Genomic DNA, 51,973 nt, shown 5'->3' on the forward strand with positions numbered 1-51,973 from the left:
GGTCTCGACGGCGGGCGCCYCCGCCTCCGCGGCCCGCTCCGCCAGCAGCTCCACCGCGTCCGCCTCGCCCAGCGGCGCCAGCGGGAACACCGTCTCGCCCGGCACCCGCAGGGGCCGCCGGCCCGCGGCGAGGACGGTCAGGCCGGGCGCCCGCTCCAGGAGTTCCCGTACGAGCGGCGCGCAGTCCTCCACCAGGTGCTCGAAGCCGTCCAGGACCAGCAGGGTCCGGCGCTCAGCGAGGTGCTCCACCAGGACCTCGCGCGGCTGCCGGGGGGTGTGGTCGGTCAGGTCGAACGCCTCGACCAGGGCGTACGCGATCAGGCCGGGGTCGCGCAGCGGTGCGAGACCGGCGAGCCGGACCCCGTCGCCGTAGCGTTTCTGCACCTCCGTGGCGGTCCGCAGCGCGAGCCTGGTCTTGCCGACCCCGCCCACGCCCACGACCGTGACCAGGCGGGACGTCCCGAGGAGCGCCGTCAGTGCGGCCTGCTCGGTGGTCCGTCCGACGAACCGGTTGAGCTCCGCCGGGAGATTGCTCCGTCGCATGGGACACGGAGCGTACTCACCCCTGCGCGCTCCGTACAATCGGTTCCCGCAACTCCCGTTCCCGCGGAGGTAATGCGGTTCGGGGCCGCAGCCCGGGCGCGATAGGGTCGGAGGACGACTTCCAGGCCCAACGACAGCAGAGAGCGGTGCAGCGTGACCGGTGGTGAGGTTGCCGGGATCCTGGTGGCCGTCTTCTGGGCGATCCTGGTCTCCTTCCTCGCCGTGGTTCTGGTGAGGCTGGCGCAGACGCTCAGGGCGACGACCAGGATGGTGGCGGACGTGACGGAGCAGGCCGTTCCCCTGCTGGCCGACGCCTCGGCGACCGTCCGCTCGGCCCAGACCCAGCTCGACCGGGTCGACGCCATCGCCTCGGACGTCCAGGAGGTCACCTCCAACGCCTCCGCGCTCTCCTCCACCGTCGCGTCCACCTTCGGTGGTCCGCTCGTCAAGATCGCCGCCTTCGGCTACGGGGTGCGCAGGGCGCTCGGCCGGGGCGGGGACGGCGCGGACGCGCCGAGGGCCTCCTCGCGCCGCACTGTGGTCGTGGGCCGTACCGTGCCGTCCTCGCGACGCCGGAAGCAGAAGGGCTAGCCGCGATGTTCCGCCGCACGTTCTGGTTCACGGCCGGCGCAGCCGCCGGCGTGTGGGCCACCGCCAAGGTCAACCGGAAGCTGAAGCAGCTGACCCCCGAGAGCCTCGCGGCCCAGGCCGCGAACAAGGCTGTCGAGACCGGCCACCGCCTCAAGGACTTCGCCCTCGACGTGAGGGCGGGCATGGTCCAGCGGGAGGCCGAACTGGAGGAGGCGCTCGGCCTCGACGCCCCCGTCGAGCCGCACCCGGCCCAGGCCAGGGAGCTTCCGGAGCCGCGCCGCCGGGGTGTGCTCGGCGCCGCCCCGCACCCCACCACGCATGCAATTCCCCCGATCTCGTACAACCGGAATGAGGACCACTGATGGAGTCGGCTGAAATCCGCCGCCGCTGGCTGAGCTTCTTCGAGGAGCGCGGGCACACCGTCGTCCCTTCGGCGTCGCTCATCGCGGACGACCCGACTCTGCTGCTCGTCCCGGCCGGCATGGTGCCCTTCAAGCCCTACTTCCTGGGTGAGGTCAAGCCGCCCTACACGCGCGCGTCCAGCGTGCAGAAGTGCGTGCGCACCCCGGACATCGAAGAGGTCGGCAAGACCACCCGTCACGGCACGTTCTTCCAGATGTGCGGCAACTTCTCCTTCGGCGACTACTTCAAGGAAGGCGCCATCAAGCTCGCCTGGGAGCTGCTGACCTCCTCGGTCGAGCACGGCGGCTACGGGCTCGAGCCGGAGAAGCTCTGGATCACCGTCTACCAGGAGGACGACGAGGCCGAGCAGATCTGGCGTGACGTCGTCGGCGTCCCCGCCGAGCGCATCCAGCGCCTCGGCAAGAAGGACAACTACTGGTCGATGGGGGTCCCCGGACCCTGCGGCCCCTGCTCCGAGATCAACTACGACCGCGGCCCCGAGTTCGGCGTCGAGGGCGGCCCGGCCGTCAACGACGAGCGGTACGTGGAGATCTGGAACCTGGTCTTCATGCAGTACGAGCGCGGCGAGGGCTCCGACAAGGAGAACTTCCCGATCCTCGGCGAGCTGCCGTCGAAGAACATCGACACGGGTCTCGGCCTGGAGCGCCTGGCGATGATCCTCCAGGGCGTCCAGAACATGTACGAGACGGACACCCTCCAGGTCGTCATCGACAAGGCCACCGCGCTCACCGGCGTCGCCTACGGCAAGGCCAAGGACAGCGACGTCTCGCTCCGCGTGGTCGCCGACCACATGCGCACCTCGGTCATGCTCATCGGCGACGGCGTCACCCCCGGCAACGAGGGCCGCGGCTACGTGCTGCGCCGCATCATGCGCCGCGCCGTCCGCAACATGCGTCTGCTCGGCGCCACCGGTCCGGTCGTCCAGGAGCTCGTCGACACCGTGATCGACACGATGGGCGAGCAGTACCCGGAGCTGGTCACCGACCGCAAGCGCATCGAGACCGTCGCCCTCGCCGAAGAGGCCGCCTTCCTGAAGGCCCTCAAGGGCGGCACCAACATCCTCGACACCGCCGTGACCGAGACCAAGGCCGCCGGCGGCACGATCCTCTCCGGTGACAAGGCGTTCCTGCTCCACGACACCTGGGGCTTCCCGATCGACCTCACCCTGGAGATGGCCTCCGAGCAGGGCCTCTCCGTGGACGAGGACGGCTTCCGCCGTCTGATGAAGGAGCAGCGGGACCGCGCCAAGGCCGACGCCAAGGCCAAGAAGACCGGCCACGCCGACATGACCGCGTACCGGGAGATCGCCGACACCAGCGGCGCCACCGAGTTCACGGGCTACACCAACCTGGAGGGCGAGACCACGGTCGTCGGCCTCCTCGTCAACGGCGTCCCCTCGCCGGCCGCCACCGAGGGCGACGACGTCGAGGTCGTCCTGGACCGCACCCCCTTCTACGCCGAGGGCGGCGGCCAGATCGCCGACCAGGGCCGGATCAGGCTGCACAGCGGCGCGGTCATCGAGGTCCGCGACGTCCAGCAGCCGGTCCCCGGTGTCTCCGTGCACAAGGGCTCCGTGCAGGTCGGCGAGGTCACCGTGGGCGCCAGCGCCTACGCCAGCATCGACGTGCGCCGCCGCCGGGCCATCGCCCGCGCCCACTCGGCCACCCACCTGACCCACCAGGCGCTGCGCGACGCGCTCGGCCCGACGGCCGCCCAGGCCGGTTCGGAGAACCAGCCGGGCCGCTTCCGCTTCGACTTCGGCTCGCCGAACGCCGTCCCCGGCACGGTCCTCACCGACGTCGAGCAGAAGATCAACGAGGTCCTCGCGCGCGAGCTGGAGGTCCACGCCGAGGTCATGCCGATCAACGAGGCCAAGCGCCAGGGCGCCATCGCCGAGTTCGGCGAGAAGTACGGCGAGCACGTCCGCGTCGTCACCATCGGCGACTTCTCCAAGGAGCTGTGCGGCGGCACGCACGTCGGCAACACCGCCCAGCTGGGCCTGGTGAAGCTGCTCGGCGAGTCCTCCATCGGCTCCGGTGTGCGCCGTATCGAGGCCCTCGTCGGCGTCGACGCGTACAACTTCCTCGCCCGCGAGCACACGGTCGTCGCCCAGCTGCAGGAGCTGGTCAAGGGACGTCCGGAGGAGCTTCCCGAGAAGATCTCCGCCATGCTCGGCAAGCTCAAGGACGCCGAGAAGGAGATCGAGAAGTTCCGCGCGGAGAAGGTCCTCCAGGCCGCCGCCGGTCTCGTCGACTCCGCCCGGGACATCCGCGGCCTCGCCCTCGTCACCGGCACGGTGCAGGACGGCACCGGCGCCGACGACCTGCGCAGGCTGGTCCTGGACGTCCGCGGCCGCATCCCGTCGGACCGCCCGGCCGTCGTCGCCCTGTTCACCACGGTCAACGGCAAGCCGCTCACGGTCATCGCCACCAACGAGGCCGCCCGCGAGCGCGGCCTCAAGGCCGGCGAGCTGGTCCGCACGGCGGCCAAGACCCTCGGTGGCGGTGGCGGCGGCAAGCCGGACGTCGCCCAGGGCGGCGGCCAGAACCCGGAGGCCGTCGGCGAGGCCATCGCCGCCGTCGAGCGCCTCGTGGTGGAGACGGCGTGACGATGCGTCGAGGCCGCCGTCTCGCGGTCGACGTCGGGGACGCCCGGATCGGGGTCGCCTCGTGCGACCCCGACGGGGTCCTCGCCACGCCGGTGGAGACCGTGCCGGGACGTGACGTCCCGGCCGCCCACCGGCGGCTCCGCCAGATCGTCGCGGAGTACGAGCCGATCGAGGTCGTCGTGGGACTGCCCCGCTCGCTCAGCGGGCGGGAGGGTCCGGCCGCCACCAAGGTCCGTGCCTTCGCGGGGGAGATGGCCAGGGGCATCGCGCCGGTACCGGTCCGGCTGGTCGACGAGCGGATGACCACGGTCACCGCGACCCAGGGCCTGCGGGCCTCCGGGGTGAAGGCCAGGAAGGGGCGGTCCGTCATCGACCAGGCCGCCGCTGTGATCATCCTTCAGAACGCTCTTGAGTCCGAACGGGTATCAGGTAATCCGCCCGGTGAGGGCGTCGAAGTGGTCATCTGATCGCGATACGGTAACGTTCCGCGCGATGCGGCGGTGTTCGAACAGCTGCCGCACTACGTAGAGGCGGATCGTCCGGAAGCCTCGCGGCTGTTTTGGGGATCGATGACTGAGTATGGCCGGAGCCCCGGCTCCGAACCGTGGCACCCCGGGGACCCGTTGTACGGGGACCAGGGGTGGGAGGGCCAGCAGCAGCACTACCCGCACCCGCAGCAGGCAAACCAGTACGGCCAGGGCTACCAGGACCCGTACGGGCAGGGCGGTCAGACCGGCCAGGTTCCCCAGGGGTACGAGGCCGACCCCTACCAGCAGCAGCATGCCCAGCAGTACCAGCAACAGCCGCAGGGGTACGTCGATCCGCAGGCGCAGTACCAGCAGCAGGCGCAGCACCACGCGCCGCAGCAGTACCAGCAGTCCTACGAGCAGCAGCAACAGCAGCAGCCCCAGGATCACCAGCAACAGCAACAGCAGCAGTACGGGACGGGGTACCAGGGCGGCTACGACACGCCCGGGCACCTCGGACAGCAGTACGACGGCAACTGGGAGACGGGCCAGGCGGCGATGCCGTACGGCGGGACCCCGGCCGATCCGTACGGCGGCCAGAACCCCGACCTCTACGGCACGCCCGAGGCGTACCCCCCGCCCCAGCCTCCCGGCCGCCGCCAGAACCCGCCGGAGCCCGTCGTCGACTGGGCCCCGGAGGAGGAGGCGCGCCCCGAGCCGGAGGAGGAGAAGCACCCCTTCTTCACCGGCGAGGAGGACCCGGACGACGACGCGTACGAGGAGGATTCCGGCCGCGGCCGGGGCTCCCGCGGCGGCGACCGCGACCGCGAGCGCCGGAGCAAGGACAACAAGCGCAAGGGCAAGAACGGCGTGGCCTGCCTCGTCGTCGCGCTGGTGCTGGCCGGCGGCGTCGGCGGCGTCGGCTACTTCGGCTATCAGTTCTGGCAGGGCAAGTTCGGGGCGGCGGAGGACTACGCGGGCAGCGGCAGCGGGGACGTGCAGGTCGAGATCCCCAAGGGCGCGTTCGGCAACGAGATCGGCAACATCCTGAAGAAGGCGGGCGTCGTCAAGAGCGTCGACGCCTTCGTCTCCGCGCAGCTGCGGAACCCCAAGGGCACCTCGATCCAGGCGGGCGTCTACACGCTCAAGAAGGAGATGTCGGCGGAGAGCGCCGTCACGATGATGCTCGACCCGGCGAGCCAGAGTAATTTCGTCATTCCCGAAGGCCGGCGGAACGTCTGGGTCTACGAGCAGATCGACAAGAAGCTCGGTCTCGAACCCGGGACGACGAAGGACATCGCGAAGACCAAGGCCGACACCCTCGGCCTCCCGGACTGGGCGAAGAACCACCAGAACGTCAAGGACCCGCTGGAAGGATTCCTCTTCCCCGCCAGCTACCCCGTGGCGAAGGGCAGCAAGCCCGAGGACGCGCTGCGCAAGATGGTGAGCCGCGCGAGCCAGGAGTACGACAAGCTCGAACTCGACGCCAAGGCGAAGCAGCTCGGCGTCGACAGCCCCTGGCAGCTCGTCACGATCGCCAGCCTCGTCCAGGCGGAGGGCACCTCGCACGACGACTTCCGCAAGATGGGAGAGGTCGTCTACAACCGGCTCAAGCCCTCGAACCCGCAGACCTACGGCGGTCTCGAGTTCGACTCGACGTACAACTACATCAAGAACCAGAGCAAGCTGGACCTCTCGCTGGCGGAGGTCCGGAAGTACAACAGCCCGTACAACACGTACTTCGTCAAGGGCCTGCCGCCCGGTCCGATCGGCAACCCCGGTCTGGAGGCCCTGCAGGGCACGCTCAACCCGACGCACGACGGCTGGTACTACTTCATCTCGCTCGACGGCAAGAGCTCCAAGTTCACGCGGACGAACGCCGAGCACCAGAAACTCGTCGACGAGTTCAACGAGTCGAGGAAGAACTGATGGCGGCAGCACGGCGCGCGGCGGTCCTGGGATCGCCGATCGCGCACTCGCTCTCCCCGGTGCTGCACCGGGCCGCGTACGCCGCGCTCGGGCTCGACGACTGGTCGTACGACCGCTTCGAGATCGACGAGGCGGGGCTGCCCGGATTCGTCGGCGAGCTCGACGGCAGCTGGGCCGGACTGTCGCTGACCATGCCGCTCAAGCGGGCGGTCATCCCGCTGCTCGACGGGATCACCGACACGGCCGCGTCGGTCGAGGCCGTCAACACGGTCGTCCTCCACGGGGACGGGCGACGGACCGGCGACAACACCGACATCCCCGGCATGCTCGCCGCCCTGCGGGAGCGGGGCGTCGAGAAAGTGGAGTCGGCGGCGGTCCTCGGCGCGGGCGCCACCGCCTCCTCCGCGCTCGCCGCGCTCGCCCGGATCTGCGACGGACCGGTCACCGCGTACGTACGCAGCGAGGCGCGGGCCGAGGAGATGCGCGGCTGGGGCGAGCGGCTCGGCGTGGAGGTCCGCACGGCCGCCTGGGACGACGCGGCGGAGGCCTTCGCGTCCCCGCTGGTCGTCGCGACCACCCCGGCCGGCACGACGAACGCCCTGGCGAGCGCCGTCCCCGACGCCGTCGGGACCCTCTTCGACGTCCTGTACGACCCCTGGCCGACGGCGCTCGCCGCGGCCTGGTCCGACCGCGGCGGCAAGGTCGTCGGGGGACTCGACCTCCTGGTCCACCAGGCCGTCCTCCAGGTCGAACAGATGACCGGCGTCCCCCGGGCGCCGCTGGCCGCGATGCGCGCGGCGGGCGAGCGGGCGCTGGCCGCCCGCTAGGGGGCGCCCTGTCCGATCGGGCCGCGGATCGGGCCGCGGATCGGGCCGTGTCCGGTCTCCGCGGTGTCCGGGAACGGCGGGTCCCGCGTCCGACAGCTGGACCGGAGGACGGGTTCGTCCACCGGACGTGGGAGGATCAGTGGTGGCGGGCCAGGGCCGCGCACCCGGTCGCGCCGTCGCAGTACCCAGGCGCGAGCATGAGGAGCATCGTTGAGCAGGTTGCGTTGGCTGACCGCTGGGGAATCCCACGGACCCGCGCTGGTCGCGACACTGGAGGGCCTCCCCGCCGGTGTCCCGGTCACCACTGAGCTGGTGGCCGACCACCTCGCGCGGCGACGCCTCGGCTATGGGCGCGGCGCCCGGATGAAGTTCGAGCAGGACGAGATCACCTTCCTCGGCGGAGTCCGGCACGGACTCTCCCTGGGTTCCCCGATCGCCGTCATGGTCGGCAACACCGAGTGGCCCAAGTGGGAGAAGGTCATGGCGGCCGACCCCGTCGACCCCTCCGAACTCAAGGAGACGGGCCGCAACGCCCCCCTGACCCGGCCGCGTCCCGGTCACGCCGACCTCGCCGGCATGCAGAAGTACGGCTTCGACGAGGCCCGGCCGATCCTGGAGCGCGCCAGCGCCCGCGAGACCGCCGCCCGCGTCGCCCTCGGCGCGATCGCCCGCTCCTTCATCAAGGAGACCGCGGGCATCGAGATCGTCTCGCACGTCGTCGAGCTGGCCGCGGCCAAGGCGCCGTACGGCGTCTACCCGACCCCCGCCGACGTCGAGAAGCTCGACGCCGACCCGGTCCGCTGCCTCGACGCCGACGCGTCGAAGGCGATGGTCGCCGAGATCGACCAGGCCCACAAGGACGGCGACACCCTCGGCGGCGTCGTCGAGGTGCTGGCGTACGGCGTGCCCGTCGGCCTCGGCTCCCACGTCCACTGGGACCGCCGTCTCGACGCGCGGCTCGCCTCCGCCCTCATGGGCATCCAGGCCATCAAGGGCGTCGAGGTCGGCGACGGCTTCGAGCTGGCCCGCGTGCCCGGCTCCCAGGCCCACGACGAGATCGTGAAGACCGACGAGGGCATTCGGCGCACCTCCGGCCGCTCCGGCGGCACCGAGGGCGGCCTGACCACCGGCGAGCTGCTGCGCGTCCGTGCCGCGATGAAGCCCATCGCGACCGTGCCCCGCGCCCTCGCCACCGTCGACGTCGCCACCGGCGAGGCCACCCAGGCCCACCACCAGCGCTCCGACGTCTGCGCGGTCCCCGCGGCCGGCATCGTCGCCGAGGCCATGGTCGCGCTCGTGCTCGCCGACGCCGTCGTCGAGAAGTTCGGCGGCGACAGCGTCCCCGAGACCCGCCGCAACGTCCGGTCGTACCTCGACAACCTGCGCATCCGGTGACCGGCGGTCCCCTGGTCGTCCTCGTCGGGCCCATGGGGTCCGGCAAGTCCACGGTGGGCGCGCTCCTGGCCGAGAAGCTGGGCGCGCCCTACCGGGACACCGACGCCGACATCGTCGCCGCCGAGGGCCGTGAGATCTCCGACATCTTCGTCGAGGACGGGGAGGAGCACTTCCGCGCCCTGGAGCGGGACGCGGTCGCCGCGGCCCTCGCCGGGCACGATGGCGTCCTCTCCCTCGGCGGCGGCGCGATCCTCGACGCCGGGACCCGCGCCCTGCTCGCGGGGCTGCCCGTCGCGTACCTCTCGATGGACGTCGAGGAGGCGGTCCGTCGCGTCGGCCTCAACACCGCGCGCCCGCTGCTGGCCGTCAACCCGCGCCGGCAGTGGCGCGAGCTGATGGACGCCCGGCGCCACCTTTACACCGAAGTCGCCCGGACCGTCGTCACCACCGACGACCGCACCCCCGACGAGGTCGCGGACGCGGTCCTCGCGGCACTGGATCTGAAGAAGGACGCATGACGACGGACCAGGAAGTCACCCGTATCCACGTCGGGGGCAGCGCCGGCACGGATCCGTACGAGGTGCTGGTCGGCCGGCAGCTGCTCGGCGAGCTCCCGGCCCTCATCGGCACCCGGGCCAAGCGGGTCGCGGTGATCCACCCGGAGGCGCTCGCCGACACCGGCGAGGCGCTGCGCGCGGACCTCGCCGAGCAGGGCTACGAGGCGGTCGCCATCCAGGTGCCGAACGCCGAGGAGGCGAAGACCGTCGAGGTCGCCGCCTACTGCTGGAAGGCGCTCGGCCAGACCGGCTTCACCCGCAGCGACGTCATCGTCGGCGTCGGTGGCGGCGCCACCACGGACCTCGCGGGCTTCGTCGCCGCGAGCTGGCTCCGGGGCGTCCGCTGGATCGCCGTACCGACCACCGTCCTCGCGATGGTCGACGCGGCCGTCGGCGGCAAGACCGGCATCAACACGGCCGAGGGCAAGAACCTCGTCGGCGCCTTCCACCCGCCCGCCGGGGTCCTCTGCGACCTGGCCGCGCTCGACTCGCTGCCGGTGAACGACTACGTCAGCGGCCTCGCGGAGATCATCAAGGCCGGCTTCATCGTCGACCCCGTCATCCTCGACCTCATCGAGGAGGACCCGCAGGCCGCCCGCACCCCGGCCGGCCCGCACACCGCCGAGCTGCTCGTCCGGTCGATCCGGGTCAAGGCCGAGGTCGTCTCCGGCGACCTCAAGGAGTCCGGCCGCCGGGAGATCCTCAACTACGGGCACACCCTCGCGCACGCCATCGAGAAGAACGAGCGGTACAAGTGGCGCCACGGCGCCGCCGTCTCCGTCGGCATGGTCTTCGCCGCCGAGCTGGGCCGCCTCGCCGGCCGCCTCGACGACGCCACCGCCGACCGGCACCGCGCGATCCTGGAGTCCGTCGGCCTGCCGCTCACCTACCGCGGCGACCAGTGGCCCAAGCTCCTGGAGACCATGCGGGTCGACAAGAAGTCCCGCGGCGACCTGCTCCGCTTCATCGTCCTGGACGGCATCGGCAAGCCGACCGTCCTGGAGGGCCCCGACCCGGCGGTGCTGATCGCGGCCTACGGCGAGGTGTCCGCGTGAGCGGCCTCCGCCCGGTCCTGGTGCTCAACGGCCCCAACCTGGGGCGGCTCGGCTCCCGCGAGCCCGACATCTACGGCGCCACCAGCTACAAGGGGCTCGTCGAGTCCTGCACGACCCTCGGCGCGGAGCTCGGCTTCGACGTCGAGGTGCGGGAGACGAACGACGAGGGCGAGATGATCCGCTGGCTGCACGAGGCGGCGGACGGCTCGGTCCCGGTCGTGATCAACCCCGGTGCGTTCACGCACTACTCGTACGGGATGCGCGACGCGGCCGCCCAGCGGACCGCGCCGCTGATCGAGGTCCACATCTCGAACCCGTACGCCCGGGAGGAGTTCCGGCACACCTCGGTCGTCGCGGCCGTGGCCACCGGGACGGTCGCCGGGTTCGGCATCGGCTCCTACCGGCTGGCCCTGCGGGCGCTCGCCGAGGAACTGACGGGCTGACAGGGCACGAGGAAGAGGCCCCGGCCGTTCCCCTGGCGGGGGCCGGGGGCGGTAACGTTCCGGCGCACCGGATACACCGGCTACAACAGGCGTACGAGACGGAGTGGGACCGGATGCAGCACGCAGTGGGGGGTCCGCTGCCACCGCCGGAGCGACCGGGCCGGGCAACCGGCCCCGGCACCGGCCCGGGGGGCGTCCCCGGAGCCGCCTCCCTGCCCGGGGGCGTCCCCGGGACGGTGACCGGACCTGGGGTCGGCACCGGGATGGCTCCCGGCCCGGGAGGCGTCCCCGGAGCCGCCGGTACGGGGACAGGACCGGGCCTCGAAGCCGGGACGGGGCCCTCGTCCGCCGTGCCCGGCGGCGGGCCGGTCGCCGGTGTGCCCGGCGGGCTGCCGCCGATACCACCGCCTCCGCCCGGCGCCCCGTACCAGGGGCCGCCGACCGGATCCCGGCTCGGCGTGCACCCGGCCGTCCGGGCCGGCACGCCCGGGCCCCCGAACTCCGCGCCCCCCGCCGGTCCCGGAACCTGGGGCGGCTCCGGAGCGGTGCCGCCTTCCGGCGGCCCCCACCACCCGGGCGGACCGCAGCGCCCCGGCGGGCCGTCCCCGCGCGCCGACCTCACCGGCCAGGTGCCGCTGCCGCCCGTGACCGCGCCGCTCGCGCCCGCCGTGGAGCACGGCGGCGGGACCGGCGCCGCGACCCTCGCCGTGCTGCTCATCGGCCCCGCCGGGGCCGGCAAGACCACCGTCGCCCGGCACTGGGCGCAGCGCCGCCGGGTGCCCACCGCGCACATCAGCCTCGATGACGTCCGCGAGTGGGTCTGCTCCGGCTTCGCCGACCCGCAGTCCGGCTGGAACGAGCACTCCGAGGCGCAGTACCGGCTCGCCCGCCGCACCTGCGGCTTCGCCGCGCGCAACTTCCTCGCCAACGGCATCTCCTGCATCGTCGACGACGCCGTCTTCCCCGACCGGCCCGTCGTCGGCCTCGGCGGCTGGAAGCGCCACGTCGGCCCCGGCCTGCTGCCCGTGGTGCTGCTGCCCGGCCTGGAGGTCGTCCTGGAGCGCAACGCCGAGCGCAGCGGCAACCGCCGCCTCTCGGACGAGGAGGTCGCCGCCATCCACGGGCGGATGGCCGGCTGGTACGGCTCCGGACTGCCGATCATCGACAACTCCACGTACGACGTCGAGACCACCGCCCGGGTGCTCGACGACGTCCTGGCCCGCGCGATCGCCAGCCCGCCCACCTGGTGAGCCGCCCCGGGCCCGGGGGAGCGGACAGCCCCCGCCGTGCGGCGGGGTCCCGCCCGGTCGGCCGTCCTGAACAGGCCGCCGCGGCGCCCTGCTCGTAGGCTCGGAGCATGTCAGAGGTGTATGCGGACCGCCGTGTACGGCTGCGCGACCGGTGCGCGGCCGCGGGCAGCCCGGCGGCCCTGGTCTCCCGCCCCGCCAACGTCCGCTATCTCGCGGGCGGCTCGCCCGCGGGCGCCGTCCTCCTCGTCGGGCCCGAGCCAGAGGCGGACGTCCTGCTCTGCCCGGTCGCCCCGACCGGCGAACCGGCCGACGGACGGCTCGACGAACTCCTGCGCAGGCAGGTGCTCTCCGCGGGCGGCGGGGATCCGGCCGTCGCCGCGGTCGACCTCGCCCGCCGGGCGGGCGCCGACGCGCTGGCGGTCGAGGAGCACGACCTGACCGTGGCCCGGCACCGGGCCATGGGCGCCGCCGTGCCCGGACTGCGGCTGGCCGACCTGGCCTGCGCCGTGGAGCAGCTGAGGATCGTCAAGGACGAGGACGAGATCGCCTGCCTCCGGATCGCCGCGGAGATCGCCGACCAGGCCCTCGGCGAGCTCCTGGAGTCGATCCTGGTGGGCCGGACCGAGCGGCACCTCGCCCTGGAGCTGGAGCGGCGGCTCGTCGACCACGGCGCCGACGGGGCGGCCTTCCCGACCTCGGTCGCGACCGGCCCGCACTCCGGCCGCCGCGGGCACCGGCCCACCGACCGCCGGGTCGAGGAGGGCGATTTCCTCTCGGTCTGCCTCGGCGCCGACTACCGCGGCTACCGGTGCGAGATCGGCCGCACCTTCGTCATCGGCACGACGCCGGCCGACTGGCAGATCGAGCTGTACGAGCTCGTCTTCGCCGCTCAGCGGGCCGGCCGGGAGTCCCTGACACCGGGCGCCGAGTACCGGGACGTGGACCGGGCCGCCCGCCAGATCCTGCACGCGGCGGGGCACGGAGAGGCCGCCGTACCCCTCACCGGGCACGGGGTGGGGCTCGAAATCGACGAGGACCCGCAGCTCTCACCCTCGGCCATGGGTAAACTGGACGCTTGTGTGCCGGTCACCGTCGAACCGGGGGTTCACCTCCCGGGACGGGGCGGGGTCCGGATCGATGACACGCTCGTCGTGCGCCAGGAGGCGGACGGCGGACCCGAGCTACTCACCATCACGACCAAGGAGCTGCTCGCGCTGTAGGGCGCGGACGTCTCCCTGGTCCCACGTCAGTCCAGGAGATTCCGCAACCGTGGCTTCCACGAACGACCTCAAGAACGGCATGGTGCTCAAGCTCGACGGGGGCCAGCTCTGGTCCGTCGTCGAGTTCCAGCACGTCAAGCCCGGCAAGGGCCCGGCCTTCGTGCGCACCAAGCTCAAGAACGTGCTGTCCGGCAAGGTCGTCGACAAGACCTTCAACGCCGGCGTGAAGGTCGAGACGGCCACCATCGACCGCCGCGACATGCAGTTCTCCTACATGGACGGCGACTACTTCGTCTTCATGGACGAGCAGACCTACGACCAGCTGATGGTCGACCGCAAGTCCGTCGGCGACGCCGCCAACTTCCTCATCGAGGGCTTCACCGCCTCGGTCGCGCAGCACGAGGGCGAGGTGCTCTACGTCGAGCTCCCGGCCGCCGTCGAGCTGACGATCAAGCACACCGACCCCGGTGTCCAGGGCGACCGCTCCACCGGCGGCACCAAGCCCGCCACGTTGGAGACCGGCCACGAGATCCAGGTCCCGCTCTTCATCACCACCGGTGAGAAGATCAAGGTCGACACCCGCACCAGCGACTACCTCGGCCGGGTGAACAAGTAGCGTGGCCGCTCGGAGCAACGCCCGCAAGCGCGCCTTCCAGATCCTCTTCGAGGCGGACCAGCGCGGCGCCACCGTCACGGAGGTGCTCGCGGACCAGGTCCGGCACGCGCGGTCGGACGACCGCCAGCCGCCGGTGAACGACTTCACCATGCAGCTGGTCGAGGGGTACGCGTCCCACGTGGCGCGTATCGACGAGCTCATCGCGACCTACGCGGTGGACTGGGACCTCGACCGGATGCCCGTCGCCGACCGGAACATCGTGCGCCTCGGGGCGTACGAGCTGATCTGGGAGGACGGCACGCCGGACGCGGTCGCGATCGACGAGGCGGTGCAGCTCGCCAAGGAGTTCTCCACGGACGAGTCCCCGACCTTCGTCAACGGCCTGCTGGCGCGCTTCAAGGACCTGAAGCCGCGCCTGCGCCGGGACGCGGACGTCTGAGTCCGGAGACGTCACCAGCAGCTGATGGGGCCCGCAGCACCCGTGCTGCGGGCCCCATCGGCGTCCCCGAGGGCCGACGTCTCCGTGAGCGAGGGCGACGGCCGTCGTCCCCGCACACGCGACGGGCCCGTGAACGTCGGATGACGTTCACGGGCCCGGCGGTACGTTTCTGCTGGCTCCCCCGAAGGGGTCAGTTCTCCTCGTGGGCGACCGCGCGGCGCGCGTCCGCGTCCAGGACGCCCCAGCTGATGAGCTGCTCGGTGAGGACCGAGGGGGACTGGTCGTAGATCACGGCCAGGGTGCGCAGGTCGTCCTGACGGATCGACAGCACCTTGCCGTTGTAGTCGCCGCGCTGCGACTGGATCGTCGCCGCGTACCGCTGGAGCGGGCCCGCCTTCTCCTGGGGGACGTGCGCCAGGCGCTCCAGGTCCAGGACGAGCTTCGGCGGCGGCTCGGCCGCGCCGCCGGGCGTCGTGCCCGGCAGGAGCTCCTGGACCGGCACACCGTAGAAGTCGGCCAGCTCGGCAAGACGCTGCACGGTCACCGCGCGGTCCCCGCGCTCGTACGAACCGACCACGACGGCCTTCCAGCGGCCCTGGGACTTCTCCTCCACCCCGTGGAGCGAGAGACCCTGCTGGGTGCGGATGGCACGGAGTTTGGCCCCGAGCTGCTTTGCGTATTCGCTGGACATAACGCTCCCGGACGCTGTGACGACATGCGGCTGCGCCGCGCGGCTGGTAACTCACTGTGAGGTTACGCAGCGTTACTCTTTCCCGTCAAGCCGAAAGGTCCGTACCGCCCCCTCCCGAGGGACGGCGTCCGTGGCGGGGGTGACGGCGCGGGCAGGGGCGCCCGTGAAGCCTCCGCGCGCCCCTGGTATCGTGGTCGACGCACATCCGACGTCCTTTAAGAACCGTCCCGTGAGGCGGAGAAGGAGGTCCGTTTCTTCATGGACACTCAGCAGAAGTACGGCGACGACGCGCGGCCCGTTCTCGAGGCCCCGGACATCGCGCGGGTCCTGACCCGCATCGCACACGAGATCGTCGAGCGCGCCAAGGGCGCCGACGACGTGGTTCTCCTCGGCATCCCGACCCGCGGTGTCTACCTCGCCCGCCGGCTCGCCGAGAAGCTCGAATCGATCACCGGCACGAAGACCCCGGTCGGCTCCCTGGACATCACCATGTACCGGGACGACCTGCGGCTGAAGCCGGCCCGCGCCCTCGGCCGCACCGAGATCCCCGGTGACGGCATCGACGGCCGCCTGGTCGTCCTCGTCGACGACGTGCTCTTCTCCGGCCGCACCATCCGCGCCGCCCTCGACGCCCTCGGCGACATCGGCCGCCCCCGCGCGGTCCAGCTCGCCGTCCTCGTCGACCGCGGCCACCGCGAGCTTCCGATCCGCGCCGACTACGTCGGCAAGAACCTCCCCACGTCGTTGCGGGAGACGGTCAAGGTCCAGCTCGCCGAAGAGGACGGTCGCGACACCGTCCTGCTCGGCGCCCGGCCCACCGCCTAGCCGGACCGGCTTTCCCCCCGCGGGGCCGGGGCACCCCCCTGCGCCCCCGCATGCCCTCACACCTCCCCACCACGGAGAGACTCACCGATGATGCGCCACCTCATCTCGGCCGCCGACCTCACCCGCGACGACGCCGTCCTGATCCTCGACACCGCCGAGGAGATGGCCCGGGTGGCCGACCGGCCCATCCGGAAGCTGCCGACCCTGCGCGGCCGGACCGTCTGCAACCTGTTCTTCGAGGACTCCACCCGGACCCGGATCTCCTTCGAGGCCGCCGAGAAGCGCCTCTCCGCCGACGTCATCAACTTCGCGGCCAAGGGCTCCAGCGTCTCCAAGGGCGAGTCCCTCAAGGACACCGCGCAGACCCTGGAGGCCATGGGCGTCGACGCCGTCGTCATCCGCCACGGCGCCTCCGGAGCCCCGTACCGCCTCGCCACCTCCGGCTGGATCGACGCCCCCGTCATCAACGCCGGCGACGGCACCCACCAGCACCCCACCCAGGCCCTCCTGGACGCCTTCACCATGCGCCGCCGCCTCGTCGGCCGCGACGCCGGACTCGGCCAGGACCTCGCGGGCAAGCGGATCACGCTCGTCGGCGACGTCCTGCACAGCCGGGTCGCCCGCTCCAACGTCGACCTGCTGCACATGACGATGGCGTGCTCCGGCATCTTCGCCATCCGCTCGCCGTCGAGCCCGTACCGGCGGGAGTACTCGCGCTCGGTGGGGAAGAAAGCGGCGTTCATCCGCTCCCGCTGCACGCGCAGCATCATGACGGCGTCGGACTTCGGCAGCACGCGGTCGAGGTCGTACGAGACCTCGCAGGGCCAGGTCTCGACGCCGTCATGATGCTGCGCGTGCAGCGGGAGCGGATGAACGCCGCTTTCTTCCCCACCGAGCGCGAGTACTCCCGCCGGTACGGGCTCGACGGCGAGCGGATGGCGAAGATGCCGGAGCACGCCATCGTCATGCACCCCGGCCCCATGGTCCGCGGCATGGAGATCACCGCCGAGGTCGCCGACTCCGACCGCTGCACGGTCGTCGAGCAGGTCGCCAACGGCGTCTCCGTCCGGATGGCCGTCCTCTACCTGCTGCTCGGCGGCAACGACTCCGACTCCGCCGCCCCCTCCCCCAGCACCCCCCGCACCGAGGAGAGCAAGTAACCATGAGCAAGATCCTGATCCGTGGTGCGAAGGTGCTCGGCGGCGAGGTGCGGGACGTCCTCATCGACGGCGAGACCGTCTCCGAGGTCGGCACCGGCCTCTCCGCCGAGGGCGCCACCGTCATCGAGGCCGAGGGCCAGATCCTCCTGCCGGGCCTCGTCGACCTCCACACCCACCTGCGCGAGCCCGGCCGCGAGGACTCCGAGACCGTCCTCACCGGCACCCGCGCCGCCGCCTCCGGCGGCTTCACCGCCGTCTTCGCCATGGCCAACACCCACCCGGTCGCCGACACCGCCGGCGTCGTCGAGCAGGTCTACCGGCTCGGCAAGGAGTCCGGCTACTGCGACGTGCAGCCCATCGGCGCCGTCACCGTCGGCCTGGAGGGGAAGAAGCTCGCCGAGCTGGGCGCCATGCACGACTCCGCCGCCGGCGTCACCGTCTTCTCCGACGACGGCAAGTGCGTCGACGACGCGGTGATCATGCGCCGCGCCCTGGAGTACGTGAAGGCCTTCGACGGCGTCGTCGCCCAGCACGCCCAGGAGCCCCGCCTCACCGAGGGCGCCCAGATGAACGAGGGCATCGTCTCGGCCGAGCTCGGTCTCGGCGGCTGGCCCGCCGTCGCCGAGGAGTCGATCATCGCCCGCGACGTCCTCCTCGCCGAGCACGTCGGCTCCCGCGTCCACATCTGCCACCTCTCCACCGCCGGCTCCGTCGAGATCGTCCGCTGGGCCAAGTCCCGCGGCATCGACGTCACCGCCGAGGTCACCCCGCACCACCTCCTCCTCACCGACGAGATGGCCCGGAGCTACAACCCGGTCTACAAGGTCAACCCGCCGCTGCGCACCGAGAAGGACGTCCTCGCGCTCCGCGAGGCGCTGGCCGACGGCACGATCGACATCGTCGCCACCGACCACGCCCCGCACCCCCACGAGGACAAGGACTGCGAGTGGGCCGCGGCCGCCATGGGCATGGTCGGCCTGGAGACCGCGCTCTCCGTCGTCCAGCAGACGATGGTCGAGACCGGCCTCCTCGACTGGGCCGGCGTCGCCGACCGGATGTCCTTCGCCCCCGCCCGCATCGGACGGGCCACGGGCCACGGACGACCCGTCTCGGCTGGTGAGCCCGCGAACCTGACGCTGCTCGATCCGGCTTACCGTGGTGTCGTGGACCCCGCGGACTTCGCCTCCCGCAGCCGCAACACCCCGTACGAGGGCCGCGAGCTGCCGGGACGCGTCACCCACACCTTCCTGCGGGGCCGGGCAACGGTCGTGGACGGGAAGCTGGCGTGACACCACTCATCGCAATCGCCGCAGAGGCTGCCGAGCAGAAGTCGGCGGAGGTGACCGACTGGGCCGGACGGCTCGGCTGGGTCGCCGGACTGCTCCTCTTCATCGCCTTCGTGTACTGGCTCATGCGCCAGGGCTGGAAGTGGCGCGGGAGCCTCCAGTCGGACCTTCCCGAGCTCCCCACCGTGCCCGAGACCCCGGGCGAGGCGAGACTGACCCTCAGCGGGCGCTACCACGGGTCCACCACCGCCGGGCAGTGGCTCGACCGGATCGTGGCCCACGGACTCGGCACCCGCAGCCGCGTCGAGCTCACCCTCACCGACGCCGGGATCGAGGTCGTACGCCCCGGGGCGAACGACTTCTTCATCCCGGCCGAGGCCCTCCGCGAGGCCCGCCTCGACAAGGGCATCGCCGGCAAGGTCCTCGCCGAGGGCGGCCTGCTGATCGTCACCTGGACGCACGGCGGCAAGCCGCTCGACTCCGGCTTCCGGTCCGACCGGGCGGCCGAGCACGCCGCCTGGGTCGAGGCCATCAACTCCATGACCACCACGACGGAAGGCATCGCACGATGACGACCTCCACCCGGGGAACCAGCAAGGTTCCCGCCGTACTCGTCCTGGAGGACGGCCGCATCTTCCGCGGCCGCGCCTACGGGGCCGTGGGGGAGACCTTCGGCGAGGCCGTGTTCTCCACCGGCATGACCGGCTACCAGGAGACCCTCACCGACCCGTCGTACCACCGCCAGGTCGTCGTCATGACCGCCCCGCACGTCGGCAACACCGGCGTCAACGACGAGGACCCCGAGTCCGCGCGGATCTGGGTCTCCGGCTACGTGGTCCGCGACCCCGCCCGCGTCTCCTCCAACTGGCGCGCCCAGCGCTCGCTGGACGAGGAGCTGGAGCACCAGGGCGTCGTCGGCATCTCCGGCATCGACACCCGCGCCCTCACCCGCCACCTGCGCGAGCGCGGCGCCATGCGCGTCGGCATCTTCTCCGGCGCGGCCTGGTCCGGCATCCGCGACGAGGCCCTCCTCGACAGGGTCAAGGCCCAGCCCCAGATGAAGGGCGCGAACCTCTCCGCCGAGGTCGCCACCACCGAGACGTACGTCGTCCCCGCGATCGGCACCAAGAGGTTCACCGTCGCCGCGATCGACCTCGGCATCAAGGGCATGACCCCGCACCGCATGGCCGAGCGCGGCATCGAGGTCCACGTGCTGCCCGCCACCGCGACCGTCGAGGACGTGTACGCGGTCGCCCCGGACGGCGTGTTCTTCTCCAACGGCCCGGGCGACCCGGCCACCGCCGACGGCCCCGTCGCCCTCATGCAGGCCGTCCTGGAGCGCAAGACCCCGCTCTTCGGCATCTGCTTCGGCAACCAGATCCTCGGCCGCGCGCTCGGCTTCGGCACCTACAAGCTGAAGTACGGCCACCGGGGCATCAACCAGCCGGTCCAGGACCGTACGACCGGCAAGGTCGAGATCACCGCGCACAACCACGGCTTCGCCGTCGACGCCCCCCTCGACCAGGTCTCCGAGACCCCCTACGGGCGTGCCGAGGTCTCGCACGTCTGCCTGAACGACAACGTCGTGGAGGGCCTTCAGCTGCTCGACCAGCCCGCCTTCTCCGTGCAGTACCACCCCGAGGCGGCCGCGGGCCCGCACGACGCCGCGTACCTCTTCGACCGTTTCACTTCTTTGATGGAGGCCGAGCGTGCCTAAGCGCACCGATATCCAGTCCGTCCTGGTCATCGGCTCCGGCCCGATCGTCATCGGCCAGGCCGCCGAGTTCGACTACTCCGGCACCCAGGCCTGCCGCATCCTCAAGGCCGAGGGCCTGCGGGTGATCCTGGTCAACTCCAACCCGGCCACGATCATGACCGACCCGGAGATCGCCGACGCCACCTACGTCGAGCCGATCACCCCCGAGTTCGTCGAGAAGATCATCGCCAAGGAGCGCCCCGACGCCCTCCTGCCCACCCTCGGCGGCCAGACCGCGCTCAACACCGCGATCTCCATGCACGAGCAGGGCGTCCTGGAGAAGTACGGCGTCGAGCTCATCGGCGCCAACGTCGAGGCCATCAACAAGGGCGAGGACCGCGACCTCTTCAAGGGCGTCGTCGAGGCCGTCAAGGCCAAGATCGGCTACGGCGAGTCGGCCCGCTCGGTCATCTGCCACTCGATGGACGACGTCATCAAGGGCGTCGACACCCTCGGCGGCTACCCCGTCGTCGTCCGCCCCTCCTTCACCATGGGCGGCGCCGGCTCCGGCTTCGCCCACGACGAGGACGAGCTGCGCCGCATCGCCGGTCAGGGCCTCACGCTCTCCCCGACCACCGAGGTGCTCCTGGAGGAGTCCATCCTCGGCTGGAAGGAGTACGAGCTGGAGCTGATGCGCGACAAGGCCGACAACGTCGTGGTCGTCTGCTCCATCGAGAACTTCGACCCGATGGGCGTCCACACCGGCGACTCGATCACCGTCGCCCCGGCGATGACCCTCACCGACCGCGAGTACCAGCGCCTCCGCGACATCGGCATCGCGATCATCCGCGAGGTCGGCGTCGACACCGGCGGCTGCAACATCCAGTTCGCGATCGACCCGGTCGACGGCCGGATCATCGTCATCGAGATGAACCCGCGCGTCTCCCGCTCCTCGGCCCTCGCCTCCAAGGCCACCGGCTTCCCGATCGCCAAGATCGCGGCCCGCCTCGCCGTCGGCTACACGCTGGACGAGATCCCGAACGACATCACGGAGCAGACCCCGGCGTCCTTCGAGCCCACGCTCGACTACGTCGTCGTCAAGGCCCCGCGGTTCGCCTTCGAGAAGTTCCCGCAGGCCGACTCCACCCTCACCACCACCATGAAGTCGGTGGGCGAGGCCATGGCCATCGGCCGCAACTTCACCGAAGCCCTCCAGAAGGCGCTGCGCTCCCTGGAGAAGAAGGGCTCGCAGTTCACCTTCGTCGGCGAGCCCGGCGACAAGGCCGAACTGCTCCGCGAGGCCGTCCGCCCCACCGACGGCCGCATCAACACCGTCATGCAGGCCATCCGCGCCGGCGCCACCCCCGAGGAGATCTTCGACGCCTCGAAGATCGACCCGTGGTTCGTCGACCAGCTCTTCCTGATCAAGGAGATCGCCGACGAGCTGGGCGCCGCCGAGAAGCTGGAGCCCGAGCTCCTCGCCGAGGCCAAGCGCCACGGCTTCTCGGACGCCCAGATCGCCGAGATCCGCGGCCTGCGCGAGGACGTCGTCCGCGAGGTCCGGCACGCCCTCGGCGTCCGCCCGGTCTACAAGACGGTCGACACCTGCGCCGCCGAGTTCGCCGCCAGGACGCCGTACTTCTACTCCTCCTACGACGAGGAGTCCGAGGTCGCGCCCCGCGAGAAGCCCGCGGTGATCATCCTCGGCTCCGGCCCGAACCGCATCGGCCAGGGCATCGAGTTCGACTACTCCTGCGTCCACGCCTCCTTCGCCCTGAGCGACGCGGGCTACGAGACCGTGATGGTCAACTGCAACCCGGAGACGGTCTCCACCGACTACGACACCTCCGACCGCCTGTACTTCGAGCCGCTGACGCTGGAAGACGTGCTGGAGATCGTCCACGCGGAGACCCTCGCCGGCCCCGTCGCCGGTGTCGTCGTCCAGCTCGGCGGCCAGACCCCGCTGGGCCTCTCGCAGGCGCTCAAGGACAACGGCGTGCCGGTCGTCGGCACCTCCCCGGAGGCCATCCACGCCGCCGAGGACCGCGGCGCCTTCGGCCAGGTCCTCGCCGAGGCCGGCCTCCCGGCCCCCAAGCACGGCACCGCGACCACCTTCGCCGGCGCCAAGGCCATCGCCGACGAGATCGGCTACCCCGTCCTCGTACGCCCCTCGTACGTGCTCGGCGGCCGCGGCATGGAGATCGTGTACGACGAGGCCCGCCTGGAGTCGTACATCGCCGAGTCCACCGAGATCAGCCCCACCCGGCCGGTCCTGGTCGACCGCTTCCTCGACGACGCCATCGAGATCGACGTCGACGCCCTCTACGACGGCCACGAGCTCTACCTCGGCGGCGTCATGGAGCACATCGAGGAAGCCGGCATCCACTCCGGCGACTCGGCCTGCGCCCTGCCCCCGATCACCCTCGGCGGCTTCGACATCAAGCGCCTGCGCGCCTCCACCGAGGCCATCGCCAAGGGCGTCGGCGTGCGCGGCCTGATCAACATCCAGTTCGCCATGGCCGGCGACATCCTCTACGTCCTGGAGGCCAACCCGCGCGCCTCCCGGACCGTCCCCTTCACCTCGAAGGCGACCGCCGTCCCGCTCGCGAAGGCCGCCGCCCGCATCTCGCTCGGCGCCACCATCGCCGACCTGCGCGCCGAGGGACTGCTGCCGAGGAACGGCGACGGCGGCACCCTGCCGCTCGACGCGCCGATCTCCGTCAAGGAGGCCGTGATGCCGTGGTCGCGCTTCCGCGACGTGCACGGCCGCGGCGTCGACACGGTCCTCGGCCCGGAGATGCGCTCCACCGGCGAGGTCATGGGCATCGACGCGGTCTTCGGCACCGCGTACGCCAAGTCGCAGGCCGGCGCCTACGGTCCGCTGCCCACCAAGGGCCGCGCGTTCATCTCGGTCGCCAACCGCGACAAGCGCTCGATGATCTTCCCGGCGCGCGAGCTGGTCGCCCACGGCTTCGAGCTGCTCGCCACCTCCGGCACCGCCGAGGTCCTCAAGCGCAACGGTCTCAACGCCACGGTCGTGCGCAAGCTGAGCGAGGGCGAGGGCCCGAACGGCGAGAAGACGATCGTCCAGCTCATCCACGACGGCCAGGTCGACCTGATCGTCAATACCCCGTACGGCACCGGCGGCCGCCTCGACGGCTACGAGATCCGTACGGCCGCGGTGGCCCGCAGCGTCCCGTGCCTCACCACGGTCCAGGCGCTCGCCGCCGCCGTCCAGGGCATCGACGCGCTCAACCGCGGCGACGTCGGCGTCCGCTCGCTCCAGGAGCACGCGGATCACCTGATCGCGGCACGCGACTAGCAGCCCGTCGGAAGAGGGGGACACCGGCAGGATCTGCGGTGTCCCCCTCGTCATGAGCAGACCCGGACCGGAGCACATGTACAAGTTCTTCTTCAACGTCGTCTTCACGCGCATGGACCCCGAGGAGGCCCACTACCTGGCCTTCCGCTGGATCCGGCTGGCCGCCCGCGTCCCGGTGCTGCGGACCTTCGCCGCCGCCGTCCTCGCGCCCCGGTACCAGGAGCTGCGCACCGAGGCCCTCGGCCTGCGGATGCACGGCCCCTTCGGGCTCGCCGCCGGCTTCGACAAGAACGCCGTCGCCATCGACGGCATGTCGATGCTCGGCTTCGACCACATCGAGATCGGCACGGTCACCGGCGAGGCCCAGCCCGGCAACCCCAAGAAGCGTCTCTTCCGGCTCGTGCCGGACCGCGCCCTGATCAACCGCATGGGCTTCAACAACGAGGGCTCCGCCGCCGTCGCCGCGCGCCTGGCCGCCCGCACGCCGGTCTTCCGCACCGTCGTCGGCGTCAACATCGGCAAGACCAAGGTCGTCCCCGAGGCCGAGGCCGCCGCCGACTACGTGAAGTCCACCGAGCGCCTCGCCGCCCACGCCGACTACCTCGTCGTGAACGTCTCCTCGCCGAACACCCCCGGACTGCGCAACCTCCAGGCCACCGAGTCCCTGCGCCCGCTGCTCACCGCCGTCCGCGAGGCCGCCGACCGCGCCGTCACCGGCCGCCGCGTCCCGCTCCTGGTGAAGATCGCGCCCGACCTGGCCGACGAGGACGTCGACGCGGTCGCCGACCTGGCCCTGGAGCTCGGCCTCGACGGCATCATCGCCACCAACACCACCATCGCCCGCGAGGGACTCGGACTGAGGTCCGACCCCGCGCTGGTCGCGGAGACCGGCGGGCTGTCCGGCGCGCCCGTCAAGGAGCGCTCCCTCGCCGTCCTGCGCCGCCTCCACGCGCGCGTGGGCGACCGCCTGGTCCTGGTCGGCGTCGGCGGCATCGAGAACGCCGAGGACGCCTGGCAGCGCATCCTGGCCGGTGCCACCCTGATCCAGGGCTACAGCGCCTTCGTCTACGAGGGCCCGTTCTACGCCCGCGCGATCCACAAGGGCCTGGCCGCGCGCCTCGCGGCCTCCCCGTACGCCACCCTCGCCGAAGCCGTCGGCGCAGCCAACCGAAAGGCCGCCCAGTGACTCTCTCCTTCGGCACCCGCCTGCGCTCCGCCATGGACGAGCGCGGCCCGCTCTGCGTCGGCATCGACCCGCACGCAGCCCTCCTCGACTCCTGGGGCCTGACCGACGACGTCGCCGGTCTGGAGCGGTTCACCTTCACGGTGGTCGAGGCGCTCGCGGACACCGTGGCCGTCTTCAAGCCGCAGTCCGCCTTCTTCGAGCGCTTCGGCTCGCGCGGTGTCGCCGTCCTGGAGCGCGCCGTCGCCGATCTGCGCGCGGCGGGCGGCCTGGTCGTCATGGACGCCAAGCGCGGCGACATCGGCTCGACCATGGCCGCGTACGCCGAGACGTACCTGCGCAAGGGCTCCCCGCTGTTCTCCGACGCGCTCACGGTCTCCCCGTACCTCGGCTACGGCTCCCTGAAGCCGGCCGTCGACCTGGCCCGCGAGTCCGGGGCCGGTCTCTTCGTGCTGGCCCTGACCTCCAACCCGGAGGGCGCGGAGGTCCAGCGGGCGGTGCGCACCGAGGACCCGGCCGGCCGGACGATCGCCGCGACCATGCTCGGCCACCTGGCCGCGGAGAACGCCGGCGAGACCCCGATGGGCTCCTTCGGCGCGGTCGTCGGCGCCACCCTCGGCGACCTGTCCTCGTTCGCGCTGGACATCAACGGCCCGCTGCTCGCCCCCGGCATCGGCGCCCAGGGCGCCACCCCGGCCGATCTCCCCGCCGTCTTCGGCGCGGCCGTCGGCAACGTCGTCCCGAACGTCAGCCGCGGGGTCCTGCGGCACGGTCCGGACGCGGCCGCCCTGCGGGACTCGGCGCACCGGTACGCGGACGAGATCCGCGCGGCCGTCGAGGGCTGACGGGCTCCGCGGTCTCTCCGCAGGTCGGAGCGGATCGGCCCGGATGTCGGCACTGTTCCGGCCCGGTGGGACGACCCGTCCCGCCGGGCCGTCGTGCTCCTTGACGAAAACTTGGCTCAAAACCGGGTCGTTATGCCGGATAAGTCCCGGTCGGTCGATGCTGACCAGGACTTTTCCTTCGTTCTCGCTGACTGGAGCGGCCTCGGCCGCTAGTCTCCGGGGCAGAGCAGGCGTTCAACGGCCACGCCGTTGGGCGTTGCTCCACTGGTGTGGGGCGCGAGGTTCCTCACCGGTCCGTATCCGACAGATCGACATCCGAGGTGACGTAGGCGTGGCTCTTCCGCCCCTTACCCCTGAACAGCGCGCAGCCGCGCTCGAAAAGGCCGCCGCGGCTCGCCGGGAGCGGGCCGAGGTCAAGAATCGACTCAAGCACTCCGGCGCCTCCCTCCACGAGGTCATCAAGACCGGCCAGGAGAACGACGTCATCGGCAAGATGAAGGTCTCCGCCCTTCTCGAGTCCCTGCCGGGCGTGGGCAAGGTCCGCGCCAAGCAGATCATGGAGCGCCTCGGCATCTCCGAGAGCCGCCGCGTGCGCGGTCTCGGTTCCAACCAGATCGCCTCCCTGGAGCGCGAGTTCGGCAGCACCGGCGCCTGATCCGGGTGCCGGTCCGGCTTCCGATCCGGGGCACGCGTCCCGGGCACCCCGGTGAAGCTGGAATAATCGCTGCATGGCAGCAGAGGTACGTCCGCGGCTGACCGTGCTCTCCGGCCCCTCCGGGGTCGGCAAGAGCACGGTCGTCGCTCATATGCGCAAGGTCCACCCCGAGGTCTGGCTCTCGGTGTCGGCGACGACACGGAAGCCCCGCCCCGGCGAGAAGCACGGCGTCCACTACTTCTTCGTGACGGACGACGAGTTCGACAAGCTGATCGCCAACGGTGAACTCCTCGAATGGGCCGAGTTCGCGGGCAACCGCTACGGCACCCCGCGGCGCGCGGTCCTCGACCGCCTCGACGCCGGGGAGCCGGTGCTCCTGGAGATCGACCTCCAGGGCGCCCGCCAGGTGAAGGACTCGATGTCCGAGTCCCAGCTGGTCTTCCTCGCCCCGCCGAGCTGGGAGGAACTGGTCCGCCGCCTCACCGGCCGCGGCACCGAGTCGCCCGAGGTCATCGAGCGCCGTCTCGCCGCCGCGAAGGTCGAGCTGGCCGCCGAGTCGGAGTTCGACACCACCCTCGTCAACACCTCCGTCGAGGACGTCGCGCGTGAGCTGCTAACGTTGATGCTGTTGACTTCTGGGGAATGATCCACTGTTTCCCCCGGACACCCACCGGTTGTCCGATCCTTTTTCCATCTTCGGAAGGTAGAGCGTGTCCTCTTCCATCACCGCGCCCGAGGGCATCATCAACCCCCCGATCGACGAGCTGCTCGAGGCCACGGACTCGAAGTACAGCCTCGTGATCTACGCGGCCAAGCGCGCGCGTCAGATCAACGCGTACTACTCCCAGCTCGGCGAGGGCCTGCTGGAGTACGTGGGTCCGCTGGTCGACACCCACGTCCACGAGAAGCCGCTCTCGATCGCCCTGCGCGAGATCAACGCGGGTCTGCTCACGTCCGAGGCCATCGAGGGCCCGGCCACCTGAGCACGGCACGTTCCTGCACCCCAGGCCCGGCGGAACATCCGCCGGGCCTGTGGTGTCTCATGGAGTCGTAGGCAACCGAGTGCGGGGAGTGGCAGTGGTGACCAAGCCGAAGGTCGTTCTGGGCGTCAGCGGCGGCATCGCCGCCTACAAGGCCTGTGAGCTGCTGCGGCGGCTCACCGAGTCGGGCCACGACGTCCGGGTCGTCCCCACCGACTCCGCCCTCCACTTCGTCGGCGCCGCCACCTGGTCCGCGCTCTCCGGCCACCCCGTCTCCACCGAGGTGTGGGACAGCGTCCACGAGGTGCCGCACGTCCGCATCGGCCAGGCCGCCGACCTCGTCGTGGTAGCCCCCGCCACCGCCGACATGCTCGCCAAGGCCGCCCACGGCCTCGCGGACGACCTGCTCACCAACACGCTGCTCACCGCGCGCTGTCCCGTCGTCTTCGCCCCCGCCATGCACACCGAGATGTGGGAGCACCCGGCCACCCAGGAGAACGTGGCGACGCTGCGGCGCCGCGGGGCCGTCGTCATCGAGCCCGCCGTCGGCCGCCTCACCGGCGTCGACACCGGCAAGGGCCGGCTGCCCGACCCGGCGGAGATCTTCGAGGTCTGCCGGCACGTCGTGAACCGGCACCGTCTCACCCCCGGCGGCGCCGCCCCCGACCTCGCCGGACGGCACGTCGTGGTCAGCGCCGGCGGCACCCGGGAGCCCCTCGACCCCGTCCGTTACCTGGGCAACCGCTCCTCGGGGAAGCAGGGGTACGCGCTCGCGCGGGCCGCCGCCGCCCGGGGGGCCCGGGTCACCCTCGTCGAGGCCAACACCGGCATCCCCGACCCGGCCGGCGTCGACGTCGTCCACGTCGGCACCGCCGTCCAGCTCCGCGAGGCCGTGCTCAAGGCCGTCGCCGACGCCGACGCCGTGGTCATGGCGGCCGCCGTCGCCGACTTCCGCCCGGCCGTCTACGCCATCGGGAAGATCAAGAAGAAGGACGACGGCGGGGCGCCCACCGTGGAACTCGTCCGCAACCCCGACATCCTCGCCGAGATCTCCGCCGACCGGGCCCTGCCCGGCCAGGTGGTCGTCGGCTTCGCCGCCGAGACCGACGACGTCCTCGCCCACGGCCGGGACAAGCTCCGCCGCAAGGGCTGCGACCTCCTCGTCGTCAACGAGGTGGGGGAGCGCAAGACCTTCGGCTCCGAGGAGAACGAGGCCGTGGTGCTCGCCGCCGACGGCGCCGAGACCCCCGTGCCGTACGGTCCGAAGGAGGCGCTCGCCGAGACCGTCTGGGACCTGGTCCTGCCCCGGCTGCGCCCCACGACCTGACGCATCTCACCCGGGCGGACCCCGAGCGGACCGTCGATCCAGCGCGATGCGTGTGACGTACGCCCCATCAGGGCGTTCGTCCGCCGGGAAGCGGCCGGATTCACCCGCTCAGGGCATTCGCCAGGCGAGACACCTGGTCCATCCCGCGACCACGACCGATAGACTGTCCGCGGAACGTCTTGGGGCGCAGCCCCCTGCCGGTCCGTCAACGAAGAGCCAGCAGCCGCTGCAACCCCAGGGAGCGTTGTGTCCCGTCGTCTGTTCACCTCGGAGTCCGTCACCGAGGGACACCCCGACAAGATCGCTGACCAGATCAGCGACACCATCCTCGACGCGCTGCTCCGGGAGGACCCCACCTCCCGCGTCGCCGTCGAGACCCTGATCACGACCGGCCTCGTGCACGTCGCCGGTGAGGTGACCACCAAGGCGTGGGCGGACATCCCCACCCTTGTACGGAACAAGATCCTCGAGATCGGCTACGACTCCTCGAAGAAGGGCTTCGACGGCGCCTCCTGCGGCGTGTCGGTGTCCATCGGATCTCAGTCCCCGGACATCGCCCAGGGTGTGGACACCGCGTACGAGCAGCGGGTCGAGGGCGACGAGGACGAGCTGGACAAGCAGGGCGCCGGCGACCAGGGCCTGATGTTCGGCTACGCCTCGGACGAGACCCCCGAGCTGATGCCGCTGCCGATCCACATCGCGCACCGGCTGTCCCGCCGCCTCACCGAGGTCCGCAAGAACGGGACCATCCCGTACCTGCGCCCCGACGGCAAGACCCAGGTCACCATCGAGTACGACGGCGACAAGGCCGTCCGCCTCGACACGGTCGTCGTCTCCTCGCAGCACGCCTCCGACATCGACCTGGAGTCGCTGCTCGCGCCCGACATCCGCGAGTTCGTCGTCGAGCACGTGCTCAAGCAGCTCGTCGAGGACGGCATCAAGCTCGACACCGACGGCTACCGCCTCCTGGTGAACCCGACCGGCCGCTTCGAGATCGGCGGCCCGATGGGCGACGCCGGCCTCACCGGTCGCAAGATCATCATCGACACCTACGGCGGCATGGCCCGTCACGGCGGCGGCGCCTTCTCGGGCAAGGACCCGTCCAAGGTCGACCGCTCGGCCGCCTACGCCATGCGCTGGGTCGCCAAGAACGTCGTCGCCGCCGGCCTCGCCGCGCGCTGCGAGGTCCAGGTCGCCTACGCGATCGGCAAGGCCGAGCCCGTGGGTCTCTTCGTCGAGACCTTCGGCACCAACACCGTCGACAACGAGAAGATCGAGAACGCCATCGGCGAGGTCTTCGACCTCCGCCCGGCCGCGATCATCCGCGACCTCGACCTGCTCCGCCCGATCTACTCCCAGACCGCCGCCTACGGCCACTTCGGCCGCGAGCTGCCGGACTTCACCTGGGAGCGCACGGACCGCGTGGACGCCCTGAAGCAGGCCGCCGGCCTGTAGGCACCCCTGGCACGTCGCCGAAGCCCGGTACCCCGCGGGGGCACCGGGCTTCGGCCTGCCCGGCTGTCGGTGGCGTCTGGTAGGTATGGGGCTGTGAGCAGCGAGAAAGAGAGTCCCGACGCGGCCCATGAGCCCGAGCAGCTCGCGCTCATCCGGGAGACCGTGCGGACGGCGAAGGTGCCGCGGGCCAAACCCCGGACCTGGCGCGGCGCCGCGCTGGCCAAGGAGCTGCCCGTCGCGCGGGTCGTGGTCAACAAGGGATCGCTCCACCTCGACCAGTTCTTCGACTACGCGGTCCCCGAGGAGCTGGACGAGGCGGCTCAGCCCGGGGTCCGGGTCCGGGTGCGCTTCGGCGCGGGGGCCCACCAGGTCAAGAACGGACGCCGGGAGGGCGGGCGGCTCATCGACGGCTTCCTCGTCGAGCGCCGGGCCACCTCCGACTACTCGGGCCCCCTGGCCGCGCTCGCCGACGTCGTCTCCCCCGAACCGGTCCTCGGACCGGAACAGCTCGGACTCGCCCGCGCCGTCGCCGACCGGTACGCCGGGAGCCTCGCCGACGTGCTCCAGCTGGCCGTGCCGCCGCGCAGCGCCCGCGCCGAGGGACGCCCCTCACCGGAGCCGCTGCCCCCGCCCGCCGCGCCGGAACCGGCGAGCTGGGCGCGGTACGAGCGCGGGCCCGCGTTCCTCGACTCCCTCGCCCGCGGCGGGGCCCCCCGGGCCGTGTGGAACGCCCTGCCGGGACCGCACTGGGCCGAGGAGATCGCCCGCGCCGTCGGCGCCACCCTGGCCTCCGGCCGGGGCGCCCTCGTCGTCGTGCCCGACGGCCGCGCCGCCGACCGGGTCGACGCCGCCCTCACCGCCGTCCTGGGGGAGGGGCGGCACGCCCTGCTCACCGCCGACGCGGGCCCCGAGAAGCGGTACGCGCAGTGGCTCGCCGTGCGGCGGGGCTCCGTCCGTGCCGTCGTCGGCACCCGGGCCGCGATGTTCGCCCCCGTCCGGGACCTCGGCCTGGTCGCCCTCTGGGACGACGGCGACGGCAGCCACAGCGAGCCGCACGCTCCGCAGCCTCACGCGCGCGAGGTGCTGCTGCTCCGCGCCGCCCACGACCGCTGCGGCTTCCTGCTCGGCAGCACCGCCTGCACTGTCGAGGCCGCCCAGCTCGTCGAGTCCGGCTGGGCCAAGGGGCTGTTCGCCGGACGGGAGCAGGTCCGCAGGGCCGCACCGCTGATCCGCACCGTGGGCGACGGCGAACTGGCCCGTGACGAGGCCGCGCGGGCCGCCCGGCTGCCGTCGCTGGCCTGGCAGACCGTGCGCGAGGGGCTCAAGACCGGCCCCGTCCTCGTCCAGGTGCCCCGCCGGGGGTACGTGCCGCGGCTCGCCTGCGAGCGCTGCCGGACGCCCGCCCGCTGCCGGCACTGCGCCGGGCCCCTGGAGGCCCCCGAGCAGCAGGAGCTGCACTGCGGCTGGTGCGGGCGCGGCGCGGGCGACTGGCACTGCGTGGAGTGCGGCTCGACCAGGCTGCGGGCCCAGGTCGTCGGCGCGCGCCGGACGGCGGAGGAGCTCGGCCGGGCCTTCCCGGCGGTACCGGTGAGGACCTCCGGCCGCGACCACGTCCTCGACACCGTGCCCGGGCGCCCCGCGCTCGTCGTCTCCACCCCGGGCGCCGAACCGGTCGCCGAGGGCGGCTACGCGGCGGCGCTGCTCCTCGACGGCTGGGCCATGCTTGGCCGGCCGGACCTCCGCGCGGGCGAGGAGGCCCTGCGCCGCTGGATAGACGCGGCCTCGCTCGTCCGGGGCCAGCCCGAGGGCGGCACCGTGGTCGTGGTCGCCGAGCCGACGCTCCGGCCCGTGCAGGCGCTGGTCCGCTGGGACCCGGTCGGGCACGCCCAGCGCGAGCTGGCCGAGCGCGCCGAGCTGGGCTTTCCGCCGGTCTCCCGGATGGCGGCCGTCACCGGCCCGCCGGAGGCCGTCGAGGGACTCCTCGCGGCGGCCGGGCTGCCCTCCGACGCCGAGATCCTCGGTCCGGTGCCGCTGCCGGTGGTCCGCCCCGGCGGCCCCCGCAGACCGGGCGATCCGCCGCCGGGCGAGCAGTGGGAGCGGGCGCTGGTACGGGTCCCGCCGGGCAGCGGCGCGGCCCTGGCGGCCGCACTCAAACAGGCGCGGGCGGCCCGGCTGACCCGAGGTGGCGGCGACCCGGTCCGGATCCGGGTGGACCCGCCGGACATCGGCTGAGCGGCTACGGGCGCCGCGGGGGCGGCACGAGGGCGGCCCGGCCCGGGAGGCCCCGGGCCGGGGGCGGACGGCCGCCCGCCCCGCGTGGCCCGGCCCGGGGCGGCGCCCGGCCCCGCGTGGCCCCGGCACGGCGGCGGCCGCCCGCCCCGGTCGGGGCGGACGGCCGTGGGGCCGTTCCCGGGTCAGCCGTTGCGCGGGCCCGGGACTCCTGGGACGCGGTGGGCTCCGCCCTCGGCGTCACCAAGCAGGCCGTCCACCGCCGTTATGGTGCCCGGCTGGGGCGCCCGCCGGGCACCATAACGGCGGTGGACGGCCTGCTTGGTGACGCCGAGGGCGGAGCCCACCGCGTCCCAGGAGAAGCCGAGGGAGCGGTCGAAGTCGACCGCGGCGGTCACCAGGGTCTCGACGCTGTCCCGCAGTTCCTGGGCGAGCCGGACGGTGGGGGCGGGGGCCCGCCCGTAGACGACGAAGCCCGTGGACGGGCCGGAGCGGCGAGGGCGGTAGACATTGCCCAGCTGGGCCGTGAGCGTGCGCAGTGCGTCCACCTGCCGCCGGACCCGCTCGATGTCCCGCACCAGCAGGTGCAGACTCGCCCGGGCCTGGGCGTCGTGGGTGGCGTGGTCGGCCATGTGAGAGCCTCTCGAACCGGCATGTAAGGGGAAGGGCCGCAGGGGGGAACGGCGACCCGATTCGGTCAATCTCTCTTGACCAACGCGCCACCCGGGGTTGGGTCACGCTGCGGGGGCGTACACGCATATGCGCGGGGCGCTCGTCCTTCCGTACGCCCCCTCCGCCGGGGGCGCCTAGACTGGTGCGCTGCCCGCAAAGCCCCCGGAGAGACAGGCAGTCGACACTCATGAAGCTCGTCTTCGCAGGCACCCCCGAGGTCGCCGTTCCCGCCCTGGACGCCCTGCTCGCCTCCGGCCGGCACGAGGTGGCCGCCGTCGTCACCCGCCCGGACGCCCCGGCGGGACGCGGCCGGCGGCTGGTCGCGAGCCCGGTGGCCCAGCGCGCGGAGGAGGCGGGCATCGAGGTCCTCAAGCCCGCCCGGCCGCGGGACGAGGAGTTCCTGGCCCGGCTGCGGGAGATCGCCCCCGACTGCTGCCCGGTGGTCGCCTACGGCGCCCTGCTGCCCAAGGTCGCCCTCGACATCCCCGCCCGGGGCTGGGTCAACCTGCACTTCTCGCTGCTGCCCGCCTGGCGCGGTGCCGCGCCCGTGCAGCACTCGCTGATGGCGGGCGACGAGGTGACGGGCGCGTCGACCTTCCTCATCGAGGAGGGCCTGGACTCGGGGCCGGTCTACGGCGTGGTCACCGAGGACGTCCGGCCGACCGACACCAGCGGCGACCTGCTCACCCGGCTCGCCTTCGCGGGCGCCGGGCTGCTCGCCGCGACCATGGACGGCATCGAGGACGGCGCGCTCCAGGCCGTCCCGCAGCCGGTCGAGGGGATCACCCTCGCCCCGAAGATCCAGGTCGAGGACGCCCACGTCGACTTCGCCGCCCCCGCGCTGCGGGTGGACCGCGTGGTCCGCGGCTGCACCCCGGCCCCCGGCGCCTGGACCGTCTTCCGGGGCGAGCGCCTCAAGCTGATCCAGGTCGCCCCGCTGCCCGACCGCACCGAGCTGGCCCCGGGGCAGCTCGTCGTGGGCAAGAACAACGTGTACGCGGGCACCGGCTCGTACGCCGTGGAGCTCCTCTGGGTCCAGCCGCAGGGCAAGAAGCCGATGAAGGCCGCGGACTGGGCCCGCGGCGTGCGGATCAGCGAGGGCGAGCGCCTCGGCGTCTGACCGCACCGCCGGTCCCGCGGGACGGGACCGGCGGCACGGCGGCCGTGCCGGGGCCGGTCGCCGCCGGGGGCGTTTTCCCCGGCACGCGCCCGCGGACGTACGCTGAGGTGGTTCGACCCCTCATTTCGTCACGCGGAGCACCTTTGAGCGAGCAGGCACGTCGCCGTCCCCACAAGCCCTACCGGCGGCCCCAGAAGGACCCCGTCCGGATGCTCGCCTTCGAGGCGCTGAGGGCGGTGGACGAGCGCGACGCCTACGCGAACCTGGTGCTGCCGCCGCTGCTCAAGAAGGCCCGTGACGCCGGGAACTTCGACGGCCGGGACGCGGCGCTCGCCACCGAGCTGGTGTACGGGACGCTGCGCCGCCAGGGCACGTACGACGCGATCGTGGCCGCCTGCATCGACCGGCCGCTCCGCGAGGTCGACCCGCCGGTGCTCGACGTGCTCTCGCTCGGCGCCCACCAGCTGCTCGGCACCCGGATCCCGACCCACGCCGCCGTCTCCGCCAGCGTCGAGCTGGCGCGGGTCGTGCTCGGCGACGGACGGGCCAAGTTCGTGAACGCGGTCCTGCGGAAGATCTCGCAGCAGGACCTGGACGCCTGGGTGGCCCAGGTCGCCCCGCCGTACGACGCGGACCCCGAGGACCACCTCGCCGTCGTCCACTCGCACCCCCGCTGGGTCGTCTCGGCGCTGTGGGACTCCCTCGGCGGCGGCCGCGCCGGGATCGAGGACCTCCTGGAGGCCGACAACGAGCGCCCCGAGGTCACCCTCGTGGCCCGTCCCGGCCGCTCGACCACCGCCGAGCTCGCCGAGGCCGTCGAGAGCCTGCCGGGCCGCTGGTCGCCGTACGCGGTCCGGATGGCCGAGGGCGGCGAACCCGGCGCCATCGAGGCGGTCAAGGAGGGGCGGGCGGGCGTGCAGGACGAGGGCAGCCAGCTGGTGGCCCTCGCCCTCGCGGACGCGCCGCTCGACGGCCCCGACACCCGCTGGCTCGACGGCTGCGCGGGCCCCGGCGGCAAGGCCGCGCTCCTGGCGGCCCTCGCCTCGCAGCGGGGGGCCGCCCTGCTCGCCTCCGAGAAGCAGCCGCACCGCGCGCGGCTCGTCGAGCGCGCCCTCGCCGGGAACCCCGGCCCGTACCAGGTGATCGCCGCCGACGGCACCCGGCCGCCGTGGCGCCCCGGCTCCTTCGACCGCGTCCTCATGGACGTCCCCTGCTCGGGTCTCGGCGCGCTCCGCCGCCGGCCCGAGGCACGCTGGCGGCGCCGCCCCGAGGACCTGGACGGCTTCGCGCCGCTCCAGCGCGCGCTGCTCACGCAGGCGCTCGCCGCGGTCCGGGTCGGCGGGGTCGTCGGGTACGCGACCTGCTCGCCGCACCTGGCCGAGACACGGGTGGTCGTCGACGACGTCCTGAAGAAGGTCGGTGGCGCCGAACTCATCGACGCCCGCCCGCTGATGCCGGGCGTCCCGGCGCTCGGCGACGGCCCGGACGTCCAGCTCTGGCCGCACCTCCACGGCACGGACGCCATGTACCTGGCCCTCGTTCGGCGCACGGCGTGACGCCGGGGTCCGCCGGGCCGCGCGTCCGGCGGAGGGTGTGACGGCCGGGTCCGCCGGTCCTTCGCGTCCGGCGCGCGGCGTGGCGCCCGGACCCGTCGACCCTTCGATCACCTGACCGTAATCTCCCGGTCTGATCCGGTCCGGACTCGTCGCTTCGCACCGAAAGTGGTCTGGACCGGAGCCGAAACCGCTTGGCGGCAAAGAAGTAGCCAAGAACGTGGGAGGCTTGGCTCATGGCGCAGATCAACCCCAGCATCCTGTCCGCGGACTTCGCCCGGCTCGCCGATGAGGCGAGGGCCGTCGACGGGGCCGACTGGCTCCACGTCGACGTGATGGACAACCACTTCGTGCCCAACCTGACCCTGGGTGTGCCGATCGTGGAGTCGCTCGCCCGCGCGACCGACACCCCCCTCGACTGCCATCTGATGATCGAGGACCCCGACCGCTGGGCGCCCCAGTACGTCGAGGCGGGCGCCGGTTCGGTGACCTTCCACGTCGAGGCGGCCGCCGCGCCCGTCCGGCTTGCGCGGGAGATCCGGGCCAAGGGGGCGCGCGCCGCGATGGCGCTCAAGCCGGCCACGCCCATCGAGCCGTTCGAGGACCTGCTCCCCGAGCTCGACATGCTGCTGATCATGACCGTGGAGCCCGGCTTCGGCGGCCAGGCCTTCCTCGACATCATGCTGCCCAAGATCCGCCGCACCCGTGAGCTGATCTCCAAGCACGGTCTGGAGCTGTGGCTCCAGGTCGACGGCGGGGTCGCCGAGTCCACGATCGAGCGGTGCGCCGAGGCCGGGGCGGACGTCTTCGTCGCCGGTTCCGCCGTGTACGGCGCGGCCGACCCGGCCGCCGCCGTCGCCTCGCTGCGGGCCCGGGCGGAGGCCGTGACGGCCACCGCCCCGTGGGCGTGTGGCCACTGAGCCTCCGGCCGGTGAACGCGGTCCGTCGGGCCGCCGACAGGACTGATCAAGGCCCGCCGTATCTGACAGGATGGGACGGCGAGTCCAGAGTGTGAACGACAGCGGTGCGCGCCCGGCGCGCGGCGGACGTCCGAGGACGTCCGCGGACATCGGTGGATGTCGGTACTGAACAGCGGTACGAGAACAGGTGAGGAGATCGCGGTGGCGGGAATGTCGGCGGGACGGTCAGCCCTGCGGATGGGCCCCGCGGAGCTGGTGCAGGCGGCGGCCATGGCCCGTCGCTTCTACCTCGAGGGCAAGTCCAAGATCCAGATTGCCGAGGAGTTCGGCGTGAGCCGCTTCAAGGTGGCCCGGGTCCTGGAGACCGCCCTGGAGCGCGATCTCGTGCGCATCGAGATCCGCGTACCGGCCGAGCTGGACGCCGAGCGCTCCGACGCGCTCCGCGCCCGCTACGGGCTCCGCCACGCCGTCGTCGTCGAGTCCCCGGCGGAGGGCGAGGACGAGTCGCCCGATCCCGAGAACCTCGGCGAGGTCGCGGCCGACCTGCTCGGCGAGCTGGTCACCGAGGGCGACGTCCTGGGCCTCGCCTGGGGCCGCTCCACCATCCACATGGCGGCGGCCCTCGACCGGCTGCCCCCGTGCACCGTCGTGCAGCTCACCGGCGTGTACGACGCCGGGACCGCCGAGCGCGGCTCCGTCGAGGCCGTCCGTCGCGCCGCGCAGGTCTCCGGCGGCGAGGCGCACCCGATCTACGCGCCCATGCTGCTGCCCGACCCGGCCACCGCGGCCGCGCTCCGCAGCCAGACCGGCATCGCGCGGGCCTTCGAGTACTTCGACAAGGTGACCGTCGCCTGCGTCTCCATCGGCTCCTGGGAGCCGGGCATCTCCACCGTCCACGACATGCTCTCGGACGAGGAGCGCGCCCACTACGCCTCGCTCGGCGTCGCCGCCGAGATGTCCGCGCACCTCTTCGACGCCGACGGACGCCGGGTCGGGCGCGACCTGGGCGAGCGCTGCATCACCGTCGAGGCCGACCGGCTGCGCCGGATCCCCGAGGTCGTGGCCATCGCGGGCGGCCAGCGCAAGGCGGCGGCGATCGGTGCGGTGCTCCGCTCCGGCCTCGTCACCAGCCTGGTCACCGACCGGGCCGCGGCGGACTACCTGCTCACCGAGTCCAGCCCGGGCACCCACCCGGCCCTCGACCGGACGGACCCCGACAGCGCCTGAACGAAGGCCCGGCGATCCGGGTCGGTCGAGGGCCGGAGCGTCCCGTGACGGTAGTTTCGGGACATGTCGCTCCGGCCCTCGCGCATGCTCCTCGCGCTCCTCCTCTGCGTCCTGCTGGCCGGGTGCTCCTCGTCGGGCGGCGGCGCCGCACCGGCCGCCCCCGCCCGCACCACCACCGGCGCGCCCGACGCCACCAAGGCACCCGCCACCACCAGGGCACCCGCCCCCACCGGGGACTCCGGACTGCCCGCCGTCCGGGCCGCCGACCTGCCGCCCGAGGCGCGCAGGACGCTGGACCTCATCGCCCGCGGCGGCCCCTTCCCGTACGCCAAGGACGGCAGCGTCTTCGGCAACTTCGAGCGGATCCTGCCCCGCGAACCGCGCGGCTACTACCGCGAGTACACCGTGAAGACCCCCGGGGAGCGCGACCGCGGGGCGCGTCGGATCGTCACCGGGCGGGAAGGCGAGCTCTACTGGACCGACGACCACTACGCGAGCTTCCGGGAGGTGATCACGGATGGGGATTGACGATCCCGTCCTCCTCGATCTGACCGGCGTCACGGACAAGGCCGGACTCATGGACCGGTGTGCCGCCGCCCTCGCCCTGCCCGACTGGTTCGGCCGCAACTGGGACGCCCTCGCCGACTGCCTGACCGACCTGCCGGAGCCGGTCACGCTCGTCGTCACCGGCTGGCAGGAGTACGCCGGCACGCACCCGCGCGACTGGCGGACCGCCCAGGACGTCTTCGCCACAGCCGTGGACGAGCGCCCCACCCGCCTCACGGTCCTCGTCGCCCTGGGGCGGACCTTCGGAGGATCCCACCAACCTCCCGCCGCGAGCCTCGGATGATTCGCCCGGGGCTGGTATGCGTACAGGCGTGGGACAATGAACTACGTGCTTTTTCCCCTGGCTGAAATGCCTAGGGGCCGATCCGAACGACTGGGATGTCAGCACGTGCGTTTCCTCAATGACGTCAAGCCGCCCTACGACCTGACGTACGACGATGTGTTCATGGTGCCGAGCCGCTCGGCCGTCGGTTCCCGCCAGGCGGTGGACCTCTCCTCGCCGGACGGAACCGGGACCACGATCCCGCTGGTCGTGGCCAACATGACTGCCATCGCCGGCCGCCGCATGGCCGAGACCGTCGCCCGCCGGGGCGGACTGGTCGTCATTCCGCAGGACATCCCGATCGAGGTCGTCACCGACGTCATCTCGTGGGTCAAGAGCCGCCACCACGTGCTCGACACCCCGATCGTCCTCGCCCCCCACCAGACGGTCGCCGACGCGCTGTCCCTGCTGCCCAAGCGGGCCCACGACGCCGGCGTCGTCGTCGACGAGGACCGCCGCCCCGTCGGTGTCGTCACCGACGCCGACCTGACCGGCGTGGACCGCTTCACCCGGCTCTCCGAGGTCATGTCGCGGGACCTGCTCCTCCTCGACGCCGACATCGAGCCGCGCGACGCGTTCAACAGGCTCGACCAGGCCAACCGCCGCTACGCCCCGGCCGTGGACAAGGACGGCCGCCTGGTCGGCATCCTGACCCGCAAGGGCGCGCTCCGCGCGACCCTGTACACCCCCGCCACCGACGCCGAGGGCAAGCTGCGCATCGCCGCCGCCGTCGGCATCAACGGCGACTTCACCGGCAAGGCCAAGCAGCTCCTCGACGCGGGCGTCGACACGCTCGTCATCGACACGGCGCACGGCCACCAGGAGTCGATGATCGCCGCGATCAAGGCCGTGCGTGCCCTCGACCCGCACGTCCCGATCGTCGCGGGCAACATCGTCGCCGCCGAGGGCGTGCGCGACCTCATCGAGGCCGGCGCGGACATCATCAAGGTCGGCGTGGGCCCCGGCGCCATGTGCACCACCCGCATGATGACCGGCGTCGGCCGCCCGCAGTTCTCGGCCGTCCTGGAGTGCGCCGCCGAGGCGCGGAAGTTCGGCAAGCACGTCTGGGCCGACGGTGGCGTCCGGCACCCGCGCGATGTCGCCATGGCGCTCGCCGCCGGCGCGTCGAACGTGATGATCGGCTCCTGGTTCGCCGGGACGTACGAGTCCCCGGGCGACCTCCAGCACACCGCCGAGGGCCGCCCCTACAAGGAGTCCTTCGGCATGGCCTCGGCCCGCGCCGTGCAGAACCGCACGAGCGAGGAGTCGGCCTACGACCGCGCCCGCAAGGGCCTCTTCGAGGAGGGCATCTCCACCTCGCGGATGTTCCTCGACCCGGCCCGGCCGGGCGTCGAGGACCTGATCGACTCGATCATCGCGGGCGTCCGCTCCTCCTGCACCTACGCCGGTGCCGGCTCGCTCGCCGAGTTCGAGGAGAAGGCCGTGATCGGCATCCAGTCCGCCGCGGGCTACGCCGAGGGCAAGCCGCTGCACGCCAGCTGGAGCTAGTCCCGGCACATCGGTGACGGTGCGGGCCCCCGGGACATCGTCCCCGGGGGCCCGCCGCCGTCCCGTACGGTCACCGCATGGACCCTGTGGACCGTACGGAGATCCGGCCCTGCCGCGCGGCCGACCTGCCCCTGCTCGACCGGCACCTTCCCGCGCCCGGGGCGCCGACCCGCCACGCCGACCGGTTCGCCCGCCAGGAGGCCGGGAAGGGCACGTACCTCCTCGCCTGGCGGGACGGGGTCCCCGTCGGCCACGGACAGGTCCGCTGGGACGGCTGCGCGGCCCCGGAGGTCCGGGCGGCGGTGGGGGAGTGCCCGGAGTTCAACGGCCTCGACGTCCGGGAGGGGCTCCGGGGGGAGGGCATCGGCACGGCACTGGTCCGCGCGGCCGAGGCACTGGTCCGCGAGCGCGGCGGGACCGCCCTGGGGCTCGGGGTGGGAGACGGCAACCCCCGCGCGGCGGCGCTCTACGCCCGGCTCGGCTACGCCCCCGTCGTCGCCTACACGGACCGCTGGACCTGGACGGACCCGAAGGGCCGCACGCACACCGCCGCCGACGCCTGCACCTTCCTGGTCAGGACTCTGGAGACAGCGGACGTCCGGCGGGCGGGAGCCCCTCCAGGACCCCGCTGAGGGCCTCCACGACGGCCGCAGCGATCCTGGCGTGGCCGCGGTCGTTCGGGTGCAGACCGTCCGCGAGGTCGTCCGGGCCGAGCAACGGCCGCCCCGGGAGGAGCAGGAGGTGCCCGTCGCCCTCCGCCGCCAGATCCAGGCCCGCCCGTTCCATGGCCCGGCGCAGCTCCGTGAGGGTCGCCCCGAGGGCGTTGCGGGTGTGCTCCGCCTCCGGACGCAGCACCGGCGAGACGAGCAGCAGCGGGGTCTCCGGGTGGCCCCGGCGCACCAGGCCCACGAAGGCCCGGACGGTGGCGTAGAGCCAGTCGGCCGTCGCCGGCACCGTGGACCAGCAGTTGGTGCCGAACGCCAGGGTGATCACGTCGCCGGGCAGCCGTGCCAGGTGCTCCGCGAGCGGCAGTTCGCCGCGCGCCCCGCCCGCGAACCCGAGGTTCACCGCGTCGACGCCCATCAGCCGGCCCGCCGTGGCGGGCCAGGAGTGCGCCGGGCGACTCGACCACCAGCCCTCGGTGATCGAGTCGCCGTGGACCAGCCAGCGGGGCTGCGCGGGGGCGGGGGAGAGCGACCCGCCGAGGGCCTGCAGGGCGAGCGGCACCGGCGCCTGTCCCTCGGGGAGGTGGACGGTGAAGACGCCGCCCCCGGGAGGCAGCGGGAGCGTCACGGTGGACTCGGCGGCCGGGGCGGCGCAGGCCTCGCCGACCAGCCGCGTACCGCTCCAGAGGGCGAAGCAGTGGCGGAGCCCGGCGAGCGGGTCGTCGGCCTCCGGGACGGCCGCCCGGTAGCGCAGCCGCACCGCGCGCGTGCCGGGGGCGGCCGTGAACTCCAGTCGTACGCCGATGGGCAGCGCGGCCCGTTCGGCGATGTCCCACGGCAGCCGCCCCAGGTCGTCGGGATCGGCGCGGACCGGCCTGTTCCCGTCCAGCCAGGCCGTGCCGCGCAGGAAGGGCGCCGGGTCGAGCCAGCCCACCGGGGCCTCCGATCGAGGGGGTCGTGGAGTCCTCGCGGCGTGGGTCATGGGGCCCGGGGATTCGATGCGCGAGGAGGTGGTTCACCTGCCCCCAATGGGTGGATTCATGCGGGGGAGCGCAATGTTTCCCCGTCTGCGTTCCCAGCGCGCAATGATCATCCGGCAGTGCGCAACAACCCTGCATTACGAGTGCGAACCTCTGACCCTTAGGCTCGTGCCTCGTACCAGGAGTGGCGTGGACCGTCTGCTCGGCGGTTCCCCTCCCCCGTGGGCGTCCTCGGTGATGCCCGCGTACCGCTGCGGTCCTCCGTCACGACGACAGGCAGCGATAAGGAGCCTCCGCAGTGCTGGACCACGGCGCAGCCCCACCGGTCGAGGAATCGACCACCCGCAAGACCTCCGCTCTCGGCGCACTGACCCGGCGCAAGCCGGTGGAACAGCTGGTCGCAGAGGGTGGCCAGGGTGAGGGTGGCAGTCTCCGCCGCTCGCTCTCCATGTGGCAGCTGACCATGATCAGCATCGGCGCCACACTGGGCACCGGCATCTTCGTCGTCCTCGGCGACGCCGTCCCCGAGGCCGGCCCGGCGGTCACCCTCGCCTTCGCCATCGCCGGTCTCGCGGCGCTCTTCTCGGCCCTCTCGTACGCAGAGCTGGCCGGTTCCATACCGGTCGCGGGCTCCTCGTACTCGTACGCTTACGCAACGATGGGCGAACTCGTCGCCTGGGTCTGCGGCTGGTGCCTGGTCCTGGAGTACGGCGTCTCGGTCGCCGCCGTGGCCGTCGGCTGGGGCGAGTACCTCAACGAACTGCTCGACGGCACCATCGGGGTCACCATCCCCGACGTGCTCTCCTCCGCCCCCGGCGAAGGCGGCGTGATCAACCTGCCCGGCCTCGTGGTCGTGCTGCTCGCCATGGTGTTCCTGCTCGGCGGCGCCCGTGAGTCCGCCGTGGTCAACACGATCATGGTCTTCGTGAAGATCGTCGCCCTCGTGCTCTTCTGCGCCATCGGCTTCATGGGCTTCAAGTCCGGCAACTACGAGGACTTCATGCCGCTCGGCATGGCCGGCGTCGGCGCCGCCGGGGCCACGCTCTTCTTCTCGTACATCGGCTTCGACGCCGCCTCCACGGCCGGCGAGGAGGCGAAGGACCCCAAGCGCGACCTGCCCCGTGCGATCATGCTGTCGCTGCTGATCGTCACGGTCCTCTACGTCCTGGTCGCGGCCGTCGCCGTCGGCGCGTGGAACTGGAAGGACTTCGACGGCTCCGAGGCCACCCTCGCCGCGATCATGAACGACGTCAGCGGCCAGAAGTTCTGGGGCACCCTGCTCGCCGCCGGCGCCGTCATCTCGATCGCCAGCGTCGTGCTCACCGTCCTGTACGGCCAGACCCGCGTGCTCTTCGCGATGTCCCGCGACGGTCTCGTGCCCAAGGTCTTCGGCAAGGTCAACGCCAAGACCGGTACGCCCCGCGTCAACACCGTGATCGTGTCGCTGTTCTGCGGCGCCCTCGCCTCCGTCATCCCGCTGGGCAAGCTCGTCGACGCCACCAGCATCGGCACCCTGTTCGCCTTCGGCCTGGTCAACATCGCGGTGATCGTGCTCCGCCGGACCCGCCCGACCATGGACCGCACCTTCCGCGTGCCGCTCGGCTGGACCTTCCCCATCCTCGGCTTCGTGGCCTGCGCGTACCTGATGTACAACCTGGACGCGATCACCTGGGTGGTCTTCGGTTGCTGGATGGCCGCGGGCCTCGTGTTCTACTTCCTGTACGGCATGCGCCGCTCCCGGCTGGCCTCCGCGCCGGCCGTGGCAGAGACCTCAGCAGAGAAGTGATCCACCCGTAGTGCGACTCAACGACCTCGACGAACGCATCGTCCACGCCCTCGCGGAAGACGCCCGCCGCAGCTACGCCGACATCGGCTCGCTCGTCGGGCTCTCCGCCCCCGCCGTGAAGCGGCGCGTGGACCGGCTCAGGGCCGAGGGCGCCATCACCGGCTTCACCGTACGGGTGGATCCGGCGGCGCTCGGCTGGGAGACCGAGGGCTTCGTCGAGATCTACTGTCGCCACAACACCTCGCCGGACGACATCCGGCGAGGTCTGGAGCGGTACCCCGAGGTGGTGTCCGCGTCGACCGTCACCGGTGACGCGGACGCCGTCGTCCAGGTCTTCGCCTCGGACATGCGCCACTTCGAGCGGGTCCTGGAACGCATCGCGGGCGAGCCCTTCGTGGAGCGCACCAAGTCCGTCCTGGTGCTGTCACCCCTGCTCCGCCGCTTCTCCTCGGGCTCGCCCGCGTAGACCCCGGTCCGCCCACACCCGTGGGGCGGCCCGAGGGACCGGCCCTGGCGGGCCGGGTAGTCGAGTGTCCCCGGCAGGACCCGGAAGTCGCCGGTACCGGCCTCGACCCGCTCGAACGGGGCCGCGGCGTTGCACGGCGGCGCCTCGTCCTTCGTCGGGTCCGAGGCCAGCCGGCTGTATCCGAGCCGGTCGCGCCGGCCGTCGTCGTGCGCCGACACCCCGACCCGCCGGTGCAGCAGCCCCGGCACGCCGGTCTCGGCCTTTCGGCAGGTCCGCCGGGGTTCCGCCGGACGACCACCACTCCTCCGCCGGGACCGCGCCCGGGCGTCGTGCCGCGGGACGGTTGCCCCTCTGCCGCGCGGCGGAGGCGGAACCCGCCCCGGGCGGAGCCGTACGCAACGAATCGCCGCCCCGACGGCCCATCGCGCAATGGTTCGACGGTCGGTCCGCAACGCTGCCGTCTTGTCCCGACCGAGTGCGAAACCGTACCGTTTTTGACGTCTTCCCCCTGTACTCCGACCACCGAGGATCACGCATGCCCGCGCTGCGCACCGCCCTGCTCCAGAGCTCCGGTGAGCTCGGTGACGTGGCCGGCAACCTCAAGATCCTCGACGAGGCCGCCGGCCGCGCCGCCGCCGCCGGAGCGGACCTGCTGCTCGCCCCCGAACTCTTCCTCACGGGGTACGCCATCGGCGCCGACATGGCCCGTCTCGCCGAGCCCTCCGACGGCCCCTCCGCCCGAGCCGTCGCGGCCATCGCGGTCCGCCACGGCCTGGCCGTCGGCTACGGCTACCCGGAGCGCGACACCGAGGCGCACGGCGTCCTGTACAACGCGGCGCGGCTCGTCGGCGCCGACGGGGAACCGCTCGCCGACTACCGCAAGACCCATCTCTTCGGCGGCTTCGAGACGACCTGGTTCACCCCCGGCGACCGGCCCGTCGTCCAGGCCGAGCTCGGCGGGCTCACCGTCGGCATGATGATCTGCTACGACGTCGAGTTCCCGGAGAACGTACGGGCGCACGCGCTGGCCGGCACGGACCTCCTCCTCGTGCCGACCGCGCTCATGCACCCCGCCGAGATCGTGCCCCTGTCCGTGCTCCCGGTCCGCGCCTTCGAGAACCAGCTGTACATCGCGTACGCCAACCGGACCGGCCCCGAGGGTGACTTCGAGTTCGTCGGCCTCTCCACCCTCGTGGGCCCCGACGGCACCGCCCGGGCCCGGGCCGGCCGCGGTGAGGACCTCGTCCTCGGCGATGTCGACCCCGCCTTCCTCGCGGCCTCCCGCGAGGAGAACCCCTACCTCCGCGACCGGCGCCCGGGGCTCTACCGCTCCCTCGTCTGAGCCGCCCCTCCCGCCCCGACCCGCGCAGTCGCCACGACTCACCCTTTTTCCGTGCAAGGAGTCCGTACCCCATGACGTCCACGGTGCCCACGACCGCCGTCCCCCACAGCGACGGCCAGCCGCCGATCACCATGTTCGGTCCGGACTTCCCGTACGCCTACGACGACTTCCTGGCCCACCCGGCCGGTCTCGGCCAGATACCGGCGACCGAGCACGGCACCGAGGTCGCGGTCATCGGCGGCGGTCTCTCCGGCATCATCGCCGCGTACGAGCTGATGAAGATGGGCCTCAAGCCCGTCGTCTACGAGGCCGACCAGATCGGCGGCCGGCTGCGGACCGTCGGCTTCGAGGGCACCGCCACCGAGGGCCTCACCGCCGAGATGGGCGCCATGCGCTTCCCGCCCTCCTCGACCGCGCTCCAGCACTACATCGACCTCGTCGGCCTGGAGACCACGCCCTTCCCGAACCCGCTGGCCGAGACGACCCCCTCGACCGTCGTCGACCTCAAGGGCGAGTCGCACTACGCCACCACCGTCGACGACCTCCCGCAGGTCTACCGCGACGTGATGAACGCGTGGAACGCCTGCCTCGACGAGGGCGCCGACTTCTCCGACATGAACCAGGCCATGCGCGAGCGCGACGTCCCGCGCATCCGCGAGATCTGGTCGAAGCTCGTCGAGAAGCTCGACAACCAGACCTTCTACGGCTTCCTCTGCGACTCCGAGTCCTTCAAGTCCTTCCGGCACCGCGAGATCTTCGGCCAGGTCGGCTTCGGCACCGGCGGCTGGGACACCGACTTCCCCAACTCCATCCTGGAGATCCTCCGCGTCGTCTACACCGAGGCCGACGACCACCACCGCGGTATCGTCGGCGGCTCCCAGCAGCTCCCGCTGCGGCTGTGGGAGCGCGAGCCGGAGAAGATCGTGCACTGGGCGCCGGGCACCTCGCTCAGCTCCCTGCACGAGGGCGCCCCGAAGCCGGCGGTCACCCGGCTGAACCGGACCGCCGGCAACCGGATCACCGTCACCGACGCCTCCGGCGACATCCGCACCTTCCAGGCGGCGATCTTCACAGCCCAGTCCTGGATGCTGCTCTCCAAGATCGCCTGCGACGACTCGCTCTTCCCGATCGACCACTGGACGGCGATCGAGCGCACCCACTACATGGAGTCCTCGAAGCTGTTCGTCCCCGTCGACCGGCCGTTCTGGCTGGACAAGGATGAGGAGACCGGCCGGGACGTCATGTCGATGACGCTCACCGACCGCATGACCCGCGGCACGTACCTGCTCGACGACGGCCCGGACAGGCCCGCGACCATCTGCCTCTCGTACACCTGGTGCGACGACAGCCTGAAGTGGCTGCCGCTGTCCGCGAACGAGCGGATGGAGGTCATGCTGAAGTCGCTGGGCGAGATCTACCCGAAGGTCGACATCCGGAAGCACATCATCGGCAACCCGGTGACGGTCTCCTGGGAGAACGAGCCCTACTTCATGGGCGCGTTCAAGGCGAACCTGCCCGGTCACTACCGCTACCAGCGGCGTCTGTTCACGCACTTCATGCAGGACCGGCTGCCCGAGGACAAGCGGGGCATCTTCCTCGCGGGCGACGACATCTCGTGGACGGCCGGCTGGGCCGAGGGCGCGGTGCAGACGGCGCTCAACGCCGTGTGGGGCGTGATGCACCACTTCGGCGGTGCCACCGACGGGACGAACCCCGGTCCGGGCGACGTGTACGACGAGATCGCCCCGGTCGAGCTGCCGGAGGACTGAGCCGTACGGGGGCGCCGCCGTCTCCGCGAGACGGCCCGGCCCGGCCCGGTTCCGGACGCGACCCGGCCCGCCCTGAGCCCCCGGGCCGTTCAGGGCATGGTCAGCGGGGTGAGGAGCATCCGCCCCACCAGACCCACCGAGCGGTCCAGGCGTTCCGTGAACTCCTCGGCCAGTTCGGGCAGGCCGCGCAGCTGCCACAGCGAGCGCGCCGCCAGCCAGGCCCCGTCGCGGGCCCGGTCGAGGCTCCAGCAGCCGAGCAGATGCGTCAGCGGGTCCGCGACCTCCAGGAGGTCCGGGCCCGGCATCAGTTCCTCCCGGATGCGCTCCTCCAGGAGGACCAGCACGTCGCCCACCCGGTCGAACTCGTCCTCCAGGTCCGCGGGCGCGCACTCCAGGACCCGGCAGGCGTCGACCACCGCGAGGGCCAGGTCGTGGCCGATGTGGGCGTTGATTCCGGCCAGCGCGAACTGCAGCGGCCGTACGCCGGGGTGGCGGCGGTAGCGGAACAGTGGCCGCCAGCACGCGGGGGAGGGGAGTCCGGCGGCCGCCGCGTCCACCGCGGTCAGGTACCGCTCGGCGAACCGCACGTCGAGGGTGGCGGCGGCCCGCCGGTCGGCGAAGCCGCCCGCCTCTATCGCGTGGCCGATCTCCTCCGTGACGGTGAGATAGACCCGGTTGAACACGGCGACCCCGTCGGCCGGATGCCAGGCCGTGCGGAAGGCCCGCATCCGGGCCACCACGGGGTCGACCGCGAGGAACGGGCCGGGCTGCCGCCCGACCCGCCGTGTCTGTTCGCTCTGCCCGATCTGCTGGGTCTGCGCCATGCGGGCAGGCTCCCAGCCGCCGGGCCCGGGAGGGAACTCCTCCGGCCCGGCTTCCCCAGAACGGGCGAATCACTCAGCTCTTCGACGGCGGCTCGTCGCCGGACGTGCTCTCGTACGAGCTGGTGCCGGAGTCCAGCAGCGGCTCCTGCTGCTTGAGGTGGGCCGGGGCGAAGGCCCGCAGCACGTGGTAGCCGGTGATGACCACGATCGTGCCGAGCGCGATGCCGCCCAGTTCGAAGGTGTCCGTGAAGGTCAGTTTCACCCCGCCGACGCCGATGATGATGCCCGCGGCGGCCGGGACCAGGTTGAGCGGGTTGCGCAGGTCGACCTTGGCGTTGATCCAGATCTGGGCGCCGAGCAGGCCGATCATGCCGTACAGGATGACGGTGATGCCGCCGAGGACGCCGCCGGGGATGGCGGCGACGACCGCGCCGAACTTCGGGCAGAGGCCGAAGAGGAGGGCGAAGCCGGCGGCGGCCCAGTAGGCGGCTGTGGAGTAGACCCGGGTGGCGGCCATGACGCCGATGTTCTCCGAGTACGTCGTGTTCGGCGGGCCGCCCACGGCCGTGGACAGCATCGAGGCGGCGCCGTCGGCGGCGATCGCGGTGCCGAGCTGGTCGTCCAGCGGCTTGCCGGTCATCTCGCCGACGGCCTTGACGTGTCCGGCGTTCTCGGCGATCAGCGCGATGACGACGGGCAGCGCGACGAGGATCGCGGACCACTCGAAGCTCGGGGCGTGGAACGAGGGCAGGCCGACCCAGTCGGCCTGGGAGACGCCGGAGAGGTCGAGCCGCCAGTGGTCGGTGACCTGGCCGCTCGCGGACATGGAGTGGATCTTGCCGAAGACCAGGTCGAGGATCCACGAGAGGGCGTAGCCGAAGATCAGGCCGAGGAAGATCGCGATGCGGGACCAGAAGCCGCGCAGGCAGACGACGGCGAGGCCGGTGAACAGCATCGTGAGCAGGGCCGTCCACTGGTCCTGCGGCCAGTACGTGGCCGCGGTGACCGGGGCCAGGTTGAAGCCGATCAGCATCACGACGGCGCCGGTGACGATCGGCGGCATCGCCGCGTGGATGATGTGCGCGCCGAACCGCCGGACCGCGAGTCCGGCGAGGAAGAGCACCCCGCCGACGACGAACACCGCGCCCGTCACGGTGGCGCTGGTGCCGCCCGCGGCCCGGATGGCGGCGGCGACACCGACGAACGAGAGCGAACAGCCCAGGTAGGAGGGGACCGTGCCGCGGGTCGCGAGCAGGAAGATCGCGGTCGCGAATCCGGACATCATGATCGCGAGGTTGGGGTCCAGGCCCATCAGGACCGGGGCGACGAACGAGGCCCCGAACATCGCCACGACGTGCTGGGCGCCGAGGCCGACCGTGCGCGGCCAGGAGAGTCGTTCGTCCGGGCGGACGACGGCTCCGGGAGCGGGTGTCTTCCCGTCGCCGTGCAGAGTCCAGCGCACGCCGAGGTTCATGAGGTGGCTCCCGTTCTACGGTTCCGGCGGCCGCGTCGCGACCGCAAAAGATCAGCCACATGGTATGCGCCGCCGGGGGCGGGGGACGTGCGCCCCGGCCCCCGACGGCGCCGTCCGGGCGGTGCGGGTCAGGCAAGATCCGGAAGAGACGGCCTAGCCGACGGGGCCAGGGGTCCGCTCCGGGGCGGACTTCGCCGGCGCGGACTCCCGCCCGGCGGAGCGGAGGACGCCCGCGCCGAGGACGAGCCCCAGGGCGAGCAGGGTGACCAGGCCGAACGAGAAGACCAGCGAGGTCGCGTCGGCGATGCCGCCGATCGCCGAGGGGGCGATGAGCCCCGACGTGTACGTGATGGTGGCGACGCCCGCGATGGCCTGGCTCGGGTTCGGGCCGCTGCGCCCGGCCGCGGCGAAGGCGAGCGGGACGACGACCGCGACCCCGAGGCCGATGAAACCGAAACCGGCCATGGCGACGGCGGCGTGCGGGGCGGCGACCACCATGGCGCCGCCGAGGGTGGCGACGACGCCCCCGACCCGTACCGTGCGGACCGCGCCGAAGCGGTCCACGACCCGGTCGCCGGCCAGCCGGGCGATGGTCATGGTCAGGGCGAAGGCGGTCGTGGAGGCGGCCGCGAGGCCGGCCGAGCCGCCGAGCTCGTCCCGGAGGTAGACGGCCGACCAGTCGAGGCTCGCGCCCTCCGCGAAGACCGCACAGAACCCGACCGCTCCGATGATCAGCGCGGACTTCGGCGGCAGCGAGAAGCGCGGCGGCGCCTCCTCGTCCGGGGTGCTGTGCACGTCCAGGACGCCCTGGCAGAAGACCAGGCCGAGGGTGGTGAGCACCAGGGCCGCGATCAGATGGTGGAGCCGGGCGTCGCCGCCCAGGTGCGCGGCGACCGTGCCCGCGGCGGAGCCGATGAGGGCGCCGGCGCTCCACATGCCGTGCAGGCTCGACATGATGGACCGGCCGAGCCGGTTCTCGGTCTCGACCCCGAGCGCGTTCATCGCCACGTCGGACATGCCGGCGGTCGCGCCGTACACGAAGAGGGCGGCGCACAGGCCCCAGACGTTCGGCGCGAGCGAGGGCAGCGTCAGGGCGAGCGTCCAGAGGGCGAGCAGGCCGCGCAGCGCCGTCCGGGCGCCGAACCGGTGCGAGATGGCGCCCGCGAGCGGCATCGCGAGGGAGGCGCCCAGCGCGGGGAAGGCGAGGGCGAGTCCGAGCTGGCCCGCGCTCACGCCCGCGTGCTCCTGGATCCAGGGGATGCGGGTGGCGAAGCTGCCGGTCACGGCGCCGTGGACGCAGAAGACTGCGGCGACGGCGAAGCGCGCCCGCCGCAGGCGATCGGTGCTGGTGACGGTCTCCGCCGCCATGGGCCCTCCCTGGGGGGTGTGGGGTCGTCGAGTGGGTGCGGCCGTAAACTATCAGGAACCCTGCCTGATAAATAGACCGCGAACGGCCCTCCGTACCCGGACGCGTCTGAGAGGATCGCCGCATGGCCGCATCCCCGAGCACCGCACGAGCCATCAACGACCGGTTCGCCCTGCGACTGCTCCAGGACGAAGGGCCGTTGACGGCCGCTCAGCTCAAGACCCTCACCGGGCTCTCCCGGCCCACCGTCGCCGATCTCGTCGAGCGCCTGCGCGGCTCCGGGCTCGTCCACGTCGTCGGTGAGTCCGGGGCGGAGCGCCGGGGGCCCAACGCCAAGCTGTACGGGCTGGTCGCCGACCGCGCGCACCTGGCCGCCCTCGACGTCCGGACGCGGTCGGTCTCCGTCACCGTCACCGACCTGCTCGGCGCCACCCTCGCCGAGGCCTCCGTGCCCGTCGGCGACGACAGCGACACCGGGCCGGCCGTCGAGAAGGCGGTCGCGCTCCTGGAGCGCACCGCACGGGAGGCGGGGGCCGACCGGCTGCACACCGTCGCCGTCGGCGCGCCCGGTCTGATCGACCCGGCCACCGGCGAACTCCGCGACTCCTCGGGACTGCCCGCCTGGCACCGGCGGCTCGTCGGCGTCCTCCAGGAACGGCTGCCCGCGCACGTCCTCGTCGAGAACGAGACCAACCTCGCCGCCGTCGCCGAACTCCGCGAGGGCGCGGCGCGCGCACGCGAGGACTTCGTCCTGCTCTGGCTCGGCCAGGGCGTCGGCGCGGCGGTCGTCCTCGGCGGGCGGCTGCGCCGCGGCGCCTCCGGCGGCGCGGGCGAGATCGGCTTCCTCCCGGTGCCCGGCACCTCCGGCCTGCCCTCGGCCACCGGCTGTGACGGCGGCTTCCACGAGCTGGCCTGCGCGGCCGCCGTCGAGGCCCTGGCCGCCGCCCACGGCCTCAGCGCGGCGGAGGCGCTGGGCTCGGGCCCCGACCCCTTCCTCGACGCCCTGGCCCGCCGCCTCGCGATCGGCGCGGCCGCCGTCGTCTCGGTCCTCGACCCCGGCTGCGTGGTCCTCGCCGGGGAGACCGGCCACCAGGGCGGCGCCGCGCTCGCCGCGCGCGTGGAGGCCGAACTGGCCGCCCTCTCCCCGCTCCGCGCGGAGGTCCGCGCCACGGACCTGGGGGACGCGGCGGTGCGGCGCGGAGCCCTGCTCCTGGCCCGTGACACGGCCCAGGACGAGCTCTTCGGGGCGCCGACCGCGGGGCTCGGGAGCTGAGGCCGTCCCCGCGCCCCTCCCGTACGGCCCCGGACACGCGAGCGTGCCGTGCCCCGGGAACGCGAGCGCGCCGCGCCCCGGACAGGGGGGCGCGGCGCGCTCGCGTTCCCGGGGCACGGCA

46 protein-coding genes and 2 pseudogenes are annotated in these 51,973 nt (G+C 72.6%); 41 read left to right on the top strand and 7 right to left on the bottom strand.

The features are described from left to right. A partial coding sequence (locus tag EAO70_RS24705) for an AAA family ATPase (RefSeq protein WP_261993010.1) occupies positions 1-543 on the bottom strand: 543 nt, incomplete at its 3' end. A 153-nt stretch (positions 544-696) separates the two neighbouring features. On the opposite strand from EAO70_RS24705, the gene EAO70_RS24710 reads away from it, so the two are divergent. The 14 genes from EAO70_RS24710 (at position 697) to nusB (ending at position 14,363) form a co-directional block, all read left to right on the top strand. Then, a complete protein-coding gene (locus tag EAO70_RS24710; RefSeq protein ID WP_148004967.1) occupies positions 697-1,134 on the top strand; it encodes a DUF948 domain-containing protein in 438 nt (145 codons plus the stop codon). Positions 1,135-1,139: 5 nt separating this feature from the next. Continuing rightward, positions 1,140-1,496 (top strand): DUF6167 family protein, encoded by a 357-nt coding sequence (locus tag EAO70_RS24715; RefSeq protein WP_148004968.1) that lies wholly within the window; start codon positions 1,140-1,142, stop codon positions 1,494-1,496. Beyond that, positions 1,496-4,165 (top strand): alanine--tRNA ligase, encoded by a 2,670-nt coding sequence (gene alaS / locus EAO70_RS24720; protein ID WP_148004969.1) that lies wholly within the window; start codon positions 1,496-1,498, stop codon positions 4,163-4,165. The genes EAO70_RS24715 and alaS overlap by 1 nt, the downstream gene beginning before the upstream one ends. Positions 4,166-4,167: 2 nt before the next feature. Beyond that, positions 4,168-4,632, top strand: coding sequence for a Holliday junction resolvase RuvX (gene ruvX / locus EAO70_RS24725; RefSeq protein ID WP_148005333.1), 465 nt, complete (start codon positions 4,168-4,170; stop codon positions 4,630-4,632). Between the two features lie 102 nt (positions 4,633-4,734). After that, positions 4,735-6,561, top strand: a complete 1,827-nt coding sequence (mltG, locus tag EAO70_RS24735; RefSeq protein ID WP_148004970.1) for an endolytic transglycosylase MltG — start codon at positions 4,735-4,737, stop codon at positions 6,559-6,561. Continuing rightward, positions 6,561-7,388 carry a shikimate dehydrogenase gene (locus EAO70_RS24740; protein ID WP_148004971.1) on the top strand — a complete coding sequence of 276 codons (828 nt, stop codon included), beginning with the start codon at positions 6,561-6,563 and terminating at the stop codon, positions 7,386-7,388. The genes mltG and EAO70_RS24740 overlap by 1 nt, the downstream gene beginning before the upstream one ends. A 210-nt stretch (positions 7,389-7,598) precedes the next feature. Then, positions 7,599-8,783 (top strand): chorismate synthase, encoded by a 1,185-nt coding sequence (aroC, locus tag EAO70_RS24745; RefSeq protein ID WP_148004972.1) that lies wholly within the window; start codon positions 7,599-7,601, stop codon positions 8,781-8,783. After that, positions 8,780-9,301 carry a shikimate kinase gene (locus tag EAO70_RS24750; RefSeq protein ID WP_148004973.1) on the top strand — a complete coding sequence of 174 codons (522 nt, stop codon included), beginning with the start codon at positions 8,780-8,782 and terminating at the stop codon, positions 9,299-9,301. The genes aroC and EAO70_RS24750 overlap by 4 nt, the downstream gene beginning before the upstream one ends. After that, complete coding sequence (aroB, locus tag EAO70_RS24755; RefSeq protein WP_148004974.1) at positions 9,298-10,395, top strand: 3-dehydroquinate synthase; 1,098 nt, start codon at positions 9,298-9,300, stop codon at positions 10,393-10,395. Before EAO70_RS24750 ends, aroB begins: the two co-directional genes overlap by 4 nt. Then, positions 10,392-10,838: a type II 3-dehydroquinate dehydratase gene (gene aroQ / locus EAO70_RS24760; RefSeq protein WP_148004975.1), complete on the top strand. Its 447-nt coding sequence runs from the start codon at positions 10,392-10,394 to the stop codon at positions 10,836-10,838. The genes aroB and aroQ overlap by 4 nt, the downstream gene beginning before the upstream one ends. Before the next feature lie 263 nt (positions 10,839-11,101). Beyond that, positions 11,102-12,088 (top strand): AAA family ATPase, encoded by a 987-nt coding sequence (locus EAO70_RS24765; RefSeq protein ID WP_410091348.1) that lies wholly within the window; start codon positions 11,102-11,104, stop codon positions 12,086-12,088. 107 nt (positions 12,089-12,195) lie between these two features. Further along, positions 12,196-13,308: an aminopeptidase P family protein gene (locus EAO70_RS24770; protein WP_148004976.1), complete on the top strand. Its 1,113-nt coding sequence runs from the start codon at positions 12,196-12,198 to the stop codon at positions 13,306-13,308. Between the two features lie 49 nt (positions 13,309-13,357). Next, a complete protein-coding gene (gene efp / locus EAO70_RS24775; RefSeq protein WP_030316297.1) occupies positions 13,358-13,924 on the top strand; it encodes an elongation factor P in 567 nt (188 codons plus the stop codon). 1 nt (position 13,925) lies between these two features. Next, entirely contained in the window at positions 13,926-14,363 is a 438-nt protein-coding gene (gene nusB / locus EAO70_RS24780; RefSeq protein WP_148004977.1) for a transcription antitermination factor NusB, read from the top strand. Positions 14,364-14,553: 190 nt separating this feature from the next. Here the strand turns inward: nusB and bldD are convergent, their stop codons facing one another. Beyond that, positions 14,554-15,054 carry a transcriptional regulator BldD gene (gene bldD, locus EAO70_RS24785; RefSeq protein ID WP_015032294.1) on the bottom strand — a complete coding sequence of 167 codons (501 nt, stop codon included), beginning with the start codon at positions 15,052-15,054 and terminating at the stop codon, positions 14,554-14,556. Positions 15,055-15,312: 258 nt separating this feature from the next. Here bldD and pyrR point away from each other — a divergent pair, with 258 nt between their 5' ends. The 14 genes and pseudogenes from pyrR to EAO70_RS24855 all read left to right on the top strand — a co-directional run bounded on the left by pyrR (position 15,313) and on the right by EAO70_RS24855 (position 32,020). Beyond that, complete coding sequence (pyrR, locus tag EAO70_RS24790; RefSeq protein ID WP_148004978.1) at positions 15,313-15,879, top strand: bifunctional pyr operon transcriptional regulator/uracil phosphoribosyltransferase PyrR; 567 nt, start codon at positions 15,313-15,315, stop codon at positions 15,877-15,879. Between the two features lie 87 nt (positions 15,880-15,966). Continuing rightward, positions 15,967-17,039 (top strand): annotated as a pseudogene (locus EAO70_RS40455) (aspartate carbamoyltransferase catalytic subunit). Between the two features lie 2 nt (positions 17,040-17,041). Further along, positions 17,042-18,328 (top strand): dihydroorotase, encoded by a 1,287-nt coding sequence (locus EAO70_RS24800; protein WP_148004979.1) that lies wholly within the window; start codon positions 17,042-17,044, stop codon positions 18,326-18,328. Further along, positions 18,325-18,897 carry a hypothetical protein gene (locus EAO70_RS24805; RefSeq protein ID WP_148004980.1) on the top strand — a complete coding sequence of 191 codons (573 nt, stop codon included), beginning with the start codon at positions 18,325-18,327 and terminating at the stop codon, positions 18,895-18,897. Before EAO70_RS24800 ends, EAO70_RS24805 begins: the two co-directional genes overlap by 4 nt. Further along, entirely contained in the window at positions 18,894-20,042 is a 1,149-nt protein-coding gene (gene carA, locus EAO70_RS24810; protein ID WP_148004981.1) for a glutamine-hydrolyzing carbamoyl-phosphate synthase small subunit, read from the top strand. Before EAO70_RS24805 ends, carA begins: the two co-directional genes overlap by 4 nt. Then, positions 20,035-23,343 carry a carbamoyl-phosphate synthase large subunit gene (gene carB, locus EAO70_RS24815; RefSeq protein WP_148004982.1) on the top strand — a complete coding sequence of 1,103 codons (3,309 nt, stop codon included), beginning with the start codon at positions 20,035-20,037 and terminating at the stop codon, positions 23,341-23,343. Before carA ends, carB begins: the two co-directional genes overlap by 8 nt. 76 nt (positions 23,344-23,419) lie before the next feature. Further along, positions 23,420-24,529, top strand: coding sequence for a quinone-dependent dihydroorotate dehydrogenase (locus EAO70_RS24820; RefSeq protein ID WP_148005335.1), 1,110 nt, complete (start codon positions 23,420-23,422; stop codon positions 24,527-24,529). Further along, entirely contained in the window at positions 24,526-25,371 is an 846-nt protein-coding gene (gene pyrF, locus EAO70_RS24825; protein ID WP_148004983.1) for an orotidine-5'-phosphate decarboxylase, read from the top strand. The genes EAO70_RS24820 and pyrF overlap by 4 nt, the downstream gene beginning before the upstream one ends. Positions 25,372-25,702: 331 nt before the next feature. Beyond that, positions 25,703-26,026 (top strand): integration host factor, encoded by a 324-nt coding sequence (locus EAO70_RS24830; RefSeq protein ID WP_030204477.1) that lies wholly within the window; start codon positions 25,703-25,705, stop codon positions 26,024-26,026. Between the two features lie 73 nt (positions 26,027-26,099). Further along, positions 26,100-26,672 carry a guanylate kinase gene (gene gmk, locus EAO70_RS24835; protein ID WP_073914561.1) on the top strand — a complete coding sequence of 191 codons (573 nt, stop codon included), beginning with the start codon at positions 26,100-26,102 and terminating at the stop codon, positions 26,670-26,672. A 64-nt stretch (positions 26,673-26,736) separates the two neighbouring features. Continuing rightward, complete coding sequence (gene rpoZ / locus EAO70_RS24840) at positions 26,737-27,009, top strand: DNA-directed RNA polymerase subunit omega (protein WP_030316319.1); 273 nt, start codon at positions 26,737-26,739, stop codon at positions 27,007-27,009. Between the two features lie 97 nt (positions 27,010-27,106). After that, positions 27,107-28,333, top strand: coding sequence for a bifunctional phosphopantothenoylcysteine decarboxylase/phosphopantothenate--cysteine ligase CoaBC (gene coaBC, locus EAO70_RS24845; protein ID WP_148004984.1), 1,227 nt, complete (start codon positions 27,107-27,109; stop codon positions 28,331-28,333). Between the two features lie 246 nt (positions 28,334-28,579). Beyond that, positions 28,580-29,788 carry a methionine adenosyltransferase gene (metK, locus tag EAO70_RS24850; RefSeq protein ID WP_148004985.1) on the top strand — a complete coding sequence of 403 codons (1,209 nt, stop codon included), beginning with the start codon at positions 28,580-28,582 and terminating at the stop codon, positions 29,786-29,788. Positions 29,789-29,881: 93 nt separating this feature from the next. After that, positions 29,882-32,020 (top strand): primosomal protein N', encoded by a 2,139-nt coding sequence (locus EAO70_RS24855; protein ID WP_148004986.1) that lies wholly within the window; start codon positions 29,882-29,884, stop codon positions 32,018-32,020. A gap of 114 nt (positions 32,021-32,134) precedes the next feature. Here the strand turns inward: EAO70_RS24855 and EAO70_RS24860 are convergent. Continuing rightward, positions 32,135-32,649 (bottom strand): annotated as a pseudogene (locus EAO70_RS24860) (hypothetical protein); the annotation flags it as partial. A 227-nt stretch (positions 32,650-32,876) separates the two neighbouring features. Between EAO70_RS24860 and fmt the strand changes: the two are divergent. From fmt to EAO70_RS24900, 8 genes are all read left to right on the top strand, one after another. After that, positions 32,877-33,809 (top strand): methionyl-tRNA formyltransferase, encoded by a 933-nt coding sequence (gene fmt, locus EAO70_RS24865; protein ID WP_148004987.1) that lies wholly within the window; start codon positions 32,877-32,879, stop codon positions 33,807-33,809. Positions 33,810-33,952: 143 nt separating this feature from the next. Continuing rightward, positions 33,953-35,365: an RsmB/NOP family class I SAM-dependent RNA methyltransferase gene (locus EAO70_RS24870; protein ID WP_148004988.1), complete on the top strand. Its 1,413-nt coding sequence runs from the start codon at positions 33,953-33,955 to the stop codon at positions 35,363-35,365. Positions 35,366-35,598: 233 nt separating this feature from the next. Further along, positions 35,599-36,282, top strand: coding sequence for a ribulose-phosphate 3-epimerase (gene rpe, locus EAO70_RS24875; protein ID WP_148004989.1), 684 nt, complete (start codon positions 35,599-35,601; stop codon positions 36,280-36,282). A gap of 210 nt (positions 36,283-36,492) precedes the next feature. Next, positions 36,493-37,509 carry a sugar-binding transcriptional regulator gene (locus EAO70_RS24880; RefSeq protein WP_148005336.1) on the top strand — a complete coding sequence of 339 codons (1,017 nt, stop codon included), beginning with the start codon at positions 36,493-36,495 and terminating at the stop codon, positions 37,507-37,509. A gap of 63 nt (positions 37,510-37,572) precedes the next feature. Next, complete coding sequence (locus EAO70_RS24885) at positions 37,573-38,037, top strand: ribonuclease domain-containing protein (protein ID WP_148004990.1); 465 nt, start codon at positions 37,573-37,575, stop codon at positions 38,035-38,037. Then, positions 38,027-38,359 carry a barstar family protein gene (locus EAO70_RS24890; protein ID WP_148004991.1) on the top strand — a complete coding sequence of 111 codons (333 nt, stop codon included), beginning with the start codon at positions 38,027-38,029 and terminating at the stop codon, positions 38,357-38,359. The genes EAO70_RS24885 and EAO70_RS24890 overlap by 11 nt, the downstream gene beginning before the upstream one ends. 105 nt (positions 38,360-38,464) lie before the next feature. After that, entirely contained in the window at positions 38,465-39,907 is a 1,443-nt protein-coding gene (locus tag EAO70_RS24895) for a GuaB1 family IMP dehydrogenase-related protein (protein ID WP_187284008.1), read from the top strand. Between the two features lie 77 nt (positions 39,908-39,984). Continuing rightward, a complete protein-coding gene (locus tag EAO70_RS24900; protein WP_148004993.1) occupies positions 39,985-40,539 on the top strand; it encodes a GNAT family N-acetyltransferase in 555 nt (184 codons plus the stop codon). Here the strand turns inward: EAO70_RS24900 and EAO70_RS24905 are convergent. Then, positions 40,481-41,506: a GDSL-type esterase/lipase family protein gene (locus EAO70_RS24905; RefSeq protein ID WP_187284009.1), complete on the bottom strand. Its 1,026-nt coding sequence runs from the start codon at positions 41,504-41,506 to the stop codon at positions 40,481-40,483. The genes EAO70_RS24900 and EAO70_RS24905 overlap by 59 nt on opposite strands. 344 nt (positions 41,507-41,850) lie before the next feature. Here EAO70_RS24905 and EAO70_RS24910 point away from each other — a divergent pair, with 344 nt between their 5' ends. From EAO70_RS24910 to EAO70_RS24930, 4 genes are all read left to right on the top strand, one after another. Beyond that, positions 41,851-43,338 carry an amino acid permease gene (locus tag EAO70_RS24910; RefSeq protein WP_148004995.1) on the top strand — a complete coding sequence of 496 codons (1,488 nt, stop codon included), beginning with the start codon at positions 41,851-41,853 and terminating at the stop codon, positions 43,336-43,338. Between the two features lie 10 nt (positions 43,339-43,348). Continuing rightward, complete coding sequence (locus EAO70_RS24915) at positions 43,349-43,804, top strand: Lrp/AsnC family transcriptional regulator (RefSeq protein WP_015032260.1); 456 nt, start codon at positions 43,349-43,351, stop codon at positions 43,802-43,804. 535 nt (positions 43,805-44,339) lie between these two features. Then, positions 44,340-45,146, top strand: a complete 807-nt coding sequence (locus EAO70_RS24925) for a carbon-nitrogen hydrolase family protein (RefSeq protein WP_148004996.1) — start codon at positions 44,340-44,342, stop codon at positions 45,144-45,146. A 71-nt stretch (positions 45,147-45,217) separates the two neighbouring features. Next, positions 45,218-46,915, top strand: coding sequence for a flavin monoamine oxidase family protein (locus EAO70_RS24930; RefSeq protein WP_148004997.1), 1,698 nt, complete (start codon positions 45,218-45,220; stop codon positions 46,913-46,915). 89 nt (positions 46,916-47,004) lie between these two features. Here EAO70_RS24930 and EAO70_RS24935 read toward each other — a convergent pair whose 3' ends face one another. The 3 genes from EAO70_RS24935 to EAO70_RS24945 form a co-directional block, all read right to left on the bottom strand. Further along, on the bottom strand, positions 47,005-47,643 hold the full coding sequence (locus EAO70_RS24935) for a DUF5995 family protein (protein WP_148005337.1): 639 nt from the start codon (positions 47,641-47,643) through the stop codon (positions 47,005-47,007). A gap of 169 nt (positions 47,644-47,812) precedes the next feature. Continuing rightward, positions 47,813-49,213, bottom strand: coding sequence for a uracil-xanthine permease family protein (locus tag EAO70_RS24940; RefSeq protein WP_148004998.1), 1,401 nt, complete (start codon positions 49,211-49,213; stop codon positions 47,813-47,815). Between the two features lie 153 nt (positions 49,214-49,366). Beyond that, complete coding sequence (locus tag EAO70_RS24945; protein ID WP_148004999.1) at positions 49,367-50,581, bottom strand: MFS transporter; 1,215 nt, start codon at positions 50,579-50,581, stop codon at positions 49,367-49,369. 122 nt (positions 50,582-50,703) lie between these two features. On the opposite strand from EAO70_RS24945, the gene EAO70_RS24950 reads away from it, so the two are divergent. Further along, a complete protein-coding gene (locus tag EAO70_RS24950) occupies positions 50,704-51,852 on the top strand; it encodes an ROK family transcriptional regulator (protein ID WP_148005338.1) in 1,149 nt (382 codons plus the stop codon). Positions 51,853-51,973: the final 121 nt, after the last annotated feature.

It is taken from the genome of Streptomyces sp. adm13(2018), assembly GCF_008042145.1.
Lineage (GTDB): Bacteria > Actinomycetota > Actinomycetes > Streptomycetales > Streptomycetaceae > Streptomyces.

Bases quoted from the DNA above. Each gene is read 5' to 3' on its own strand.
- EAO70_RS24925 (WP_148004996.1), top strand. From the start codon at position 44,340: ATGCCCGCGCTGCGCACCGCCCTGCTCCAGAGCTCCGGTGAGCTCGGT.
- ruvX (WP_148005333.1), top strand. From the start codon at position 4,168: ATGCGTCGAGGCCGCCGTCTCGCGGTCGACGTCGGGGACGCCCGGATC.
- EAO70_RS24950 (WP_148005338.1), top strand. From the start codon at position 50,704: ATGGCCGCATCCCCGAGCACCGCACGAGCCATCAACGACCGGTTCGCC.
- EAO70_RS24935 (WP_148005337.1), bottom strand. From the start codon at position 47,643: ATGCGGGCCTTCCGCACGGCCTGGCATCCGGCCGACGGGGTCGCCGTG.
- EAO70_RS24740 (WP_148004971.1), top strand. From the start codon at position 6,561: ATGGCGGCAGCACGGCGCGCGGCGGTCCTGGGATCGCCGATCGCGCAC.
- pyrR (WP_148004978.1), top strand. From the start codon at position 15,313: ATGGACACTCAGCAGAAGTACGGCGACGACGCGCGGCCCGTTCTCGAG.
- EAO70_RS24880 (WP_148005336.1), top strand. From the start codon at position 36,493: ATGTCGGCGGGACGGTCAGCCCTGCGGATGGGCCCCGCGGAGCTGGTG.
- EAO70_RS24885 (WP_148004990.1), top strand. From the start codon at position 37,573: ATGTCGCTCCGGCCCTCGCGCATGCTCCTCGCGCTCCTCCTCTGCGTC.
- rpe (WP_148004989.1), top strand. From the start codon at position 35,599: ATGGCGCAGATCAACCCCAGCATCCTGTCCGCGGACTTCGCCCGGCTC.
- EAO70_RS24765 (WP_410091348.1), top strand. From the start codon at position 11,102: ATGGCTCCCGGCCCGGGAGGCGTCCCCGGAGCCGCCGGTACGGGGACA.
- EAO70_RS24945 (WP_148004999.1), bottom strand. From the start codon at position 50,581: ATGGCGGCGGAGACCGTCACCAGCACCGATCGCCTGCGGCGGGCGCGC.
- EAO70_RS24820 (WP_148005335.1), top strand. From the start codon at position 23,420: ATGTACAAGTTCTTCTTCAACGTCGTCTTCACGCGCATGGACCCCGAG.
- carA (WP_148004981.1), top strand. From the start codon at position 18,894: ATGACGACCTCCACCCGGGGAACCAGCAAGGTTCCCGCCGTACTCGTC.
- EAO70_RS24800 (WP_148004979.1), top strand. From the start codon at position 17,042: ATGAGCAAGATCCTGATCCGTGGTGCGAAGGTGCTCGGCGGCGAGGTG.
- fmt (WP_148004987.1), top strand. From the start codon at position 32,877: ATGAAGCTCGTCTTCGCAGGCACCCCCGAGGTCGCCGTTCCCGCCCTG.
- EAO70_RS24890 (WP_148004991.1), top strand. From the start codon at position 38,027: ATGGGGATTGACGATCCCGTCCTCCTCGATCTGACCGGCGTCACGGAC.
- aroB (WP_148004974.1), top strand. From the start codon at position 9,298: ATGACGACGGACCAGGAAGTCACCCGTATCCACGTCGGGGGCAGCGCC.
- EAO70_RS24930 (WP_148004997.1), top strand. From the start codon at position 45,218: ATGACGTCCACGGTGCCCACGACCGCCGTCCCCCACAGCGACGGCCAG.
- EAO70_RS24940 (WP_148004998.1), bottom strand. From the start codon at position 49,213: ATGAACCTCGGCGTGCGCTGGACTCTGCACGGCGACGGGAAGACACCC.
- EAO70_RS24715 (WP_148004968.1), top strand. From the start codon at position 1,140: ATGTTCCGCCGCACGTTCTGGTTCACGGCCGGCGCAGCCGCCGGCGTG.
- gmk (WP_073914561.1), top strand. From the start codon at position 26,100: ATGGCAGCAGAGGTACGTCCGCGGCTGACCGTGCTCTCCGGCCCCTCC.
- EAO70_RS24900 (WP_148004993.1), top strand. From the start codon at position 39,985: ATGGACCCTGTGGACCGTACGGAGATCCGGCCCTGCCGCGCGGCCGAC.
- EAO70_RS24770 (WP_148004976.1), top strand. From the start codon at position 12,196: ATGTCAGAGGTGTATGCGGACCGCCGTGTACGGCTGCGCGACCGGTGC.
- alaS (WP_148004969.1), top strand. From the start codon at position 1,496: ATGGAGTCGGCTGAAATCCGCCGCCGCTGGCTGAGCTTCTTCGAGGAG.
- mltG (WP_148004970.1), top strand. From the start codon at position 4,735: ATGACTGAGTATGGCCGGAGCCCCGGCTCCGAACCGTGGCACCCCGGG.
- bldD (WP_015032294.1), bottom strand. From the start codon at position 15,054: ATGTCCAGCGAATACGCAAAGCAGCTCGGGGCCAAACTCCGTGCCATC.